The 57,671-nt window shown below is 33.6% G+C and carries 61 protein-coding genes (2 of these 61 cut by a window edge); 17 read left to right on the top strand and 44 right to left on the bottom strand.

Features of this window, described 5'->3' with window-relative positions; translation table 11 throughout:
* Both ACHRVL_RS13435 and ACHRVL_RS13430 read left to right on the top strand, forming a co-directional pair.
* Positions 1–114: the final stretch of a putative LPS assembly protein LptD gene (locus tag ACHRVL_RS13435; protein WP_395413560.1), read on the top strand. 2,625 nt of this gene lie to the left of the window's left edge; 114 of the gene's 2,739 nt are visible here — the last part of the coding sequence; the start codon falls outside the window, past its left edge; the stop codon is at positions 112–114.
* Positions 115–200: 86 nt separating this feature from the next.
* Positions 201–581 carry a Rid family detoxifying hydrolase gene (locus ACHRVL_RS13430; RefSeq protein WP_089052801.1) on the top strand — a complete coding sequence of 127 codons (381 nt, stop codon included), beginning with the start codon at positions 201–203 and terminating at the stop codon, positions 579–581.
* Here the strand turns inward: ACHRVL_RS13430 and ACHRVL_RS13425 are convergent.
* From ACHRVL_RS13425 to ACHRVL_RS13405, 5 genes are all read right to left on the bottom strand, one after another.
* A complete protein-coding gene (locus ACHRVL_RS13425) occupies positions 562–936 on the bottom strand; it encodes a methylglyoxal synthase (protein WP_089052850.1) in 375 nt (124 codons plus the stop codon). The genes ACHRVL_RS13430 and ACHRVL_RS13425 overlap by 20 nt on opposite strands.
* 10 nt (positions 937–946) lie before the next feature.
* Positions 947–1,798, bottom strand: a complete 852-nt coding sequence (locus ACHRVL_RS13420; RefSeq protein WP_089052800.1) for an N-acetylglucosamine kinase — start codon at positions 1,796–1,798, stop codon at positions 947–949.
* A gap of 129 nt (positions 1,799–1,927) precedes the next feature.
* Positions 1,928–2,932 carry a type I glyceraldehyde-3-phosphate dehydrogenase gene (gap, locus tag ACHRVL_RS13415; RefSeq protein WP_089052799.1) on the bottom strand — a complete coding sequence of 335 codons (1,005 nt, stop codon included), beginning with the start codon at positions 2,930–2,932 and terminating at the stop codon, positions 1,928–1,930.
* Positions 2,933–3,029: 97 nt separating this feature from the next.
* A complete protein-coding gene (gene pfkA / locus ACHRVL_RS13410; protein WP_089052798.1) occupies positions 3,030–4,016 on the bottom strand; it encodes a 6-phosphofructokinase in 987 nt (328 codons plus the stop codon).
* Positions 4,017–4,323: 307 nt separating this feature from the next.
* Positions 4,324–8,829 carry a translocation/assembly module TamB domain-containing protein gene (locus ACHRVL_RS13405; RefSeq protein ID WP_395413556.1) on the bottom strand — a complete coding sequence of 1,502 codons (4,506 nt, stop codon included), beginning with the start codon at positions 8,827–8,829 and terminating at the stop codon, positions 4,324–4,326.
* Between the two features lie 207 nt (positions 8,830–9,036).
* Here ACHRVL_RS13405 and tsaD point away from each other — a divergent pair, with 207 nt between their 5' ends.
* From tsaD to ACHRVL_RS13365, 8 genes are all read left to right on the top strand, one after another.
* Positions 9,037–10,059 carry a tRNA (adenosine(37)-N6)-threonylcarbamoyltransferase complex transferase subunit TsaD gene (gene tsaD, locus ACHRVL_RS13400; protein ID WP_395413554.1) on the top strand — a complete coding sequence of 341 codons (1,023 nt, stop codon included), beginning with the start codon at positions 9,037–9,039 and terminating at the stop codon, positions 10,057–10,059.
* A gap of 3 nt (positions 10,060–10,062) precedes the next feature.
* The gene (locus ACHRVL_RS13395) at positions 10,063–10,776 is read left to right on the top strand and encodes a 16S rRNA (uracil(1498)-N(3))-methyltransferase (RefSeq protein WP_129054922.1); all 714 of its coding nucleotides are present in this window, start codon (positions 10,063–10,065) and stop codon (positions 10,774–10,776) included.
* A gap of 16 nt (positions 10,777–10,792) precedes the next feature.
* Positions 10,793–11,431, top strand: a complete 639-nt coding sequence (locus tag ACHRVL_RS13390) for a DUF4159 domain-containing protein (protein WP_395413552.1) — start codon at positions 10,793–10,795, stop codon at positions 11,429–11,431.
* 10 nt (positions 11,432–11,441) lie between these two features.
* Entirely contained in the window at positions 11,442–11,936 is a 495-nt protein-coding gene (locus tag ACHRVL_RS13385) for a TrmH family RNA methyltransferase (RefSeq protein WP_395413550.1), read from the top strand.
* Between the two features lie 159 nt (positions 11,937–12,095).
* Positions 12,096–13,046, top strand: a complete 951-nt coding sequence (locus tag ACHRVL_RS13380) for a zinc metalloprotease (RefSeq protein WP_395413547.1) — start codon at positions 12,096–12,098, stop codon at positions 13,044–13,046.
* Positions 13,047–13,158: 112 nt separating this feature from the next.
* Positions 13,159–14,250 (top strand): AI-2E family transporter, encoded by a 1,092-nt coding sequence (locus ACHRVL_RS13375; protein ID WP_395413546.1) that lies wholly within the window; start codon positions 13,159–13,161, stop codon positions 14,248–14,250.
* A gap of 2 nt (positions 14,251–14,252) precedes the next feature.
* Positions 14,253–15,434 carry a class I SAM-dependent methyltransferase gene (locus tag ACHRVL_RS13370; protein ID WP_395413544.1) on the top strand — a complete coding sequence of 394 codons (1,182 nt, stop codon included), beginning with the start codon at positions 14,253–14,255 and terminating at the stop codon, positions 15,432–15,434.
* 1 nt (position 15,435) lies between these two features.
* Complete coding sequence (locus tag ACHRVL_RS13365) at positions 15,436–16,002, top strand: hypothetical protein (protein ID WP_370432873.1); 567 nt, start codon at positions 15,436–15,438, stop codon at positions 16,000–16,002.
* 4 nt (positions 16,003–16,006) lie between these two features.
* On the opposite strand, the gene ACHRVL_RS13360 is transcribed toward ACHRVL_RS13365, so the two are convergent.
* The 7 genes from ACHRVL_RS13360 to ACHRVL_RS13330 all read right to left on the bottom strand — a co-directional run bounded on the left by ACHRVL_RS13360 (position 16,007) and on the right by ACHRVL_RS13330 (position 27,401).
* Positions 16,007–16,651, bottom strand: coding sequence for a M15 family metallopeptidase (locus ACHRVL_RS13360; protein WP_395413542.1), 645 nt, complete (start codon positions 16,649–16,651; stop codon positions 16,007–16,009).
* Between the two features lie 713 nt (positions 16,652–17,364).
* Positions 17,365–18,867 (bottom strand): TolC family protein, encoded by a 1,503-nt coding sequence (locus ACHRVL_RS13355; RefSeq protein WP_395413540.1) that lies wholly within the window; start codon positions 18,865–18,867, stop codon positions 17,365–17,367.
* A 9-nt stretch (positions 18,868–18,876) separates the two neighbouring features.
* Complete coding sequence (locus ACHRVL_RS13350; RefSeq protein ID WP_395413537.1) at positions 18,877–21,990, bottom strand: efflux RND transporter permease subunit; 3,114 nt, start codon at positions 21,988–21,990, stop codon at positions 18,877–18,879.
* A gap of 33 nt (positions 21,991–22,023) precedes the next feature.
* On the bottom strand, positions 22,024–23,130 hold the full coding sequence (locus tag ACHRVL_RS13345; protein ID WP_089052784.1) for an efflux RND transporter periplasmic adaptor subunit: 1,107 nt from the start codon (positions 23,128–23,130) through the stop codon (positions 22,024–22,026).
* Positions 23,131–23,358: 228 nt separating this feature from the next.
* Complete coding sequence (locus ACHRVL_RS13340) at positions 23,359–23,721, bottom strand: hypothetical protein (RefSeq protein ID WP_129054942.1); 363 nt, start codon at positions 23,719–23,721, stop codon at positions 23,359–23,361.
* A 257-nt stretch (positions 23,722–23,978) separates the two neighbouring features.
* Entirely contained in the window at positions 23,979–25,082 is a 1,104-nt protein-coding gene (locus tag ACHRVL_RS13335; RefSeq protein ID WP_395413534.1) for a fatty acid desaturase family protein, read from the bottom strand.
* A 465-nt stretch (positions 25,083–25,547) separates the two neighbouring features.
* The gene (locus tag ACHRVL_RS13330; protein ID WP_395413531.1) at positions 25,548–27,401 is read right to left on the bottom strand and encodes an alpha-amylase family glycosyl hydrolase; all 1,854 of its coding nucleotides are present in this window, start codon (positions 27,399–27,401) and stop codon (positions 25,548–25,550) included.
* A gap of 160 nt (positions 27,402–27,561) precedes the next feature.
* On the opposite strand from ACHRVL_RS13330, the gene ACHRVL_RS13325 reads away from it, so the two are divergent.
* From ACHRVL_RS13325 to ACHRVL_RS13305, 5 genes are all read left to right on the top strand, one after another.
* Positions 27,562–28,626: a sensor histidine kinase gene (locus ACHRVL_RS13325; protein ID WP_395413528.1), complete on the top strand. Its 1,065-nt coding sequence runs from the start codon at positions 27,562–27,564 to the stop codon at positions 28,624–28,626.
* A complete protein-coding gene (locus tag ACHRVL_RS13320; RefSeq protein WP_395413525.1) occupies positions 28,613–29,335 on the top strand; it encodes a LytR/AlgR family response regulator transcription factor in 723 nt (240 codons plus the stop codon). The genes ACHRVL_RS13325 and ACHRVL_RS13320 overlap by 14 nt, the downstream gene beginning before the upstream one ends.
* Positions 29,336–29,644: 309 nt before the next feature.
* Complete coding sequence (locus ACHRVL_RS13315) at positions 29,645–30,481, top strand: alpha/beta fold hydrolase (RefSeq protein ID WP_395413522.1); 837 nt, start codon at positions 29,645–29,647, stop codon at positions 30,479–30,481.
* A 1-nt stretch (position 30,482) separates the two neighbouring features.
* On the top strand, positions 30,483–30,977 hold the full coding sequence (locus ACHRVL_RS13310; protein WP_395413519.1) for an RNA polymerase sigma factor: 495 nt from the start codon (positions 30,483–30,485) through the stop codon (positions 30,975–30,977).
* The gene (locus ACHRVL_RS13305; RefSeq protein ID WP_395413517.1) at positions 30,964–31,533 is read left to right on the top strand and encodes a hypothetical protein; all 570 of its coding nucleotides are present in this window, start codon (positions 30,964–30,966) and stop codon (positions 31,531–31,533) included. Before ACHRVL_RS13310 ends, ACHRVL_RS13305 begins: the two co-directional genes overlap by 14 nt.
* A 204-nt stretch (positions 31,534–31,737) precedes the next feature.
* On the opposite strand, the gene ACHRVL_RS13300 is transcribed toward ACHRVL_RS13305, so the two are convergent.
* From ACHRVL_RS13300 to ACHRVL_RS13250, 11 genes are all read right to left on the bottom strand, one after another.
* Positions 31,738–32,613, bottom strand: a complete 876-nt coding sequence (locus tag ACHRVL_RS13300) for an ABC transporter ATP-binding protein (protein WP_395413514.1) — start codon at positions 32,611–32,613, stop codon at positions 31,738–31,740.
* A complete protein-coding gene (gene modB, locus ACHRVL_RS13295) occupies positions 32,613–33,287 on the bottom strand; it encodes a molybdate ABC transporter permease subunit (protein ID WP_395413512.1) in 675 nt (224 codons plus the stop codon). Before modB ends, ACHRVL_RS13300 begins: the two co-directional genes overlap by 1 nt.
* Positions 33,280–33,684 (bottom strand): molybdopterin-binding protein, encoded by a 405-nt coding sequence (locus tag ACHRVL_RS13290; RefSeq protein WP_395413508.1) that lies wholly within the window; start codon positions 33,682–33,684, stop codon positions 33,280–33,282. Before ACHRVL_RS13290 ends, modB begins: the two co-directional genes overlap by 8 nt.
* Entirely contained in the window at positions 33,681–34,454 is a 774-nt protein-coding gene (modA, locus tag ACHRVL_RS13285) for a molybdate ABC transporter substrate-binding protein (protein ID WP_395413505.1), read from the bottom strand. Before modA ends, ACHRVL_RS13290 begins: the two co-directional genes overlap by 4 nt.
* Positions 34,455–35,204: 750 nt before the next feature.
* Positions 35,205–35,522, bottom strand: a complete 318-nt coding sequence (locus ACHRVL_RS13280; protein WP_395413503.1) for a hypothetical protein — start codon at positions 35,520–35,522, stop codon at positions 35,205–35,207.
* Complete coding sequence (locus ACHRVL_RS13275) at positions 35,500–35,781, bottom strand: helix-turn-helix domain-containing protein (protein WP_395413500.1); 282 nt, start codon at positions 35,779–35,781, stop codon at positions 35,500–35,502. The genes ACHRVL_RS13280 and ACHRVL_RS13275 overlap by 23 nt, the downstream gene beginning before the upstream one ends.
* Positions 35,782–35,820: 39 nt before the next feature.
* Positions 35,821–36,120, bottom strand: coding sequence for a hypothetical protein (locus ACHRVL_RS13270; RefSeq protein ID WP_395413498.1), 300 nt, complete (start codon positions 36,118–36,120; stop codon positions 35,821–35,823).
* Between the two features lie 5 nt (positions 36,121–36,125).
* Positions 36,126–36,920: a hypothetical protein gene (locus ACHRVL_RS13265; protein ID WP_395413495.1), complete on the bottom strand. Its 795-nt coding sequence runs from the start codon at positions 36,918–36,920 to the stop codon at positions 36,126–36,128.
* Between the two features lie 27 nt (positions 36,921–36,947).
* Entirely contained in the window at positions 36,948–37,502 is a 555-nt protein-coding gene (gene traN, locus ACHRVL_RS13260) for a conjugative transposon protein TraN (RefSeq protein WP_395413492.1), read from the bottom strand.
* Between the two features lie 674 nt (positions 37,503–38,176).
* On the bottom strand, positions 38,177–39,055 hold the full coding sequence (locus ACHRVL_RS13255) for an SDR family oxidoreductase (protein WP_395413489.1): 879 nt from the start codon (positions 39,053–39,055) through the stop codon (positions 38,177–38,179).
* A gap of 5 nt (positions 39,056–39,060) precedes the next feature.
* On the bottom strand, positions 39,061–39,447 hold the full coding sequence (locus tag ACHRVL_RS13250) for a DoxX family protein (protein ID WP_395413487.1): 387 nt from the start codon (positions 39,445–39,447) through the stop codon (positions 39,061–39,063).
* Between the two features lie 105 nt (positions 39,448–39,552).
* Between ACHRVL_RS13250 and ACHRVL_RS13245 the strand changes: the two genes are divergently transcribed.
* A complete protein-coding gene (locus ACHRVL_RS13245; protein ID WP_395413484.1) occupies positions 39,553–39,915 on the top strand; it encodes a winged helix-turn-helix transcriptional regulator in 363 nt (120 codons plus the stop codon).
* 122 nt (positions 39,916–40,037) lie between these two features.
* Here the strand turns inward: ACHRVL_RS13245 and ACHRVL_RS13240 are convergent, their stop codons facing one another.
* The 20 genes from ACHRVL_RS13240 to ACHRVL_RS13145 all read right to left on the bottom strand — a co-directional run bounded on the left by ACHRVL_RS13240 (position 40,038) and on the right by ACHRVL_RS13145 (position 56,663).
* The gene (locus ACHRVL_RS13240; protein ID WP_395413482.1) at positions 40,038–40,325 is read right to left on the bottom strand and encodes a DUF427 domain-containing protein; all 288 of its coding nucleotides are present in this window, start codon (positions 40,323–40,325) and stop codon (positions 40,038–40,040) included.
* A gap of 148 nt (positions 40,326–40,473) precedes the next feature.
* Positions 40,474–40,824 carry a bacillithiol system redox-active protein YtxJ gene (ytxJ, locus tag ACHRVL_RS13235; protein WP_395413479.1) on the bottom strand — a complete coding sequence of 117 codons (351 nt, stop codon included), beginning with the start codon at positions 40,822–40,824 and terminating at the stop codon, positions 40,474–40,476.
* A 176-nt stretch (positions 40,825–41,000) separates the two neighbouring features.
* Positions 41,001–41,276 carry a GNAT family N-acetyltransferase gene (locus ACHRVL_RS13230; protein WP_395413477.1) on the bottom strand — a complete coding sequence of 92 codons (276 nt, stop codon included), beginning with the start codon at positions 41,274–41,276 and terminating at the stop codon, positions 41,001–41,003.
* A 174-nt stretch (positions 41,277–41,450) separates the two neighbouring features.
* The gene (msrB, locus tag ACHRVL_RS13225) at positions 41,451–41,930 is read right to left on the bottom strand and encodes a peptide-methionine (R)-S-oxide reductase MsrB (protein ID WP_395413474.1); all 480 of its coding nucleotides are present in this window, start codon (positions 41,928–41,930) and stop codon (positions 41,451–41,453) included.
* Between the two features lie 131 nt (positions 41,931–42,061).
* On the bottom strand, positions 42,062–42,562 hold the full coding sequence (locus ACHRVL_RS13220; protein WP_395413471.1) for a peroxiredoxin family protein: 501 nt from the start codon (positions 42,560–42,562) through the stop codon (positions 42,062–42,064).
* Positions 42,563–42,645: 83 nt separating this feature from the next.
* The gene (gene msrA, locus ACHRVL_RS13215) at positions 42,646–43,185 is read right to left on the bottom strand and encodes a peptide-methionine (S)-S-oxide reductase MsrA (RefSeq protein WP_395413468.1); all 540 of its coding nucleotides are present in this window, start codon (positions 43,183–43,185) and stop codon (positions 42,646–42,648) included.
* Positions 43,186–43,202: 17 nt separating this feature from the next.
* Entirely contained in the window at positions 43,203–43,661 is a 459-nt protein-coding gene (gene msrA, locus ACHRVL_RS13210) for a peptide-methionine (S)-S-oxide reductase MsrA (RefSeq protein WP_395413465.1), read from the bottom strand.
* A gap of 381 nt (positions 43,662–44,042) precedes the next feature.
* Positions 44,043–44,888, bottom strand: coding sequence for a helix-turn-helix domain-containing protein (locus ACHRVL_RS13205; protein WP_395413462.1), 846 nt, complete (start codon positions 44,886–44,888; stop codon positions 44,043–44,045).
* Between the two features lie 103 nt (positions 44,889–44,991).
* Complete coding sequence (locus ACHRVL_RS13200; protein WP_395413459.1) at positions 44,992–45,936, bottom strand: L-histidine N(alpha)-methyltransferase; 945 nt, start codon at positions 45,934–45,936, stop codon at positions 44,992–44,994.
* 108 nt (positions 45,937–46,044) lie between these two features.
* The gene (locus tag ACHRVL_RS13195) at positions 46,045–47,523 is read right to left on the bottom strand and encodes a BCCT family transporter (protein WP_395413457.1); all 1,479 of its coding nucleotides are present in this window, start codon (positions 47,521–47,523) and stop codon (positions 46,045–46,047) included.
* 152 nt (positions 47,524–47,675) lie between these two features.
* Entirely contained in the window at positions 47,676–48,236 is a 561-nt protein-coding gene (locus ACHRVL_RS13190; RefSeq protein ID WP_395413454.1) for a DUF6642 family protein, read from the bottom strand.
* A gap of 26 nt (positions 48,237–48,262) precedes the next feature.
* Complete coding sequence (locus tag ACHRVL_RS13185; protein WP_395413452.1) at positions 48,263–49,483, bottom strand: alpha/beta fold hydrolase; 1,221 nt, start codon at positions 49,481–49,483, stop codon at positions 48,263–48,265.
* Positions 49,484–49,485: 2 nt separating this feature from the next.
* Positions 49,486–49,707 (bottom strand): hypothetical protein, encoded by a 222-nt coding sequence (locus ACHRVL_RS13180; protein ID WP_395413449.1) that lies wholly within the window; start codon positions 49,705–49,707, stop codon positions 49,486–49,488.
* Between the two features lie 10 nt (positions 49,708–49,717).
* Entirely contained in the window at positions 49,718–50,872 is a 1,155-nt protein-coding gene (gene egtB, locus ACHRVL_RS13175) for an ergothioneine biosynthesis protein EgtB (RefSeq protein WP_395413446.1), read from the bottom strand.
* A 124-nt stretch (positions 50,873–50,996) separates the two neighbouring features.
* The gene (locus ACHRVL_RS13170; RefSeq protein WP_395413444.1) at positions 50,997–51,608 is read right to left on the bottom strand and encodes a hypothetical protein; all 612 of its coding nucleotides are present in this window, start codon (positions 51,606–51,608) and stop codon (positions 50,997–50,999) included.
* A gap of 6 nt (positions 51,609–51,614) precedes the next feature.
* On the bottom strand, positions 51,615–51,896 hold the full coding sequence (locus tag ACHRVL_RS13165) for a DUF427 domain-containing protein (RefSeq protein WP_395413442.1): 282 nt from the start codon (positions 51,894–51,896) through the stop codon (positions 51,615–51,617).
* A 1-nt stretch (position 51,897) separates the two neighbouring features.
* Positions 51,898–52,341: a hypothetical protein gene (locus ACHRVL_RS13160; RefSeq protein WP_395413440.1), complete on the bottom strand. Its 444-nt coding sequence runs from the start codon at positions 52,339–52,341 to the stop codon at positions 51,898–51,900.
* Between the two features lie 146 nt (positions 52,342–52,487).
* On the bottom strand, positions 52,488–54,452 hold the full coding sequence (locus ACHRVL_RS13155) for an L-dopachrome tautomerase-related protein (protein WP_395413437.1): 1,965 nt from the start codon (positions 54,450–54,452) through the stop codon (positions 52,488–52,490).
* Between the two features lie 150 nt (positions 54,453–54,602).
* A complete protein-coding gene (locus tag ACHRVL_RS13150) occupies positions 54,603–55,715 on the bottom strand; it encodes an L-dopachrome tautomerase-related protein (protein ID WP_395413434.1) in 1,113 nt (370 codons plus the stop codon).
* Between the two features lie 9 nt (positions 55,716–55,724).
* Positions 55,725–56,663 carry an NADP-dependent oxidoreductase gene (locus ACHRVL_RS13145; protein WP_395413431.1) on the bottom strand — a complete coding sequence of 313 codons (939 nt, stop codon included), beginning with the start codon at positions 56,661–56,663 and terminating at the stop codon, positions 55,725–55,727.
* Between the two features lie 411 nt (positions 56,664–57,074).
* Between ACHRVL_RS13145 and ACHRVL_RS13140 the strand changes: the two genes are divergently transcribed.
* Positions 57,075–57,293: a hypothetical protein gene (locus tag ACHRVL_RS13140; protein WP_395413428.1), complete on the top strand. Its 219-nt coding sequence runs from the start codon at positions 57,075–57,077 to the stop codon at positions 57,291–57,293.
* 246 nt (positions 57,294–57,539) lie between these two features.
* On the opposite strand, the gene ppk1 is transcribed toward ACHRVL_RS13140, so the two are convergent.
* Positions 57,540–57,671 carry the final stretch of a polyphosphate kinase 1 gene (gene ppk1 / locus ACHRVL_RS13135; RefSeq protein WP_395413425.1) on the bottom strand. Its footprint extends 1,896 nt past the window's final position, so only the last 132 of its 2,028 coding nucleotides appear in the window; its start codon lies off the right edge, out of view — the gene reads right to left on this strand; it ends in the stop codon at positions 57,540–57,542.

The following is a 57,671-nucleotide window of genomic DNA, read 5'->3' as shown; positions in this document are numbered from 1 at the left end:
GCTTTTAACTGGTCTCCTATGGGAACAAACTCTAACTGGAACTTCTTTATCGGAATTAAATCTGGTATGTTGAGCGACATTAAATGGAATAAGCGAAGTACTTCAAATCGATAAGCCATTTGCTTAATTGTTTTATTTTGATTAGAAGGTCTTAATAACTACTATACCATAATTGTTTAAAAACAAATAAGTATCTACATATGAAAAAAATAATCTTTACCGATAAGGCTCCTGCTCCAATTGGACCTTACAATCAAGCTGTATTATCAGGAAACACACTTTATGCATCTGGACAAATTGCTATAAATCCAGCATCGGGCGAGCTGGTAACTGACAACATCAACGATGAAACGAAACAAGTAATGGAAAATATTGCAGCTATTCTAGACGCTGCAGATATGACTTTTGAAAATGTAGTTAAAGCGACTATTTTTATTATGGATATGAACAATTTTGGCGCAATAAATACTGTTTACGGTTCTTATTTTAACGAAAAAACCGCTCCAGCACGTGAAACGGTTCAAGTGGCATGTCTGCCAAAAAATGTAAATGTTGAGATTTCTATAATCGCAGTGCAATAGCATCTAATAATAATTGTGCCGTTGCTTCGTTTGTTGCCAGCGGCACATTATGTACATCGCAAACGCGAATTAACATATTAATATCTGCTTCATGCGGATGACTTGATAAAGGGTCTTTAAAAAAGAAAACCATTTTCGTAATTCCTTCCGCTACTCTGCCTGCAATCTGCGCATCACCGCCTAAAGGTCCTGAAAGCATTCTTTGGGTTTTAAATCCCGCAGCTTCAGCTTTTCCTCCAGTAGTTCCTGTTCCAATAAGTTTTATGGACTCATGATGTAATACATCACTATTTTTAATCAAAAAATCGATCAAATCAGCTTTCTTGCCATCGTGAGCAATGATTGCAATTTCCATAAATCCAGAACTATTGGTTAGCAACATGGTACGCAATTAATCCATCAATTGGCCTTCTTAAAACATTCCCTAATTGAAGTTCATATTTATCAAAAGTTTCTTGTAATTCATCTTTTAGATAAAATGCAATAGAACCTACAAAATGCACAGGAACTTCTTTGCAGTTATCAAACTGTTTGATGTAGTTTTTAACGAAAGATTTCATTCCCTTGAAAATAATTTTTCTACAGAATTCTGTGTCTTTGTGTTTGATTAAAAACTTTGCAAAAGTTGCCAAATAAGCATTTGGATTTGGTTCTTTGTATAGTTTGTTTTTAATAAAATCAGGATCAACGTCGTACTCTTTTTCAAGCTCTACCGCTAATTCTTTTGGCATTTTATTAAAATAGTACTTTCTAATTAATTCTTTTCCAAAAACATTTCCGCTGCAGTCATCCATTAAGATATACCCTAATGACTGCACTTTTTGATGCAATACTTTTCCATCAAAATAACTGCAGTTAGAACCTGTTCCTAAGATAGAAACAATTGCTTCTTCACCTTTTGGTGTTGTTGCATAAACGGCAGCATAAGTATCTTCTTGTACGTCAATAATTGCATTAGTGAAATAATCCTGAAAGATCAGCTTTAGCGCTTCTTTCATTCTGTCAGTTCCACAGCCAGCTCCGTAAAAGAACAAATGGGTTGCATTTTTTTTATTTTGCAAAATATCAAAACGATCGTTTAATCTTTCAATGATTTCCGGAGCGTCTAGAATTTCAGGATTTAATCCTAAGGTTTGTGTGGTGAATAATACTTTTCCATTATCATCAATTGCAATCCAATCGGCTTTAGTAGATCCACTATCAACTATTAATTTCATTTTATTTAGTTTTTGGATTAGTTTTTCTTCAATAAACTATAAGTGTGTTTTTTACAATAATTAAAGACGAAACAAAATAAGAAAATCCCGTTATTTTGACATAACGGGATTCTGCAAAAATATATAATATTATTTTAAACCTGCAATATGTACAGATAAATCGATCAATTTGCTTGAGTATCCGTACTCATTATCATACCAAGATACTAATTTGAAGAAAGTAGAATTTAATCCAATTCCTGCACCAGCATCAACGATTGAAGTTCTTTTATCAGAGATGAAATCTTGAGATACAACTGCATCTTCAGTATATCCTAAGATACCTTTCATTTCGTTTTCAGAAGCTTTTTTCAATACAGCTAAAATTTCTTCGTAAGTAGTTTCTTTAGCTACTTTTACCGTTAAATCTACTACAGAAACGTCAGCAGTAGGAACACGGAAAGACATTCCAGTTAATTTTCCATTTAAAGCAGGAATTACTTTTCCAACTGCTTTTGCAGCTCCAGTAGATGAAGGAATGATATTAATTGCAGCAGCACGTCCACCTCTCCAGTCTTTTCTAGAAGGTCCGTCAGCAGTCATTTGAGTTGAAGTAGTTGCGTGAACAGTAGTCATTAAACCTTCAACGATTTCGAAATTATCGTGAATAACTTTAGCTAAAGGAGCTAAACAGTTTGTAGTACAAGAAGCGTTAGAAACAACTAAATCAGTAGCTTTTGCAGTTTCGTGGTTTACTCCCATTACAAACATTGGAGCATCAGCTGAAGGAGCAGAAATGATTACTTTTTTAGCACCACCTTTGATGTGCTCATTTGCAGTTTCGATAGTTGTAAAGATACCAGTACATTCTGCAACAACATCTACATCAACTTCATTCCATTTTAAGTCAGCTGGGTTTCTTTCTGCAGTGATACGGATATTTCTTCCATTTACATACAATTTTCCTTCTTTAACTTCTACAGTTCCGTTGAAACGACCGTGAACTGAATCATATTTTAATAAGTAAGCTAAGTGATCTACATCTAGCAAATCGTTGATTGCTACCACCTCTACATTATCTCTATTGAAAGTTTCTCTAAAAACGATTCTTCCGATACGTCCAAATCCGTTTATTCCTAATTTTACTTTTGACATTTTACTAATTTTTTGCTTTTGTTTTTATTACACTAATTTAAAGTCTAATTTCCTCACAATAAACTTCATTCCTTTTTTTAAACTTTGTCTTATATAATTATGTAGACATGATGTCTGACACTCTCAATAATTCTCTATCAATCTCAGATTTACCTTTAATTGCTTGTTCCAGCGGAGTCAACGACACTTTGTCTTCTTTAAGACCAACCATGTAGTTTGATTTTCCTTCAATCAAAGATTCTACTGCTTTTACACCAAGACGACTTGCTAGTACACGATCAAAACAAGATGGTGAACCACCACGCTGCATATGTCCTAAAACAGATACTCTAACATCATACTCCGGTAAATTAGCTTCAACGTAGTCTTTTAATTCAAAAACGTTTTTACCAATTTTATCTCCCTCAGCAATAACAACTATACTTGATGATTTTCCTGATGCTTTACTTTTTTGAAGAGAATCTAATAATCTATCTAAACCTAAATCTTCTTCAGGGATAAGAATTTCCTCAGCACCAGCGCCAATTCCGGCATTAAGAGCTATATGTCCTGCATCTCTACCCATAACCTCTACAAAAAACAGACGGTTATGTGAACTTGCAGTATCTCTAATTTTATCGATACAATCTACTACTGTATTTAATGCGGTGTCATAACCTAATGTATGACTTGTACCATAAATATCATTATCAATTGTACCAGGAATTCCCATTACAGGAAAACCATATTCTGCATTGAAAATTAGACCTCCGGTAAAGCTTCCGTCTCCTCCAATAACAACTAGAGCATCAACCCCAGCTTTTACTAAATTTTCGTGTGCTTTTTTTCTACCTTCTGGTGTTCTAAAATCAACAGAACGAGCAGATTTTAAGATCGTTCCTCCTTTATTTACTATATTATTAACGCTTCGAGGGCCCATTTCTTTAAAATCGCCTTCGATCATTCCTTGATAACCTCTATAAATTCCTATGCATTCTATATTATGATAAGCACATGTTCGAACAACTGATCGTATTGCAGCATTCATTCCTGGTGAGTCTCCTCCTGAGGTAAGAACACCTACTTTTTTTATTGTTTTTGACATTATTTAAGTATTAAAGTGTAAAATTAGCAAACATTCACCACTTTTCGGGTTCTGTTTATTATAAATTAGTAAAATATGTTAAATTCAAACGTTTTCGTTAATAAGTTTTTTGGCTGGAAAAATTTCATTTAAAATAATAAAACTCTCTTTTTTTAATTAATTCTTTAAAACTAACAATAGCCAAATGAAGTGTTACAAAAAACACATAAACTCTATTAAGCTGAAAAATTATTAATTGTCTAAAATACGCATAAAAAAACCCATTATATAAATAATGGGTTTGAAATAGCATTTTTTTAACAATCGGCTAAAAATCGTTATCTGGAATTAATCCTTCACTGTTATTTTTAGGCTCTGGTTTTTTCTCTTCTTCTTTTTGAGATTTCTTTTTATTTTTCTCAGCTTCTTTCTTATTCTTCTCTGATTCTTTTTTGTTGGTAAAATTAACAAAGTCAGGATTTAAATTAGAATCTTGAAAATCATCAGAGTTTTTAATGGCTCGTTCTAATTTATGATTTTTAAACATTTTGTTTACCAATTCGCTAAAAGTATCAAAATCGACTTCGTACGAAATACCAACTCCTTGTGTATAACCAATTCCCTGCCCTATATAATTAATATCATTCTCTTTATTAAACAAACGAAGATTCATTGATCCGTCATCATTTACACGATACAAAATTTCAATATCACCTACAATTGCAGATTCATTAACACCGCCAACCGGTACTCCTAATTTACCATTAATTGTAATTCTTTCGTTGATCTGAGAAGAAATATTCGCTACAAACTGACCATCTGCTTCCTGCCCTAACCTTTTATCGGCAGAAATATAGTTTAAATCGATATTAACCTTATCATTGTCTGATTTTATAATTCCGCCTAATAAACTCGAAGCCGTTTCCGTTAACGTTCCAGATAAATCACCTTGGCTAAATCCGTCTGTACTCATAAATGAACCTGTAGACAACAAATAAAGCGCTTGTGTTTGACGAATATCTTTATCGTCTAATTTATACTGTATTTCAGATTTAAGCACGTTGCTCACCGATGGAAACTGAATATCAAAATTAGGCTCCGGGCTTGCTAAATCTCCTCTTAAACCAATAACTACTTCTACTGGTACTTTTTTATTGAATGAAGAGGTATTATCAAGCAATACCGCAGGATTTGCTGATGTTTTATAAACTGCCTCAAGATTCAACTGCGCTTTCATTGGGTTTCCTTCCCAAATAATAGATCCTCCTTTTTTAACAGAGAATTTTTTATCTATTAAACCGCCATATTTAAAATTATAAGTTCCTTCGTACGCCTGGAAATCTCCCCACATATTAAACTTACCAAGTGTATTAATCTTAAACAACAGCGATCCATAACCTTTCCCTTTCATACCATGTCCGGAATTTCGATCTAGAATTACTTCAACTTCAGCATCTGGTGTAATATCAAAATCAAACTCCAATTCCAATCCATTGTAGTTTTTTACTCTTTCGACAATACCATTTTCTAAATTATACTTCTCCTTTGGCGTTACAAAATGAATCCAGCTGCTTTCTCCTACGCTTTGCGAATTATTTATCGGAATTTTGACTTCGGTGCCTTTTTCAGATTTAGCGTCTACTTTAATAAATAAACCATCTACAGGGCCTTTTATACTTGCTGTTCCGTTTATAAAAGCCGTTCCAAAATACGCCGCATCTTCACTGTCTTTTGTATCCAGAGCCAATAAACGTTTAGAAGTTATGGTTAAATCTAGTTTCCAATCTCCAAAATTATGATGTTCAATTGTTCCGTTAAGCAACCCTTTTGTTCCAAATTTGGTGTCCGTCAATTGATTGTTTCTGAACAAGAATTTCTCATCTGTTAAATCAATTACCGTTCGATCACTAAGTTCATAATCGGTATTTAAGTACGGAATTGTCATTCCTGCTTTTTCAACATAAAGTCTTCCGTTGATTTCAGGTTTCTTCAAATTTCCTACGACTGCAGCATTTCCTGAAACTGTACCTCGTACATTCGACAAAACATCTCCGCCAACTTTTCCTAAAGTCGCGAGGTTAAATCCTTCTAACTTTAAACTTAAATCTAAAAACGTTTCTTTATTTTCTATAGCAAAAGTACCATTTGCTCTAAACGACTCCGCAAAACCATTTACAATAGAAGAATTTATGGTAAACTTTCTGAAACTTTCGTCACCAACAATATCAAATTTCAAAGTCCCTAAATCTATTTCATTTAGATTCAGCTTATCGATCGAAATTGTTGCCGTGGGTTGATAAACATCTTTATTCTGCTTGTAATTTACATTTCCGTTCAAATTACCTTTAAATACAAACTTCGAATTTAAAGGCGTAATCTTATTAATATCAACATCTTCAAAATTCAAAACCAGATCTTTATAGTCTTTGCCTTTTATCACTCCATTTAAATCAATTTTTTGATCTTCATGCGACAGAACTATATTGTCAAAGGTGAAATTCTTGAAAAACTGATCAAAAACGATCTGATTGTCTTTTTCTGAATTTTCATTTAAATACCATAGATAATCTTTGAACTTCATTTCAGATTTCTTAATCCCAACAATGTTATTCTTGTTTTTATCAATGGTATGGAACAAATCCAGATTAAAGTAATCTTCTCCTTTTTCTCCTCCTTTAAACTCAGACCTTACAAACAAAGTATCTTTTGCGGTAACGTTAATTAAATTAAAGTCACGTATTTTATAATAAGGCGTTTTGATACTGTCTAATTCTACGAAAGCATTATACAGTGCATTTTTATTATCAACACTGACTCTTATATTATCAAAGGTATTTTTGGCCGCTGTAATTTGCTGCGAATTAAACTTAAATTTAAACTCATTTTGATCAGCATCTATTTTACCTCGAACAACTGTACTCGAGTCAATTTTCATTTCCGGATACAGCATTTCGACTACCTTATTATATACATTAAAATTAAAGCGTAAAAACTGTCCTTTATTTACTTTATAAGGTTTGTAATTGGTATATAAACTTCCTACGGAATTCATAACCAATTTATCTAACTGATCGAAACGAAATTTACCTACTATTTCTCCATCAACAACGTCTGTAGAATTAATTGTTATGGTACGCAGCTTCTTTTCATCAAAGCCTGAGTTTATAGTAACTTCATCAAAAATATAAGTCGATTTTGGATTTTGATAAACGGCATCTTTGATAAAAATATTCCCCTGAAGATTCTCAATTGAGTTTCCTGTAACTTCGACAACAGCATCTCCTTGAAAATGAGAAATTGAATCGCCTACAAACCTAAGTTTTCTTAAATCGGCATTTTCTACATTTATGTGAAAATCATATTTACTCTCACGTTTACTTAAATCGACCATACCGTCAAAAGTCAAACTTAAATTTGGATCGTTTACAGAAACCTGTCCTTTATAATATGGCAATTTAAAATTCCCGTTTACCACTATATTATTATAGGTGTACTTATTGTAATCTAATTTTGCAATATCACCTTTTATCTTAGTATTTAAATATTTCTCTGTAAAACCTACACCATCAACGTCTATATTTAATGTTGTTTTACCAATATCCTTTCGGTCTAATAATGCACCTACATTAAAATTATCTAATACAATATTCCCTGAATAAGATGCTTTGTCAATAAAATCCATATTATTCATATGCAGATCGACAACACCATTACCAAGATCTGTTGCCATTTTAAAAGCAGCTTCTAAATCTGTAGTCGAAACTTTGGCTTTACCCACAATATTGAACTTGCCTATTTTTTTAAGTTCTTTTGGCAGTTTTTTGCCCAAAATCTCAGGAAGTATAACTACTAGATTATCGTAACTCGAAATTAATTTATCGAACTTTCCGTTCATAGAAAACTTTTGCGTCTTGCTTCCTAACAGGTTTCTAAAATTAATATTTCCAAAAATTCTAGATCCATTAGAATCGCTTAGTCTAAGATGATTTAAATTCAGATTATTTAAAGGTCCTTTTATTTTAGTTCTAACTCTAAAATGCTGATTTTTTCCAAGTCCGTCATAAAAATAACGAATATCATTTGAAGCAATCGAAGACGAATCTAAAGCTACATCAAACTGAACTTTATCTGTAAAATCCAGAAAATCGGTGATTTTATAATTTAAAATTGCTTTTCCATAAATCCACGATCTTTTTGTTTTTATGGCCAAATTTTCAACTTTTATTTGTTTTTTGGTATAACTGAATTTACCTGCAAAGTTTGAAACATATAAACCTCGATGATCTAAAAAGGAAAATCTATGAATAGTGGTATTTACATCAGGACCATACAACTTAAAATCGCTGATATAAGCATTCAGCTTTTTAAAATCTAGAAATCTTGGTGTGTTTTTATTTTCGTCAATAACCGAAAAATTACCATTGGAGATATAAGCATTTCGGGCTGTTAAGAGAAAATGCTTATCAGATTTCGGCGTTTTTTTTCCCGTTTCAAACAATTTAATAAACTTATTAATATTGTTTTCATTTTCATTTTTATAGGTTTTCAAATTAAAAATCAAACCCGTTAAACGAAGATCTCCAAAAATTAAATCGCCGTCAAGCAATCTTTTAATGCTTAAAATATCTGTAGTAATAAGATCAGAATAGATTAAAGTCTTTTTATGATGATCTAAAATCAGGACTTTTTTAAGTTTTACTCCACCAAAAATATTGATTGCTGTTTTCTCTACACTGATGTTTGTTTTAAAATCAGTATTCAGAGTTTCAGTTATGTATCGTGCAATTTTTGTTTGTACAACAGGCAGCGACAATGTGATAGCAAGTACCAGCAAAAGTAAAATTAAGCCAATCAGGGTTCTGGATACTATTTTCTTAATTCGTTTGATAACTGCTTTTTATTATTGTTTTTGTATTAATTTATTTTGAACAGACAAAGGACGACTGTTTTGATAAAAATTCTTTAATTTTGGCTTCTCCTTACAATCAAAGAAAATTGAAAATTTGATTTGTCAAATATAATTCAAAATTTGTGCCTTTATATGCAAAATCCAGAGGTTTTTATTCTTGCCATCGAAAGTTCATGCGACGATACTGCGGCCGCAGTTTTACATAACGACAAAGTACTCTCAAATGTTGTAGCGAACCAGTTAATTCACAACCAATACGGCGGTGTTGTTCCTGAATTAGCTTCGAGGGCGCATCAGCAAAATATTGTACCTGTAATTGATGCTGCACTTCGTAAAGCAAATGTACAAAAAGAACAGCTAACTGCGATCGCTTTTACACAAGGTCCTGGTTTAATGGGATCATTATTGGTAGGAAGTTCTTTCAGTAAATCATTAGCATTAGCATTAAAAATTCCGTTAATTGCTGTAAATCATATGCATGCCCATATTTTGGCGCATTTTATAGACGAAGAAGGTTTTGACAAACCAGAATTTCCATTTCTAGCTTTAACAATCAGCGGCGGACATACTCAAATTGTAAAAGTAAACGGCTTTTTTGATATGGAAATTATCGGAGAAACAACTGATGATGCTGTTGGTGAAGCTTTTGATAAAAGTGCCAAAATTCTTGGTCTTCCTTATCCCGGCGGGCCATTAATTGATAAATATGCAAAAGAAGGAAATCCTAAAGCATTTGCATTTACCAAACCAAAAGTTCCAGGATTAGATTTTAGTTTCTCAGGATTAAAAACAGCAATTTTATATTTTATTCAGAAGAATAAACTTGAAAATCCAAATTTTATCGAAGAGAATCTTAATGATATTTGTGCTTCAATACAATATACTATTATTGAAATTTTGATGGATAAATTAAAACTTGCTGTCAAAGAAACAGGAATTAAACAAATTGCAATTGGCGGAGGTGTTTCGGCAAACTCAGGTATTAGAACCAGACTTAAAGAAAGTGAAGGTAAATACGGCTGGAAAACTTTTGTTCCAAAATTTGAATATACTACCGATAATGCTGCAATGATTGGAATTGTAGGTTATCAAAAATACTTATCAAAACATTTTGAAACTTCTGCGGTGGTTTCAAAAGCGAGAATTCAATTTTAAATTATGCAATTATTTTACAATCCTGACATAGACGAAACAACAAAAAGTTTTTCTTTTGATAAAGAAGAAAGCAAACATATTATAAAAGTTTTACGCAAGAAAGATTCAGATATTCTTCATGTTACAAACGGTTCGGGTTTATTGTTTGAAACCGAAATAACTTTGGCTTCTGATAATAAATGCATTGTTGAAGTGCTTTCTATAAAAAAATCGCCAGAACCAAAATTCCGCTTACATTTAGCTGTTGCGCCAACTAAAATGAATGATCGTTTTGAATGGTTTTTAGAAAAAGCCACCGAAATTGGAATTCAAGAAATTACGCCAATTATATGCGACCGTTCTGAACGAAAAGTTATTAACTTAGAGCGTTTTGAAAAAATCATTTTATCGGCTATGAAGCAGTCAAATGAAACTTTTCTTCCAAAACTAAATGATGCTGTTTCTTTTAAAGAATTCATTAAACAAAAAAATAAAGGTTTACAATTCATCGCACATTGTGAGGAAACAGACAAAAGATCTTTGAAAGATGCCTTAAAACCAAACGAAGATGTAACTTTATTAATTGGTCCTGAAGGCGATTTTTCGGACAAGGAAATTGCATTGGCTATTGAAAATAACTTTCAACCGGTAACTTTAGGAAATACTCGATTACGAACTGAAACTGCTGCAGTTGTAGCTTGTCATAGTGTTGTATTTTTTAATGAAGTTTCAAACTAATTGTTATTCAACAACAATGAAAAAAATATTTCTTTTATTTTTATTCGTTTCTATTTCTTCTTTCTCGCAAGAAATTGCTTTGCTTAAATACAGCGGCGGCGGCGATTGGTATGCAAATCCAACTTCGCTTCCAAACTTAATACGATTTTGCAATGCGAACATTAATACTAGAATAAAAGCAAAACCATCAACGGTTGAACCCAGTAATCCTGATTTACTTTCGTATCCGTTTGTGCATATGACTGGTCATGGAAATGTAGTTTTCAGCGATTCTGATGTTACTAATCTTAGAAATTACTTAACTGCTGGAGGTTTTTTACATATTGATGACAATTATGGAATGGATCAATATATTCGAAAGGAAATAAAAAAGATATTTCCAAATAATAATTTAATTGAAATTCCTGCCAATCACCCGATCTTTCAAAAACCTTATCCTTTTCCAAACGGACTTCCTAAAATTCATGAGCATGATGGAAGTCGCGCACAGGCTTTTGGAATTTTCGTGGAAAATAAATTAGTTTTATTATACACTTACGAATGCGATTTAGGTGACGGATGGGAAGATCCAGAAGTACACAATGACCCTACAAATGTTCGTGATAAGGCACTGAAAATGGGAGCCAATATCATCAACTATATTTTTACCAATTAAAGACAAAAAAGTGCAGCTTACTCACGAAGAAAATCAATTTGAAAGAAAAACATTTCCAATAACTTTGGTTTGCGATCATATTTATTTTCAGCAAAATATTGGTTCGCTTTTTAGAATTGGTGAAGCTCTGGGAGTTGAGAACATTATTTTCGTAGGCAGGGATATTCCTTTAACTCCAAGAAAAATAAACAAGACCTCACGCAGCACACATCTTCATGTACCTCATACTATTATTGAAGAAACTTCTGACTTAATCACTTTTCTGAAAGAAAACAACTTCGAGATTATCTCACTTGAAATCACAAGTACCAGCAAACCTTTAAAAGAAGTTCAAATTCCTGAAAACCGAAAAATTGCACTCATTATAGGCAATGAAATTAATGGTATTTCTGATGAGCTTTTAAAAATTTCACATCAAATTGTGCATATAAATATGTTTGGAAAAAACAGCAGCATGAATGTTGTGCAAGCTGCAAGTATAGCTTTATACGAATTTACTTCATAAAAAAATATTTAACATTTTTGTAAGAACTAGACTATACAAGGGCTTGTAAAATTCTGACAAAAAAAATTGTTATATTTTTTTGGTCAAAACATCATTTTGTTATAAAATTGCGACATAAATAACCAAATTTAATTTTTTATAACAAAAACCCCAAGTATTATGAAAAAAGTTATTATTACCGCAATCACAGCATTAGTGCTGTTTTCATGTCAAAACGACCAAACTGAATCGTCAAATTCAGACACAAGTGCCGTAACTCGTCGTGCTTGTGCTTCACAGGAAGTTTTAGATGCTCAATTAAAGGCAGATCCTACGTTAGCCATTAGGATGAATGAAATTGAAGCCTTTACCAATCAAAAATTACTTACAAATCGTTTAGTGAATGGCAAAATCGAAATTCCGGTTGTTGTGAATGTTTTGTACAAAACAGCAGCACAGAATATTTCGAATGCACAAATTCAAACACAAATCGATGTTTTAAACAAAGATTTCAATGCACAAAATTCTGATTACGGAAATGTTCCTGCTTTATTTTCAGGAGTTAAAGCCAATATAGGAATTACCTTTGTTTTAGATCAAGTGATCAGAAAATCAACAAACAAAACTTCTTGGGGTACAAATGACGCCATGAAAAAAACGGCTCAAGGCGGTATTGCACCAACTTCTCCAACTACAAAACTTAATTTATGGTCTTGCGCAATTGGAGGCGGAATTTTGGGTTATGCACAATTTCCCGGCGGTGCTTCGGCAACTGACGGAGTTGTAATTGATTCTAGATACTTTGGTTTATCTGGTGCTGCAAATGCACCATTTAATCTTGGCAGAACCGGAACTCATGAAGTGGGTCACTGGATGAATTTACGCCATATTTGGGGAGACGCAAGCTGTGGAAGTGACTTAGTAACTGATACACCAACACACAATACTGCAAACTATGGTGTTCCAGCATATCCGCATTACAGCACATGTACAGGAACTCCTGTAGAAATGACAATGAATTATATGGATTATGTTGATGATAATGCCATGTATATGTTTTCAGAGGGACAAAAAAGCAGAATGGCAGCTATTTTCCTTTCAGGAGGACCAAGAGCGGCTTTTGGGATCTAAAACAAACACCATAATTTACAAAACAAAAAGCGGGATGTTATCATCTCGCTTTTTTTTGTTTATCCAAAATTTTCAAAAGCTTTTTCCTATATTTATCATCTAAAATTAAAATATGGTGACGTCAAAAACTATTTCAAACGGAATTTTAAGAGCTTTAACTACAATCTTACTTGTTGGCGCGGGACTCTATTTTTTATATGAAATTCAAAGTGTTATTGTTTACTTATGTATTTCTTTAATATTATGCCTAATTGCAAATCCGTTAGTGCAGTTTTTGAAAAACAAACTAAAATTCAGCAATTCATTAGCCGCCACTACAACGCTTGTACTTTTTGTATTAGCATTAGTGGGTTTTATTTTACTATTTGTTCCATTAATTATTTCACAAGCCAATAATTTATCACTGCTCGATACTAACAACCTGCAGCAGCAGTTTATTGCTACAGAAAAGAGTATCGAAAGTTACTTTAATATTCAGCATGTAGATTTGAATAAAGTTTTAAAAGAATCAAAAATAACTTCCATGCTGGATTTAACTTATTTTACAGGTTTCTTAAACTCTCTTTTCAGCTTTATGGCTGATATGGGTATGGGATTCGTTTCGGTATTTTTCATAACTTTTTTCTTCATTAAAGATCAAGATGCTTTTAAACTTTCTGCCAGAAAAATTCTGCCTGACACTAATGAAGATAAAATTTTAAACTCAGTTGCCAAGATAAATCACTTTTTAACCCGTTATTTTATTGGTTTACTACTTCAATTAACGGTGGTATTTATTTTGTATTTTATTGTGCTTCTCATTTTTGGCAACAAAAATGCATTTGTAATCGCTTTTTTATGTGCAATTTTAAACATCATACCTTATATAGGACCAATTATAGGTACTATACTAGCGGCATTATTAACTATGATTAGTTTAATTGGTCAAGATTTTCAATCTGAAATTCTTCCAACAACCATTTATGTAGTCATAGGCTTTTTACTTGTTCAGGCAATTGATAATAATATCAGCCAGCCTATAATTTCATCAAAAAGTGTAAATTCGCATCCGTTAGAGATATTCTTAATTACGGTAATCAGCGGTATCACTTTTGGAATCGTAGGAATGATTATTGCAATTCCATTTTTTACTATGGTAAAAGTAATCTTAAAAGAATTTTTCCCTGACAACAAAATTGTCTCCGTATTAACTGAAAGAATTTAGCATTGAACTTTTCGATTTTAAACAAAAATATCCAAGAATTTATTACTCAAAATACTGGTGTTTCTATTAGTAAACTTGCGCTTCAGAAAAATCCTTTTCCTGAGATTGACTGGATAGCAGTTTTAAATCAAATCGAAGCAAGAACTAAAGCTAAAGATAAACTGCCAACCTGGTTCTCAACTGAAAACATTATTTATCCAAGCAAGGTTTCTGTTGAACAAACCTCATCAGAAAAAACGGCTGCTTATAAAGCTTCATTAATTTCAGGTAAATCTTTAATTGATCTTACGGGCGGTTTTGGAGTTGATGATTATTACTTTTCTAAAAAGTTTAACGTTGTTGCGCATTGCGAAATCAATGAGGATTTATCCAATATTGTAAAACATAATTTTGAACAGCTGAAAATTTCAAACTGTGATTTCTATGCTGCTGATTCTGCAACTATTTTAGATAAATCTGAAGTAAATTGGGATTGGATTTATATTGATCCTTCTCGCCGAAATGATGCCAAAGGCAAGGTTTTTATGCTGAAAGACTGTTTGCCAAATGTTCCTGAATCATTAGACTTCTATTTTGAAAAATCAAATTCTATTTTAATTAAAACAGCTCCTTTACTGGATATTTCTGCGGGTTTATCTGAATTAAAATTTGTAAAAAACATTCATATAATTGCTCTCGAAAACGAGGTAAAAGAATTGCTTTTTGAAATTCACAATCAGTATAAAGGCAGTATCACTTTAAAAACGGCTAATATTCTAAAGGATAAAATTGAAACTTTTGATTTTATTTTGGATGACGAAATGGATTTTATGCCTTATGAATTGCCTAAAAAGTACATTTACGAACCCAATTCGGCAATAATGAAATCTGGCGGATTTGATGAAGTAAGCTCGATTTTTAAAATTGGCAAACTGCACAAACATTCGCATTTATATACTTCTAACGAATTAATTGATTTTCCCGGGCGTGCTTTCGAAATAGAAAAAGTGATTCCGTACAATAAAAATGATATGAAAACGGAGCTTGTAAATGAACAGGCAAATATTACCACTAGAAATTTTCCTGAAACGGTAGAGAACATTCGAAAAAAATGGAAAATAAAAAATGGCGGTAATAAATATTGTTTTTTTACAACTGATAAAAATGACAACAAAATAGTTTTAATTTGCAGAAAAATAATTTAAAATGAAACACTTAATTACACTAACCTTTTTTTTATTAACCTTTACTGCATTTGCACAAAAACCATGTGAATACAGTGCTAACGTTACCGATTCTATTGGAACTTATAAAATAACTAATGAATATTTAGTAAGCGAGAAAAACTTTGGAGGTACTTCCAGCTACATCTTCTTTTCGCTGGCTCAAACGGATGGTCTTCCAACTTTGAACATGCAGCTGATTCAAAAAAGTAAAGATTTTATGAAAGCCAACTGTTTTGATAAAAACTCAAAAATATTCTTGCAGTTAGAAAATGGTAAAATTGTTACTTTACTACATATCAATCAAGAAAACTGCGGTACTTTACTTCGCGATGATAAAGGTTTTGACAACCGTGTAAATACAGGGATTTTTATGTTCATGAAAGATAACTTTGAGGAATTGAAAAAATCACCAGTTTCGATCATGAGAATTAAGTACTTGACTAATATAGACGATTATATTGTAAAAAGCGAGTTGGTTTCTGAAATGAACGGCAAAACCTACCAACCCAATACTTACTTTATGGAAAACATAAGATGTGTTGAATAATTAATTATTCACAATTCCATTTTTGATTAGAAACAGGGTCTTTGAGCCCTGTTTTTAAATTATAGTGCCACCATTCTGAATCGAATGGATTGAACCCATTATCAATCATTATTTTTTTCAGAAATTTTCTGTTCGATTTTACTTTTCTAGGAAGTGTTGGAAAGCTGTGGCTTGCCTCAAAACCAAAGTAATCAAAAGAAGTTCCCATTTCTAACTCTTTGCCATTAGAATCAACTAATGTAATATCTACAGCTCCTCCTCTATTATGAATTGATCCTTTTTTTGGATCTGCAACATATTCAGGTTTTGGAACAATCTCCCACATTTTTTTCTGAATCGATAAAGGTCTATAACAATCAAAAAGTTTAATTCTATAGCCTTTCTCTATAAAATCTTTATTGGCCGCAATCAAAGCTTTAACCGTTTTGTAACGCAGTAAACACTCTGCGCAATCGTATACTTTTGCTTTCAAAAAATTATCTTCGGTCGCGTATTTCATATCGTACACAAAATCTTTGCTATAGTCTTTTAAATTTACAAAAGTTGTATCTGCAACTTCTTTGGGACTTGCATATGTTTCGTTTTGAGCATTTGCAGTTATTACTGAAAAAAAAGCGATCGCAAAAAGAGTTTTGGTTAATTGTACCATGAATTTTAAATTTTGAAAAAATGAAATTACTCAAAAAAACGCCAATCTCCTATTTTATCGGTTTTCAAATGGATAATTTTGATTTTTCTTTTGGCTGATTAATTGAACGAGTCGTCGCAAAGCAAAATGTAATTTACCTTTTATTACTTTTCATAAACTCTGTAATTTCTTTCACTGAATTAGGAATTGAAGATGGATAAGAAGGAAATGAATCGATCATAAAAATAATGGACTTAATTGTATCATCTACCTGATATGTTATCTTATAACAAAATGAACTTATTTTATTGACAGATATAATATTCTCAAATAATATCTTTTGAGTATTAGTTTCTAAAAACTTATCTCCTAAATAGACTATTTCTAGTCTTCTAAATCTTAATATCCATGCAATAAAAAAAATTAACGTTGGAAAAAATATAAATGCTAAATTTCTAAATGTAAAATCAAAAATTGAAAAGCCCAAAAACAATACTAGTAAATTTACGGAGAGGATTATTGGAATAATTTTTCTTCGAAAGTATGTCGTGTTACTGGATATTTTTTTCATACTATTTAATTTGACTTCTTAACTATTTAGCCTGATTCAGTTCGTCTCGATAAATATAAATATTTTTCTTTAACTAAGTTTTTTTCATACAAAGGATAACAAAAAAATGCGCAAAAGTCAGAGACCTTTACGCATTTTATTAGAAACAGCATTGAAGAAGTTTTTAGTTTATTCCTCCTCCTAAAGCTTTGTACAGCAATACTTGTGAGCTTACATTTTTAAATTGTATGTCTACAAAATCAAGTTCTGCCTGCAGCATGTCTTTTTGTGCATTTATAATTTCCAAATAATTGGCATAACCGCTCAAATACAAATCATTTGACACATTTACGGCAATTTCAAGATGTTCAACTTGTTTTGACTTATATTTTAAAACATCTTCAAACGCTTTTGTGCGATACAATAATGCACTCAATTCATTGTAAGCAGTCGTGATCGAATTTTGATATTCTAAAAAACTGATCTGCTGTCTGCGATTGGCAGTAAAAAATTCATGTTTAATTTGTCCCTTATTGAATATTGGTGCAGTAATTCCGCCCAATAACTGCCAAGCAAATGATCCGCTGTCGAAGAATGTTGCAAAAGAAAATGAATTAAGACCAACATAACCTCCTAAGTTTACTGTTGGGAAAAAAGCAGCTCTCGCCGATTTTGCATCTGCTTTTGTAGCCAATAATTCGAAATAGGCTTGTGACACATCTGGTCGATTATGTATGATTGAATCAACACTCATTTTTTGATTCAGTACTTCAAGGTGACCTGATAGAAAATCTTTACTTCTCGTAACTTTACCTCCATATTCACCTAAAAGAGTCAACAAAGCTTTTTCTGTTTGATCTATACTAAGGTTCAATTCTTCGGCTTCAGCCAAAATATTATTGTTTTGAGCATTAAATTGCTGCACTGCTAATTCTGTTGCTTTACCAACTGCTCGCTGTGCCGAAACAATATCAAGGGCACGCTGCTGCGTTTTTAAGTTTCGCTCATAAATTACTTTTTGCTTGTCGAGTGCAATAAGCTTAAAATAAAGCTCAGCAACATCGCTTAATAATCTTGTCTGTAACAATCTCACACCTTCTTGTGATGCAAGAAATCTTTGTTGAGCAGCTTTTTTTCTATTGCTTAATTTTCCCCATATATCAGCTTCCCAAGATACTTTTCCTCCTAAAAACAAATTAGGAGTTACATCTGTATTAATTCTTTGTTTTTCTGATATGTTCTGCGAAAAATTAGTATCAAAGTTCCCTACACCATCCATAGTATATTTACCATAATGTGTTCCTGAAACATCAGCACCAATATCAAATGATGGCAGTAAAGCCAGTTTTGCTACTTTTAGATGCGAATTTGCAATGAGAATTCTTTGCTGCATTGCTAAATAATCAGGGTTTTGAGCTACTGCTATGTCTAACAATTTTTCCAGCTCTGGGTCTTTAAAATACGATTCTGTTTTTAGCGGTGTAAATGTCTGCTGGCTGGCTGTTGTTTTTGGATTTGAGGCAAAATTTTCAGGCAGTGTTTTTACCTTCTGCTGCTCTGCCTCTTTCGGGGCAGAACAGGCAGAAAGTAACATTAAAAACACAACTACAAGTACATATTTTGATTTATTCGTGATGTGATATATTGACTCTGTATGTTTAAGAAATTTTCTAAAATTATTTTTCATTGTTTTCATTTATTTATTCCAAGCTTTTTCAATTTTTGCAAACAGGATGTAAAGCCCCGGAATGATTACCAGTCCAAAAATGGTTCCTATTAACATTCCTCCTGCAGCTGCAGTACCAATAGATCGGTTTCCAATTGCACCGGCTCCAGAAGCAATACACAACGGTATAAGTCCAGAAATAAAAGCAAATGAGGTCATCAAAATAGGTCTGAAACGTAATCTTGCCCCTTCAATTGCAGCTTCGGTAATTCCCTGTCCTAACTTGTTTTGGGCAATCGCAAACTCTACAATCAAAATGGCATTCTTGGCGAGGAGTCCTATAAGCATGACTAAGGCGACTTGTGCATAAATATTATTGTCTAAGCCCACTGCCAGTAATGCGAGGTACGAACCAAAAACTCCTACAGGTAAACTTAAAAGCACTGGAAACGGAAGCAGTAAACTCTCGTATTGTGCGGCAAGTAATAAGTAGACGAAAAGAATACATAAGGCAAAAATGTAAATGGTTTGATTTCCTGATAGAATTTCTTCACGTGTCATTCCAGACCATTCGAGTTCGAATCTGCTTGGCAGCTTTTCGGCAGCGATTTTTTCTACTGCTGCAATGGCTTCACCAGAACTAAATCCTTCAGCTGGTTCCCCGTTGATCATGGCAGACATATACATATTGTAACGCGTTAGAACCTCAGGGCCGTAAACTCGTTCTAGTTTTATAAATGTTGAAAATGGCACCATTTCACCTGCATCATTTTTAAGATACATGTCTAGAATACTTTCTGGATTTTTTCTAAACTGCGGACTTGCTTGTACCATTACTTTATACATTTGAGAAAAACGAATAAAGTTTGTGGCATAAAACGATCCCAGCATGGTTTGCAAAGTAGACATGGCGTTGTCTACAGATATTCCTTTTTTGGCCGCAAGATCATAATCAATATGTATTAAATACTGCGGGAATGTAGCATCAAAACTTGTAAATGAATTTTGTATTTCTGGCGAAGCATTCAATTCTTTAATAAAGTTTTTGGTAACTGCATCAGTATTATTGATGGTTCCTCCTGATTTGTCCAGCAAACGTAACTCAAAACCGCTGGTATTACCAAAACCAGGAACTGTAGGCGGTGCAAAAACTTCGATTTGAGCATCGGCAATACCTTTTGTTTTCTGCGTAAGCATTGTAATAAATTCATTTACAGAAATGTTTCGATCTTTCCAGTCTTTCAGATTTATCATTCCCATACCATAAGAAGCTCCTGCAATTTCAGTAACGATGCTGTAACCGGCAAGAGTTGTTACGTTATCAACTCCGTCAATTTGCTTGGCGATACGAGTCACTTCATCAAGTACTTTTTCGGTACGTTCTACGGTAGCTCCCTGCGGTGTAGTTACATTTACATACACCATTCCCTGATCTTCAGAAGGTATAAATCCTGAAGGCAAAAACTTCGAAGTTCCCCAAGTAAGGAAACAGAACAAAACTAAAAGTCCGATAGTCATAGAACTTCTGTCTGCAAATTTTGACAATACTCTGATGTATTTTGAAGTAATATTGTCGAACCATGCATTAAAACGAGCAAAGAAGCGATCTAATAATGATGTTTTCTTTTTATCTGGATCGTGCGGTTTAAGCATTATGGCACACAAAGCTGGTGTTAATGTAAGGGCGTTAATTCCTGAAATTACAATACTAATAGCCATCGTAAGCGAAAACTGTCTGTAGAAAACTCCAACAGGACCGCTCAAAAATGCAACTGGTATAAATACGGCTGCCATAACAATGGTAATTGCAATAACGGCGCCTGTAATTTCTTTCATTGCACTAATTGTTGCAGGCAGGGGCGCCATATGTTCTTCGGAAATTTTAACATGGACCGCTTCTACAACTACAATGGCATTATCGACAACGATTCCTATGGAAAGTACTAGGGCAAAAAGGGTAAGCAGGTTTATAGAGAATCCCATCATCGACATAAAGGCAAATGAACCAATTAAGGCTACAGGTACTGCCAATACTGGTATTAACGTAGAACGCCAGTCTTGCAAGAATATAAAAACAACAAAAGCTACTAGAATAAAGGCTTCTATTAATGTTTTTAAAACCTCATCGATAGAAGCGTCAAGAAAACGCGATACATCATAAGCAATATTATAATCCATTCCCGGAGGGAAAGACGATATTTTCAATTCTGCCATTTTTTCTTTTACGCTGGCAATTACTTCAGAGGCATTCGAACCCGGTCTTTGTTTCAACATGATTGAAGCCGAAGGTTTTCCGTCAGTCTTAGAAACCATTCCGTAACTCATTGCTCCAAATTCGATATTAGAAACATCTTTTAATCGTAAGATGGTACCATCTGAGTTGGCACGAAGCGGCACTTCTTCATACTGTTTAGGTTCAAAGAATTTTCCTCCGTATTTAATTACATATTGAAGCTGATTATCAAGCTGCCCAGATCCTTCTCCAACTTTACCTGGAGCTGCAGAAATGTTTTGTTTTTGCAGCGAGCTTATCACTTCGTTTGCCGAAATATTATAGGAAAGCATTTTTTGCGGATCCAGCCATACTCGCATTGAGTATTCTTTCTGTCCCATAATCTCGGCACGACCTACTCCATCAATACGTTTTAATTCCTGAAGAATATTAATATCCGTAAAGTTGAAAATAAATTGTTCGTCCTGAGTTTTATCTGTACTTGTAATATTTAAGTACATTAACATACTATTTACCTCCTTTTCGGTAGTTACTCCAGCTCGTATTACTTCTTCTGGAAGTTCGTCTAGTATGGTTGTTACCCTATTTTGAACGTTTACGGCGGCAAGATCAGGATCTGTTCCTACTTCAAAGAAAACCTGAATTAGGGTTAAACCATCATTTGAGGTAACGGTCGACATATAAGTCATTCCCGGTACACCATTTATAGCTCGTTCTAAAGGTAGTGCCACAGCATTCGCCGAAACTTCGGCATTGGCACCTGTATATTTTGCCGTTACGGTTACAGACGGCGGTACAATATCTGGAAACTGCGTTATGGGTAATTGAAACAAAGCCAATAACCCCAAAAGTACTATCATCACGGATATGATAAGTGACAATATTTTTCTTTTGATAAACAACTCTATCATTTTATATTTTTTTAGTAATAATTATGTAATGGCTTATAAGCTTACACTTTGTGCGTCTCTAATGTTAATCTTATCTCCATCTCGAAGTGATTGGGTTCCTTCATGTACAATAAGATCATTCTTTTTTAATCCTTTTTTCAAAATGTAAACATCATCAAGAGTGCTTCCAATAACAATATTGGTCATTTTTACAATTCCTCCTTTGTCCACCACAAAAACGAATTGCTTGTCTTGGATAGAGAAAACTGCTTTTTGCGGAATTAAAACGACATTGGTTCTTGGCTCTGAAATAATCAGTTTTCCAGATGTTCCGTGTTTGATAAAACCTTGCGGATTATGAAATTTGGCTTTGTACTGAATTGATCCTGTTTGTCTGTCGATTTCTCCATCGGCTGTTTTTAATTCTCCTGTTTGACCGTAAACCATACCATTTGGCAATACTAATTTGATATCGCCTTTGGTATTAAGACTTTTATCTGCCATCATTTGAAAGTAAATATTTTCAGGTATCGAGAAATAGGCATATACATCGTCTAATTGTGAAACTGTTGTCAGCAAAGAGCCATTTTCTACTAAACTTCCTTCTTTGAATGGGATACGATCTACAGTTCCGTCAAAAGGTGCTGTTATGGTTGTAAAACTAATTTGCTGTTTTATCGCTTTTCTCTCTGCCGAAGCATGAGCAACTTTAGCATTTGCGGCATCGTGCTTTGCTTTTGATAATTCTAATTCTTTATCAGCGATTACTTTTTTATTAAAAAGAGTTTGAGCCTGCTCCAATTCGACTGTAGCAATTCGAAGATCTGCCAATGTACTTTTGTAAACAGCTTCAGCTTTTAAAAGTTGTATTTGAAGTTCTACGTCGCTGATCTTAAAAAGAATTTGTCCTTTTTTTACTCTCTGTCCTTCGCTTACATAAACTTTATCTAGTAATCCAGGTATACGAACATGAATTTCGACATTATTTTTAGCATGTACATCAGCAACAAATCGATTTGAAACGATGGTATCTTTTACAGTTACCTTATATACAGGCAGTGTTTTTATATTTGCGGATTTTTTTTCGGCTTTATCTCCGCAAGAAGCTAGAAATAAAACAGAGAATGCGTACAAAAGGAATTGTTTTTTACTAATGCTCATAATTGTTTTTTAAAAATTACATAAATATACTGGCTCCCTATATTGATTTATAGGGAGTGGTAAATGGGTTAAATATTGAAAATAGGGAGTTTATCGTATACTGCTTATTCTTTTTAACAGTACCGTTTTAGTGCATATTTTTATAGCGCAGTTACCTTTATAAATAAATATAAAGCGGTATTCCAGAAACTTGTTTCTGTATATAAAAATAAAAAGGAATTGGGAAATCTAGAAAAGCTGGTACAAATGAAGATGTGTATGACGCTGAATTTGATATATGTTTGCTATACCATAAATCAAGCTGTCTTCAAAGACCTTAAAATGTACTAATTTGGTAAAAAATAAACTTTTTAAAATATTGCTGTCTGAAGAGACTGCACGAGATTTCATCTTCTTTTTGACTATAAAATGTATATCCAGATCTTTGGATATAATTAGTGCTGAAGGTAAAACCTCTGGTATTTCTGATGTTGAAAGAAAATCCTGACCATGACAAACTGAAAATTCAGAAGGGTGCTTAAAGTACTCTGCACTGCTTGTAAAAGTGAGCAGAAAGAGTAAAATAATACTTATGAACTTAATTTGTTTCATGCACGCAAAGCGAAGGATTACATATTTGTTGTTTGAAAAGACTGTGCTTTTCTTGATGGTGCGCCAAATATAGTAATTTGAAAAATAACCAATTCTTAAATTTTTCCAAAAAAAGCAAAATACCTAAGTCAAACACGGTTTTTTAATGAATAAGCCTCTAATTGTATATTGTATTTACAAATCGTTAACTTTTCATTTACATTCTTAACTACATTCTTATCGAAAAATATACATGTAAGATTGACTTTCAGGAATCTTTAGATTTCTCCTGTCATCATAATATTTTCTTTCACCCCTTTATTTTTGAGCATTCTAAAGTGCGACCGAACTGCATGATAAAACGGATAGGAAGTATAAGGAAGATCGTACTCTTGCGCGTAACGCATAATAATTGGTGTTATATAAGGATAATAAGTATGCCCAACACCTGGAAAAAGATGATGTGCAACATGATGTGTAAAGCCTCCGTATAAAAAATTTGCCAATTTACTATTGGTGCTGAAATCTTTAGTAACAATCATTTGATGCATTGCCCAAGTTGCTGATAAATTTCCATCTTCATCGGTTTCTGGAAAATGTGCATCTTCATCGACATGTGTTGACACGAGTGCAACAACTCCTAACATACTGCCGCACAAATGCATCGAAAACCAGCCTGCTAAAACTATATACCAAGGCTGCTTTAATACGATCATAGGAATAAAAAGCAGGTAAAATAAGTTAAGTGCTTTTGCTAAAAACAGTTTGTATATTTCTTTTTGTGGAATGTTGTCTACCACTTTTTTCACATAATTATTTCTCTTTCCAAAAAAATCTTTGAAATCCCTAATATAAATCCAATTTAAGCTGTACAACGGATAAATAAACCACATATAAATATGCTGATATTTATGATAATTGAGCAATGGACTGTTTGGAAAAATCCTTATAATGTCACTTTGTTTAATATCTATATCCCAATCGGGAACATTTGGATATGCATGATGAAGATTGATATGACGTCGTGTCCAAAGCCAATGGTTGCCACCAAAAAGCTCCAAAATATACATAAACCATTCATTATGTTTTGATTTTTTGAATAAGGCACCATGTGCAGCGTCATGAAAGGCATTTATAAAAAGTACGATCATAGTTATACCGCACAAAATATAAAAAAAGAATAATAAGGGTGTACTATTTCCAAACAGCAAAATACAGCTATAAGACAAAAAGAAAAGGACTACGAGACCTAAAGATTTAATAATATTGAATAGGTACAAGGATGAATTTTGTAGAATTGTTTCGTTTACTTCAGTTCGCATCTTCTTAAAAAAATCATCAGTACCGGCTTTTAGATACACCGGGCGTTTTAATTTTTCCATAATGGTCTTGGCTAGAAATTCTTACATCAAATTTAATAAAAAAAAGTTAAAACACACTAAAACAAAGTGTTACAAAATTAAAAAAAGACTATCTTTTTAAGCCGAAAACAAAAAAGCCGTTCAATCGAACGGCTTTGAATATTCAGTTTTTATATTTTACGCTCTAACTCTTTTCATTAAAGCTTCAATTTCAGCTTGAGAAATTTCAGGATTCGCTCCCGGTGCTTCGGTAACTAGAGCGCCAACTATCTTAAGTTTTTTTTTAAATTACTCATTCTAAATTTGTTTACTATTATTGTTATTCAAGTGGTATAATGTAAAATACTGAAACAGGTTCTATTTTTCCTTTCAGTAATTAAGTTCTATTTTATTCTGATAAAAAATAAATTACCTTAAAAATACAATATTTTGTACTGACTTAAATTCTAAATCTTAAAAATAAAATTTCATCACTAAAAGCCTGAATTATTTATTTAATTCCAGCACCCACATTTTCATTGCAGGTATCGATGTTTTTTTCAACGATGAAAACTTTTCATCTGTCACAACGTTTTTAGCTGAATTGAATCCTTCTGTCCTTTCAATATATTTCTGAAAATCAACTTCTTTAGCATCATTACTCGTATTCATAACACACATAATCGTTTGCTTTTCATCATATCTAAAATAAACATACAAACCATCAACAGGAACATAATGCATTAATTTTCCAGTGGTTAATGCCGAAGAAGTTTTTCTAAAATTAGCCAGTTTTCGAACTAAATCCTGAGTCGATTTTTCATCATCTGTTAAGCCTTTTCCTGTAAAAGCATTTTTTGCATCAGTACTCCATCCGCCGGGAAAATCACTGCGTACCAAACCGTCTGGTGCTTTAAATCCTTTAACCAAAACCTCAGAACCATAATACAGTTGCGGAATTCCGCGACAGGTTAACAGCCATTGAAAACCCATTTTTTGTTTCTCAACATTCTCACCTACAACCGAGAAAAAACGAGGCTCATCATGATTATCTAAAAGCAGTACCTTCTGCATTGGATTTTTACTCAAAAAATCACTACTTAATGTATAATACAATTTATTTACACCATCTGTCCAGCCAAATGGCTGTGTTAGCGCAGGAATAATTCCGTAATACAAACTCTGAAAATCAACAACTGATGGCAGATTACTTTTAAATGGAGTTTCTATATTATTTTGTTCAAAATAAGCTTGATTAGCAACGCCGTGAACCATAATTTCTCCAAAAATAGACATCTTTGGAAATTCATTTAAAATGGCTTCATTGCATCTATTTGCAAAATTCAAGTCATTGTAAGTATACGTATCTAAACGAACACCATCGATACCAAAAGTTTCAATATGCCAAATACAGTTCTGAATTAAAAAGTTTGCCATGTATGGATTATCCTGATTAATGTCTGGCATAATTTTATCAAACCAGCCATTACTCATTTTTTTCTGATCCGATTTTGCTCCGTATGGATCAAACAACGGCTGCTCTCTATAATTAGTTTGTGTATACTCTGGCCAGCGATGCACCCAGTCATTTTCCGGCTGATCTTGTTCTAAAAAATGATACAACCCAAAATGATTGTAAACAGCATCAAATATTAGTTTCATACCGCGTTTGTGCAGCTGATTACTCAATTCTTTATACGCTTTATCACCGCCATAACGAGCGTCAATTTTATAATGATCTGTAATGGAATAACCATGTTCTGTGCGGTTCATCATATCATTTTCCATCACAGGTGTAAACCATAAAGCAGTTATGCCTAAACCCTGCAGATAATCTAAATTTTTAATTACACCTTGCAAATCGCCTCCATGACGATCATACATTTGATTTCGGTTTAACGATTGATCTCTCATTCCTTTTACTCGATCGTTTGACGGATCACCGTTACTAAAGCGATCTACCATTATTAAATCTATAAAATCTGAAGAATTTACACCTTGCGCATATTCGGTACCATTTCCAGATCTTCGAGCATTAAGCTGCCAGTTTATTTTCTGTTTTTTTCCGTTTTTAGTGACTTCAATTAAAACAGTTCCTGCAACAGCTTCTGGCAAAATTGTAATATCTACAGCCAGATATTTTTTGTTCGAAAATTGATGTGTTTTGAGAACCTTTATCCCTGAATAATTTATACTTACTTCAGCTGATGAAAAGGCTTCATCTGTGCTTCTAATAAGTAATTGTATCGAATTTGTTTTCATTCCTGTCCACCAATTGGTAGGATAAACGTCAATATTTTTGGCATTAACAATACATGTGAAGCACATTAAAACCAAGTAAAAAAAGAATGTTTTTTTCATCTCAAGCTATTTTTAGATTAATATTACTGCCGAAAGGTATTTTTCTTCAGTATTCTAAAAAAGCAACTTATTCAAACAACATTGTTTACGTTGTAAACGACAATTTAGGTTTCAAACAAAAGCACTATTTTTACATGTATCAGAAAAACAAATAAGTAAAATGAAGATAATGGCATATGATCTTGAAAATAGATCGCTCATAATTAGATTGTATACCTTATACTGGCTGGGATATGTTTTGCTTTTTAGTTTAATTCAAGGACTGCCTGCCAATGATTTTATTACAGCATTGCGCAACGAATGGTACAGTATTTTACCTAAGATTCTATTTGTCACTATTGTTGTTGAGTTTTTAATGCCTCGTTTATTATTCAAGAAAAAAACGATAACTTTTATTACTGCCTACATTATTCTAATTCTGCTTTTTGCTTTTTTACAGCGTTTAATAGACAACTTTATAATCCTGCGTTATTACCTAACATTCTGGAAAATTGAACCTCTTTTATCAGCACCCGTCTTTTTGTATAATGTGAGCAAACTTCAATTTGTAGTTACTATACCAATAGCTTTTAAACTGTTTTATTATCTAGCCGAAGAAAAAAATAAAGTACAAACCATTTTATCAGAAAAACTGCAAGCCGAACTTTCGTCTCTTCGAAATCAGTTTCATCCGCATTTTTTGTTTAATGTGCTGAATAGTTTGTATTCTAAAATTCTCAGCAAATCAGATGATTCAGCCGAAATCGTTTTAAAAATATCCGATATCCTGCGATTTTCTATTTACGATGTCAACAACAAAAGCATCACATTAGAAAATGAAATAGATTACCTTAAAAATTATATTGCGCTGCAGCAACTGCGTTTTGAGAATCAACTCCAATTGAGTTTTAGTGTTTATGGTTCTGTAGAAAACCATTCGATAGAACCTTTTTTGATACTGCCGTTTATTGAAAACAGTTACAAATATTGTTTAGACGAAAACAATCAAGGCTGGATAACCATTTCGATTACTATAAACGATGAATGGTTAGTCGTTAAAATTGAGAACAGCCTTTCTGAAAACGCTAATCTGTATCCTGAAAATGTAAACAGCGGTATAGGAATTTCGAACGTAAAAAGAAGATTAGAACTCTTGTATCCAGACACACACGTTTTGACTATAAAAAATGAAACGGTAAGCTTTTTTGTTTCTTTAAAAATAAAAATAAAAGATGGCAGCAATTAACTGTATTATTATTGAAGATGAATTACCTGCATCAATTTTGCTGGAACTTCATATTGCCAAGTTTGATTTTTTAGATCTAAAGGGCAAATTTACCAGTGTCTCAAATGCGCAAAATGCAATCAAATCAAACAAAATAGATCTTATTTTTTTAGATATAAATCTGCCTGGAAAATCTGGAATCGAATTTGCCAAAAGTCTGCCCTCAGAAACAGCAGTAATTTTTACAACAGCATATACAGAATACGCCGTTGAAGGTTTTGAAATTGAAGCTGTAGACTATATTCTAAAACCAATCTCATTAGAACGTTTTACAAAAGCCATAAGCAAATACTCTAAAATAAGAGAATCAAACGAAATAGTCTTACATTCTAAAAGTCAAGAAACAGATCGTGCTTTTATCTTTGTAAAATGCGAACGAAAAATGGTTAAACTTTTCCTTGATGAAATTTATTATTTTGAATCTCAAGGAAATTATTTACTGATTTATACCTTGTCAGAATGCTACAAAACTTACCAGTCTATAACCGAAATGGAAGATAAATTGCCTGAAGGTTTGTTTTTGAGAATTCATCGCTCTTTTCTGGCTGCCATAAAAAAAATATCCAGCTATAATGCAAACCATATCAATATTCAAAATAAGCAATTGCCAATTGGACGTTTTTATAATTCTGCCGTTTCTAGTTTATTGAACTCTCTAATTCAAAAATAAAAGCCAATATATTTTTGTTCACAATTCTACTTCGACTGCTTCCTTTATCAATGATTTGCAAAAGGCAGTGTTTATTGCTTAAATAAACATTTTCATTCCTAAAATCTTAGTTTTTTAATTCAAATTGTTTAACAAAATACCACAAATAATCACCTATCAAATAGTTAATTAAAATCATTATTTCATTTTTTTTTCATTCGTTAAGCGCCTATTTATGCGCTATTGCAATTTATTTAAAAAAAAACTCACTTTTTGAGGTAACAAATAATATAGCACCGCATCAAAAGGTAAACTTTAAAATTTAACGTTATGAAAACTAAATCAATTTTAATTATCGCATTTATACTTCTTGTTTCAAAATCTGTTTTTTCTCAAACCGCTTTTAAGGTAGATGTAAAAGGAAAAGGAGCGCCTGTTTTATTATTTCCTGGTTTCGGCTGCACGGGAGAAGTTTGGAATGAAACAGTAGCCGAACTTTCTAAAAATTACGAATGTCACATTTTTACTTTTGCAGGATTTGGGAATGTTCCTCCAATAGAAAGTCCGTGGTTATCTACAATAAAAGACCAAATTATTTCCTATGTAAAAACTGAAAAATTAAAAAAAGCTACCTTAATTGGTCATAGTTTGGGTGGTACTTTGAGTTTATGGTTAGCATCAGAAGAACCTAATTTATTCAAAAAATTAATCATTGTTGATGCCTTACCTTCAAGTGCAGCTTTAATGATTCCTAATTACAAAGGAGAAACAATTCCTTACGACAATCCGCAAAGCAAAATGATGCTGGCTATGGATCAAAAAACATTCAGCGCAATGAATTCACAATCGACTTCTTATATGTGTTTAAACAAAGAAAAGCAAAAAACGATCAACGAATGGATGAATGCAGCCGATAGAAAAACCTATGTTTATGGTTACATCGAAATGCTTAATTTAGACTTACGTAAAGAAATTGCCAAAATTAAAATTCCAGTAGTAATTTTAGCAGCAACAAATCCAGATCTTAATACAGTACAAAACACATATAAAACTCAGTATGAAAATCTGCCAGCCATTAAAATTTATTACGCCGCAAACTCGGCTCATTTTGTAATGTATGATCAACCAGAGTGGTTTATAGAAAAAGTAAAACTAGAAATACTATAAGGTGGCTGAAAAAGAACAATTTAACGATATATACAACAAACATTACAATAAAGTGTTTCGTTTGTGCAAAGGTTATTTTTGTGGAGATATTTCACTGGCTTCTGATGCTGCTCAAGAAATTTTCATTAAGGTATGGGAAAAATTAGACACATTCCGAAATGAATCCAGCATCAGCACTTGGATTTATAGAATTACCGTAAACACTTGTCTTCTTTATTTACGAAAATCATCTTCTAAAAAAGAAATTAGAACAGACAGCTTTCCTCAGCTCGTTACAGAAACCTACTCAAACGAAAAAGACGAACAGCTTCAACAAATGTATCAATGCATACAAAAGCTTGAAGAAACAAATAAAATAATCATTCTGATGACTTTAGACGGAATAGAATATCCCGAAATATCAGAAGTAATAGGAATAACCGAAGAAACACTTCGCGTTAGAATCCACCGAATCAAGAAAAGTTTAACTCAATGTGTACAAAATGAAAACATTTGAAGAATTACAAAATATTTGGGATCAGCAGGCAGAATCCAATATAAAGCCAGCTGCCGAAGATATTATTAAAAAAGCTGAGGCACACACTAAAAAGATTAAACGCAATCATTTTTGGACTAGAATAATTTTGAGTCTGACCGCAGTAATATTGATCTATTATTATATTTGGGTAGGTGCTTATAAACAAACACTATTCAATTTTGGATTGTGCATTATGATTACGATGCTTTTATTTCGCGTAGTCTTAGAATGGATTAGTGTGAAAAAATTGGAAAACTTAAAAACGGACACGACCTTAATTGAATACAGTAAACTGGCTTCTCAATTTTACCAATGGAGAAAAAAAATCCACTACATCTGCACGCCTATAATCTACCTGACTTATGTTGTTGGTTTTACGTTTCTTTTACCTGTTTTTAAAGAAAATTTTTCTAGAGGTTTTTACTTTTATATCGTGATAAGCGGATTTGGTTTTTTATTGCTTTTTGGACTATTTATGGTAAGGATAATAAAAAGAGAAATACAGCTTTTAGATTTCTTAAAAAACATTTATTAAAAACTACTATTCTAAATTCGCTAAAATTCTAGTTTTTAAAGAAACTTCTACTATTTGTCACTATACAGATTTTACATTCAACAAAAGGAACAATTTCATGTTTTGATAAATATATTGTATAACAAAAGCCACTCAAATTGAATGGCTTTTGTTGTATATTTAGAAAGAGTATTTTACCCCAATTATTCAACTGTGCTTTTTGATTTAGGATAAAATCTGAATAATGGGATTAAAGGCTTTTGAGGCGACAAGCACTTTTTGCCCTATTTTATAATTTGCTATTTCATCTTCTGTCGCAACGACTTTTATAATATTATTTCCTGACGATACTTGTACGACATAAATAATATCACTTTTTATAATGCTGATTATCTCTCCCGATATTTGAAATTTACTGCTTATTTTCTTTTCAGCAAATACCTCATTTGGCGTTCCTTGTTTACTAATTTTACCTTTGTCGATAACAACTACCTTATCCGAAAGTTTAAAAATTTCGGCCGCTGAATGGCTGATCATCAAAGTAGTTAATTTATATTTTTGATGAATTTTTAAAATATAATCCTGAAGCTTAAATCGCATTTCATCATCTAAGGCCGAAAGAGGCTCGTCTAACAACAAAATCTCTGGTTTACGAACAATCGCTCTTGCCAAAGCTACACGTTGTTTTTGTCCTCCTGATAAATTTTGCGGTTTACTATTTTGAAGCGACTGCAATTCCATCAGCTCTATTAATTCAGTAACAATTTCGTTTGAATCATTTTTAGATAACGCAAACTCCAAATTTTCTTTAACCGTCAGATTCGGAAATAAAGCAAAATCCTGAAAAACGAATCCTATAGAACGTTTTTGAATTGGCAGATGAAACTTTTTTAAAGAATCATCCCAAACTTCGTCTCCTACTTTTATGTATACTTTCTCTGCCTCAGTAAGTCCTGCTAATATTCTAAGAATGGTAGTTTTTCCAGCTCCAGAATTACCATAAACAGCAATAAATTGACCTTTTTCAAAAGTCAAAGAAACATCCAGCGGCAAGTCACCGTCAGCGGTTTGAAGCATTTTATAGGCATTAAACTGTATCATTAATAAAGTGTAGTTTTTCTAGATTTATTATTAATTAAATGAACAGTAAGCAAAATAAGAAAAGAGAATACAAACAAAATCCCTGCATAAACATTAGCATTAAAATAATTCATCGATTCTACTTCTTCGTAAATCGCAATCGAAACTACTTTAGTTTCTTCAGGAATACTTCCACCCACCATTAAAACTACGCCAAACTCTCCTATTGTATGTGCAAAAGTCATTATAATTCCAGTAAGCAGCGACGCTTGTATATTGGGCAGTAAAATTTTTGTAACGGTTACAAACCTTGATTTTCCAAGAGTAAAAGAAGCTTCCTGAAGTGCAGGCGGCAAATTTTTTAATCCAGACAAAATAGGATTAACCATAAAAGGCAAACTGTATAAAACCGAAGCTAAAATTAATCCTTGAAAAGTAAACACCAATCGAAGATCAAAATAATCAGATAAAAATTTTCCAAAGGCATTTTCTGGACTAAAGCCTATTAAAAGATAAAAACCTAAAACCGAAGGCGGCAAAACCAAAGGAAGACTTATCAAGGCTTCAATAACCGCTTTGAACCGAAATCTACTATAAGACAACCAATAACAAAGTGGAACAGCCACAAAAAAAAGTATTATTGTGGTAATCAAAGCCAATTTTGCCGTAAGCCATATGGGTTCTAAATTAATCATGTGCAGACAAGCTTACTTCGTTTGTTTTTATTAAAGCCAATACCGTATCATTTTCTTTTAAATCTAATTGTTCACAAGCATTTCTTGTTATAATAGATTTTATAACCTGCTGTTCATACACCAAATTAATCTGACACAAAATCACTCCTTTTTGAATAGATTCAATACGGCATAAAAGTTTATTCTGCGTACTGATATTCGGATTTAAATCTTTAGAAATTACTACTTCCGTTTCTTTAAAAATAACTTTCACAGGATTCTCTATTTTTAAGTAATCAGAAGTTTCTGGTGTATCGAGAACAATCGTAGAAAAAGCAACATCATTTGATTGTACTCTCACAAGCGAAATACCTTCATGAGATTGAATTTGAGATATGATTCCGTTTAGTATATTCATTGTGTTTTTGTATCATATCCATAATACTTTAAAATAGCAATTGCTTTTTTTGAAGATATGAAATTATAAAACTTGACCGCACTGGCCTTTCCTTTTGCATTTTTCAAAATTACGCAGCCCTGCTCTAACGCTGTATGGCTCTTTTGCGGAATAATATAGTATTTTCCTCCTTCTTTTTTCATGTTTGGAGTCAGTACAAGCGATAAAGCAGTGATTCCAATATCGGCATTTCCCGTTGTGATAAATTGAGTGGCTTGGGTAATATTTTCGCCAAAAACGAGTTTGCTTTTTACTTTGTCATAAATTTTATAAAATTTCAAGCTTTCAACTGCTTTTTCTCCATAAGGCGCAGTTGCAGGATTTCCAATGGCTATTTTGCGAATATCTGTGCTTAAAAGACTGTTTATTTTGCTTTTACTCGGATCTGTTTTTTTGCTCCAAATCACCAATTTTCCGGTTGCATACATTTTAATTTTAGAACCGGTCAATTTTTTCTCTTCCAATTTTTTGGGATAATCCATATCTGCCGAGAAAAATAAATCAAACGGAGCACTGTTCGAAATCTGTTCAAAGAACTTTCCTGAAGCACCATAGGTAATCTGTGCATTCATACCTGGATTTTGAATTTTAAAAACGGTATTTATCGAGTCCAAAGCAATTTTTAAATTGGCTGCCGCTACAATTGTAATTTTTTCCTGTCCTTGTACAGTTCCAAATGTCAATACTAAAAATGCTGTTACAATAAACAAATGTCTTTTTCGAGCTTTCATCTCTGTCTGTTCTGTTAGTATTGTAAAAGTAAGTATTCTAAGGCAGAGTAGAAAAATCTAATTTGTTTTAAAAGTAAAATTATCCGTTCAAGTAATTAAAATCTTCTTATAATTTTCAATAACCCCATTATCTCAGGTAGAAATGTAGAATATTCTCTTTTCAGAATAACTAATACATATACTTAATTAATTGCTAGTCCACGGGTTTTAGTGTTGATCCCAAAAAGAACAATTTTCAGGTTTTGATAAATGGTACAAAACAAAAAAGCCACTCAAATTGAGTGGCTTTTGTTGTGATCCCAGAAGGATTCGAACTAACATCCGAAAGCCCTGTAAACGTTTATTTTTAATTTTAAAAAATTAACTGTGCCACGATTCTGCCACAATTATAATTTAATTTTTAATGTCATACATACAAAGTCCCTGCAAGAGACTTCTATTGATTTTCATAGAACGGTATAATTCGAAAACAAAAGTAACCTTTATTTTCAAAACTGCATCATAAACACATTAAAAAAAAGATAAAAAAAATCATTAAAACCACATACAGGGCGTGGCTTTTCTTCTTTTTGGAGCACTACTACAGATTCATGTTTTTCAGGTAAGGTTACAGCACTTGCAAATCTAAAAAAGCAGTCAAAAAAGCAATGCTTATTGCCCTACTTATGATTTGGAAAATATAAGTTCACTGAAAAAATCCATTGCTGTTTTTTAATTTATTATATAATAAAAAAAAGAGGTTATCTCGCTTTATGGAGATAACCTCTTAGGGTATAATTCAATTTCACTTTTGTAACCCGGATGATATGAGGGTCTGTATTTAATGTATCCCAAATCCTGCAGTTGCTTAAAATACTTATGATACGTCGGCAGGGTACTTATGTGCGACAAAGCCATTATCCTGCTTCTGCTCACATTTATTGTTCGTCTCTGCCCCTGCTTATAACCTAAATTTAAAACTGCAGTTAAAATTGCAAGATGCCATACATTAAGATCCGGATCATTCATGTACATAGAAAAAAAGTTCATAATCTCCCTTTCTTCATTATTTTTGCTGCCCTTCATCATTGAAAAGTTTTTGAAGATCCTCCCTATTATAATAATAAGTACCCGACAATTTTTTAAATCTTACCTTTCCCCGCACTCTTAGATTTTGTACCGAGCCCGGAGATATATCGAGCATTTTTCTCACTACCTTGCTTTTGAGCCATTCAGGCTGTATCGGTTCTTTTTGTCCTTGATTACTCTCCTGAAATAGTATTCGCATATTATCCAGTAATTGCAGGCCAAACTGTCTTAAATCGTCTTTAGTCACCATTTCTTCCATCGCTGATATTTAAAAATTTAAGTACATATATTCAATAGATTAAATAACCTTCTCATCCAAATGGAAATATACTTTGCTCCTCTTATTTTTGTTTTTTGTCGGCACGTAAATCACGTAACCGTAAGCATCCAATTCCCTCATACATTTGTGATAGGTCTTTGGAGAGGCGATTTTAGCGATCTTTTGAATTTCAATACTGTAGGCCTGCAATGGATTTATAAAACCCTTATCCATTCGAAACTGAAGCAGGGCAGCATATATGGCAATATGAGTCGTACTAATGCGAAAGTCTTTTTCAATAGCCTGAAAAAACGCTGATAAAGGTTTTAAATTATCCATTTGTTTTAGATTGAATTACCCTGCTTCTTTTTTTTAGCATTTTTATTCGGGCCTGATTCCGCATCTGCATCGTGATTCTGTTTTGCTTCCCTGCCCTCTGATTTTGCCTCTGACTGATCTTTTTTCTGATCTTTGCTCTCTCGGTCGTTGATTCTCTTCATTGACCCGTCATAAACATTCACTGTTTTAAAATGCGGGTTAGCCTCTACAAACTGTTTCCTTTCCTCACCCGCAATCACAAACGTAACGGATTGAATATTTCCTTTTTTAAGTGAGTTCATCAGATCCTCCTTGTACTTTGGAGTTTCCAATTCTTTGATAGAGTGTTTTGCAAGGCTTGCCTCCAGATCATAGCCGTAATTCTGATGATAGTGATTCAGTTTAAAATTACCCTTTTCATCAGCGGCTTCCTTGAAGTCCATCTTAATCCAGCAATTATAAACCTCACCCTCTTTGTTTTTCAGGTCCTTATTAACAGCCCTGCCTTCCATTAGATTGTAGGCTTCTTTGGCTGTGATATTATTATCCCTGTTGATATAGAAGGTTTGTGATAATTCTTCAGATAGTCCTTCCTTTTGAATCTTCATATCATAGGAATTAAAAAAGTACATATCAGTCTGCTCCGACTTTTTAAAATTCAATGCTGCCACAGCGGTATCATTGCCGTATTTCATTTCGTGATCCAGCTTAAATTCCTGATTTCCCCTGGCGATATTTTCCCTTAATACATTTTCCATGGCATCGCCAAATCCAGTATATTTTAACTGATCTTTCAGGTATTCTACATTTTTCTCGTTCATGATCTTTGTTTTTAAATTAGTATTTGATTATAGACTCGTTAGTATTTCCAAATTGGTCAGGTCACTGTTTTTTATATTCAATTCAACATGCCTGCCTCCATTTTTCTCGTTCAGCTGAAGAGTAAAATGTTTCTTCTCGGGAATTGTGAATTTCGGAATTGCAAATACCACCAGTACCTCGGAATCATCCCGGATCTTAGAAAAATCAGCTGTCCTGAAAAGCGGTGTAGTTTCAATCTCCTGTGAAGCTGTACGTTTTGACTTTTTCTGATCGTGGATAAAAAAACGCAATTGGTCTGTGTCATAATTAATTCTGGAATTGTTGCTTACCAGTACTCTGAAATACATTACATCCTGATGGATAAATATACCTGTCACCTTAAGTTCAATTGAAAATCGATTTGTCTTTAAACCTGTAATCTTTTTTTTCCTGGAAAGTGCGAGCTGTGAATATTGCTCTATTTCCTTCTGGTTTTCGTTTAAAGATGAAAAAAGAACCTCCTTATTATCATCTGCAACTTTCTGTACTGTTAAATTTAAAGTTGGGCACAGCTCATCAAAATTTAGAACAAAACCATACAATTTCCCCAGCTTTACCGTTCATTTTCTTGGTGGCATATCGCCAGTTTAGTGCTTCTAGTATACTCATTGTTTCTTTATTAAAATTAAAATTTAGCTATTAATATTTTTATAAGCATTTATCACACCTGAATACACTAATGAGATGCATCGAATTCCCTTTACTCCTTATAAGCTTGATGCCCCAGGGAATTATTGATTCACTATTCCATTTCATTTGTTTAAATGATTGTTTATATTAATATTTAGTCGAAAAATGACCTGACTCCTTACAAATTATTTTGAGTTTTTTTTAAGCAGGAATCAGGGGTATTACTATTTATGAAGGAAAAAAGCAGTAATACATTAACGCATTAGCAAATGCAGTGGCTATCGATTGTTAGTGAAACATTCGATGAAGTTGACATGAAATATATTTAAAACACAATGATTGCGATGAATATAGAATATCCTAAATAACCTTTAGTTTTTATTTTAGAATCAGGTCCCGGATAGGTTTCTGAAAAAGGTAACAAATCAGTAAGCCATAATGCGCACTATAAAAACAAATGACGCCATTAGCTTCCTAATGGCGTCATTTTAATTATTAATCTATCTTCGATTTTGGAACTCTAATATTTAGATTTCCTGACAACACTTTACTCAAGGACTGGGTTTATAAATGAAATATAGCAAGATTATCCGTAAATTTCTCCAATGAATTCCTGCACCTTTTTCGGTTTTCTGCCTAACAAAAGCTCTAACGTATTATCTTCTAAATCCATTGTTCCTTCTGCAATAGCAGTGCCCCACATTGTCATCATATCTATATACATTGGCGGAACACCTGAATTTTTAAGAACATCACCAAAGGTTGTAACCTCTGGAGTAGTATATTCTACTTCCTCATTTAATCTCTCGGAGATATATTCAGCTATCTGCCCAAACCCTATCGCTGCTGTATTGGTCAAAATATAAGTTTTATTTGTATGGCCCTCCGTAGTTAAGACCGTAGCTGCTGCCTCCGCAAGTTCCTCGCGAAGCACCCAACCCGCCCTGCCCTGTTTGGCAGGGAAGAAAATGCTGTGGGTCTCGGCCACTTTTTCACCTGCGAAAGCAAAAATCATCTCCTGATAGATACCATTTTGAAGAATGGTAAAAGTTAAACCGCTATCCTTTAAAAAATTTTCTGTTACCAGGTGAGAATTTTGAAAACCTGCAATAGCTGATTTTTCGTGGCCTTCCTTTCTTATAAAGGAGGTATAGGTGATATGCCTGACATTTGCCTGCCTGGCAGCAGTAATGGCATTGATGTGGTGTTTTGTACGATTTTCAATTGCGCCACGATCACTGCTGGAGACCAAGAGCAACTGCTCTATTCCGGCAAAGGCTTTTACCATAGCATCAACATCATCGTAATTGCCAATTCTTAAGTCAACGCCTAGTTTCTCCAAAGATCCGGTATTCTCCATACTTCGTACCATAACAGCAATTTCGCTTGCCGGAACTCCCTTTTTTAATAAATGTTTTATGACTTTCGAGCCAAAATTTCCTGTTGCACCTGTAATTAAAATCATGTTTTTTATTTTTTAAGGCTTGTTACTAATTCACTTGTTTTCTGCAGCTTTGTATAGCATGCGTACGAAGTGATCAAAATAGCGAGAAAAACTATCCCTGCTATTACTTTGGATGAAGGGTCACCTACTACTGCATGGGCCAGTGAAGCCGATGCAAACATAATTGCGAAGCCAGAGTAGGCGAACTCCTTTAAGATACGAACAGGCAGCCAAAGAAACACTGCACCAATAATTTTTGCAATTCCAAGTTCAATTCGGAAATAATCCGGAAACCCCAAATGCGCCATGGACGCTTTGACTTCAGGTTTTGTAAGGGTCTCAAATGCGATAAATAGCATCATCCCTGAGATGATTGCGGTAGATACGTAATAAGCGATTTTAATTGTCTTCATTTTCTTTTATTTAATAGTGTAAAATTATGTACATTTACTTTCTAAAAGAGAGCAGTTACCAAAATGTAAGTAGTTACTTTTTGGTTAGCGATAAAAAACGCAACAATGGAAACAAGCAAATTAGAGTATACAGAAGTGCAGTGCACCAATCGTCTTTCTGCCACCGAAGACGCTCTCTATGTTCTTGGAGGGAGATGGACCATAAGGGTGATGATTGCAATTCTGGGCGGACATACCAGATTTAATGAAATACAGCGAACAATCCAGAGCATCTCTGCAAAAATGCTTGCAGCGGAACTAAAAAAATTAGAAGTCAACCATCTAATAGAGAGAAAGGTGTTTGCTGAGCAAACCCCTGTTCTGGTAGCCTATATTCCGACGGAATACAGCCAGTCTCTGAAAGATATCATTACAGCTCTGGCGCAATGGGGTACACAGCACAAAATCAAGATCACAACCATGATTTAGAATCAAAAGACAGCCGCTCATTTCAATAAGTTGAATGAGACTTTATAAGGCTGACTAAATAGGGTTTTAAGTTTGCTGTTTTAACTGGACAGAATCCAGTTACAGAATTCTAAAGAAAAAATCTACATATCGTATGTTATTCTGATACCTCGCCAAAAAGCTACATAATTTTCTATCTTTGTGGCATATTCAGTTGTTTCTGAGTAACACCATGCGGCTTCATCTCTAAACTCACCGTTAACTTCTATATTATAATAATAGGCGACACCTTTTTCGTCACACAGAGAACTTTTCTCACTGAGTTTAAAATATTTTTCAGTAATGCTGCTTTTTGGGAAATAGGTGCTTCCTTCAAACGAAATAGTTTTATCACTTTCAGCAATTATTTGATTATTAAATACGGCCTTCATATAATTTATTTAGATAATTAGATACTAAGCATACCAGCTAAAAGTCGAATAAAAGGCTGCTATTTATTTTTTGATAATGATATACATAATCTAACTCAAATATATGAAATCATTATCACAAAACATCACGGAAAGCTTCAAAACACATTTAAAAATTACTTATTTTCTCTGCAATTTTTTTAGCCTCAATACTATGATGCGAATCCCTGAATATAACTTTCCCGTTTATCAAAACAATAATTTGTGGTGATTGATGTGTTACTTCTAATTTTGATGCTATAAAATTAGAAATGGCTCTATAGGCATGTAAATCAAGATAATTAAAATCGGCCTGATTTTCAATTAAACCATAATCATTTATAAGCCTTTCTTTTGCAAAGGCACTGATACCGCAGCTTACACTGTCTTTAAATATAATCTGAGGTTTCACAGCTGATTTTTCTATAATATCCAACACTTCATTTTCTGTTGAAATAGTATTCCATTTTTTTGGATTCATAATTCTAAATTTATAATTATTAATTATTAAAAACTACAAGGCCAGCATGGAAAATCCCAATTTATGCCTTAAGTTTAATAGTGTATTTACAGTTCATCCACTATTAATAAGCAGTTTTTACCAATTTTTTACATTGTTTTTCTTTGATGATTTCTTTTTCATAACATAATTATTTTTTAAGCTAACATATTAAGCTTATTACTTCTGGCGGCAATTGCTTTGATGTAAGAGCAAACGGCGACAGCTTTAATTTTATTCTGATGTAAATATTCAAATGTTTTTTCAACTAATTCTTTGCCAATTCCTCTTCCTCTTAGATGTTTTGGCACTTCTGAATGCATTAGATAATAACAGCCACTTTTTTCAGTGTACTCAATTTTAGCAAAATCATCTCCAACTTTCAATACGAAGATTTTCAAATCCGGATAGTGTTGTATCTCTGAATTTTCCATTGTTTTTTATCCTTTCCTTAAATATTTTTTCAAATTTTTCAACATTAGAATCTATACCATCTGACAACAGGGGCCGATTTATTATTTACATAAACATCTTCGATAAATTAAAAACAAACGAAACCAAAGTTATAGTGTCCTGTCAGTTTTGCTTATTGCTTATTGTTTCTTACTTTATTTATTCGCTGGCTCAAAGGACAGCGAAACCGAATTCACACAATATCTTTTTCCTGTTTCAGTGGGTCCATCATCAAAAATATGTCCCAGATGTCCATCGCATTTTGCACAGTTAATTTCTGTGGTTTTCATTCCTAAATAATTGTCTTCTACAGTTGTGATTTTTCCTCCCGCAATTTCACGGTCAAAACTTGGCCAGCCGGTATGAGAATCAAATTTCATTTCGTCTGTAAAAAGCTCATTTCCACAAGCGGCACATTTGTAAACTCCCTTTTGTTTGTTAAGCAATAATTCACCTGTAAATGGCCTTTCTGTTCCTTTTTTACGAAGAACATAATATTGTTCCGAAGAAAGTTCTTTTTTCCATTGATCATCTGTTTTGTTAACAGAATTTACAGCAAGATCTTTTATCTCTCCATTAGTTTTCAAAGTGATTTCAGCACATGAATGTAAAGCAGCACTGACAATGAAAAACATTATGAACGGTATTATTTTTATATAATTTCTCATTTTGTTGTTTTTTTTTAAAAGTAAACTCCCAAAGTTTTATCCCTGGGAGAATACATCAATTAACCTAACCAACTATAATTAACCTAACTATGAAAAAACTACTTAATCTCTTTTAAAAATTCTATTGCTTTAGCAGTGTTTAAATGATAATCGTTAAACACAACATTATCTTCCTGATCAATAAATATGAACCAGGGGGTTCCACCGGTTTTATAATTTACCATTATATTTGAAATATTCCCTGTAGATTCATCTCCATTATCCTGACCAAAAGGAATCTTTAGATTGTATTTCTTTTGCACCTCTAACATTTTCTGGTAAGTATTGCGGCTTTCACCTTCAAAAACGGTTTGAATTGCTAAAAACTTAACATTATCATTATCTTTTAATGCCTCGGTAAGTGCCTGTAGTGATGGCAATCCTATACTATGACAACCTGGACACCAACTTTGAAAACAGTATATAATCTTAAATTTACCTTTGTAATCTGAAAGCTTTATTGGTTTGATTTTTTTACCATCTTCATCTACCCAATCACTAACTTCCCACTCCGGTGCCTTTTGACAACCTATCCCATAACTATTTTTTGTTGCATCCATTTCAATGTATTTTTTATGTTTTTATCATTGATTAGTTATTACATCATAACAGTGACTACTTCTAAACCATTGGAAAATGATTTTTATGCGTTCTCTTTTAATTTGTCTGCATACATTTTTCTTAGTTTCCCTACTTTTGGCGTTATCACTGCATTGCAATATCCTGCATTGCTGTTTTGATTGTAATAGTTTTGATGATACTCTTCTGCCGGATAAAAAACACCTAGTGGGCTTAATTCTGTTACCACCTTATTGTCAAAACTCGGGTTAATAAGTGCCAAAACTTCTTCTGCTGCAGCTTTTTGATTTTCATCATGATAATATATAACCGACCTGTATTGGGTTCCGTAATCAGCTCCCTGCCTATTAAGCGTTGTTGGATCATGAGTGGTCATAAAAACGGCGAGCAATTCATCATAGGTCATAATGTCTGAATCAAAGGTGACCTGAATAACCTCAGCATGACCTGTATCTCCATTGCAAATTTCTCTATAGGTCGGGTCTTTTGTAATTCCACCTGTATAACCAGACACTACTTTATCGACACCTTTTAACCTTTGTATAACTGCTTCTACACACCAAAAACATCCTCCGCCAAATGTGGCTAATTGTACATTTTTCAAAATAATTGTATTTTAAATTAATCCTTAACTCTGCAGCTGCCATGATAATCCTGATGGCCCTCTTCTGCTATATAGAATTTTTCCAAAGCAGTGATTTGTGTCGCTATTTTTTTTCCGCCATTAGCCCCAATATTTTCAAATACTTTTTTTGTTGCTTCTTCCTGTTCACTATCTCTGTATAATACAATCGATCTGTATTGTGTAACAGAATCTAAATTATGAATGTTTGTTGTACCATATTTTGAAATGAATTTTTCTAATAACGCACTATAAGAAATCGCATCGGCATCAAATTCTACATTTACTACTTCTGCATGTCCTGTTATGCCCCCACAGACATCATCATAAGATGGATCAATAAATTCTCCTCCTGCATATCCTGATACTGCATCGATAACACCTGGTATATCCTGTAGAAACTTTTCAACACCCCAGAAACAACCCCCGCCAAAAGTGGCAAACTCTATATTTTTCATTTTTACTTTTTTTTTAATTAGACATTCCTATTTGTTTTTATTGTTAACCGTATTGCCTGCAACACCCAATAAATTTTTCCCTTTAATTATTTTATTTTCAGCAATATTTTAAATATTAATTTATAGTACAAATTTACGTCGATCAAGCAGCTATCTCATAATTCAAACTTCCTTAATATTTGTAAATTATTCCTTAATAGAGAATTTATATTTTTTAGAATCCAGGCCTTTTTTTATTTACCAATAATACTTTCCGGCTCTACATTAAACTTTTAATAAAGCATGAAAAACAGCTCTTTATTACGGTACAAAAATACGAAACAACGAAAGGGCAGCTTGTACACAAACTGCCCTAATAATTGCAAATAATTCCCTTTAATTTTACTTCACCCTGATCATTGTAGGTGTTTGTCCCGTTTGCTTTTTTATAAAATTGCTAAATGCCTGTACATCTCCGAAAGAGAGCTCATCAGCAATTTCCTGAATAGGAATAGTAGAATATTTTAATAACCTTTTAGCTTCCAATAGTCTTCTGTTGTTAATGATCTCAATTGGTGTTCGATCAATATGCATTCTAAAAAAATTAGACAATGTCTTGGGAGATTTAAAAAGCATATCTGCGTAAGCTGCAACTGTAGTTTTGGTTTTATAATGTTTTTCAACTAAGAAATTAAACTCTCTTATTACGCCGATTGAATTTGCATCGCTATTAATGTTTAAGCTTTGATTTTTATAAATCCTTACACATAAGATTAAAAACCGCTTTAATAATGACATTAGCATCTCGAGAGAATAATCGTCCCTTTGCTCAATTTCCATTTCAAAAATTTTCCACAACAAATCAAATTGCCTCGAATTCTCGTTTTCTATTTGAATTTTTGGTACACTCGAGGCTCCGAAAAACAACAGTCCTTTGCAGCCAACATCACTATCTGAATTTTCAACACAATAAAAAGGCTTATTGAATTGAATAACTCTTAATTTTTCAAATTCTAATTTTTGAATGGTATGAAAACTCGTTATGAATATAAGGCAGTCTTTTTGTATCATAAAGGGCTGACTGTCTATAGTAATATTTGCCTGGGCTCCAATATTCCAAATAATAGACAATCCTGTTTTTAAATCCTGATTGACCATATACATTCTTTCGGGTGTTATTTCCGATACAAATAAATATTCTTCTAATCTTCCTTTAAATATCATCCTGCTAAAATTATTTTGTTTCATTAAGAATATTTAAAATCTGCAGGGAGGAGCAAAATCCTCTATTATTGTTTAGGGCTTCACAGTGGTTTCTTTCACACGCAGACCCTGACAAAATTTGTAATTTTTAATTTCTTTGCAAAATATAATCAGCAAAAAGATTATTATCATCAGTGATTTTATGCTCCCAGGTAATATCTGTCCTGGACAAAATCTGTTTCACAACCTGATCATCGTACTTTCTTGAAACCTCCGTATGAATCAATTCGTCTTTTTCAAAATTAAATTCATGATTCTCTAATATTACCGATTGTTTGACTAAACTTTTAATATAACTTTTGGCAATCCCTTCTTCCTCGTCATAAACCGGAGCGTGAATAAAATTAGCTCTAATAAAATCTGAACCTAATTCCTTATTTATTCTATCTAATAAATTTAAATTAAATTCAGCAGTAATCCCCTGATTATCATCGTAGGCTGGCAGGATAATTTCTTTAGCTTTTTTTAAGTCAACGCCTAAAATAATTTTATCTCCTTTATATAAACTCGAACCAAGCTGGTAAATAAATTCGGTTGCCTGATCATCCATCAGGTTTCCGATATTTGATCCTAAAAAAAGAATAATCTTGATAGTTCCATCCTGTTTTAAGTTTTCTAATGCTTTAAAATATTCATTATGGCTGGGTTTCACAACTAATGTTGGAAGCTCGGTGCTTAAAAAATTTTTAATTCCATCCAGGGCATTACTGGAAATATCAACAGGTAAATATTCAAAATCATAATTTCTTTTGATTAACTCTCTCAGTAAATGTACCGTTTTACTGCCATCTCCTGCTCCGAGCTCCACTACACTGTATTTTTTACCATTATCGAGCTCTAATGCAGCCATAATTTCGGAGGTTTTTTCCTGAAATATTTCCATTTCTGCACGCGTAAGATAATATTCGGGCAGCCGCGTTATTTTCACAAATAACCCATCTCCCTTTTTGTCATAAAAGTATTTTGAAGGCAGTGTTTTTTGTGTTATTTTGCTTAACCCTTCAATCACTTCTTTTTTAAATTGTTCCAGCATTAGTGTTTTTTATTATTGTTATTTTCTTACCAGTAAAGGCCGGTATGTTTATCATCTGCTTTAACAGCGCCAGCTAAGCGTGTTCTTAAACCCAAAGCAGCCTCAATTTCAGTTGTAAATCTCATTTTTTCGCTTTTTAATTAATTGATTTGCGAAAGAAATTATTATATATAAATACAAAAGGCTAAACGGCAGTGCCAGAATAATAAGTAAATTGCTAATTGCATTAAGCAGGTCGTTACCGCCTGCGGCGGTCAAACCTATAGCAGTAGTTGTGATGATCATGCCCCAAAAAAATTTATGTTTTTTCGATGGGTCTTCTTTTCCGCTATCGCTAAACATTCCTAAAACAAAAATGGCTGAATCCACTGAATTAATAATTGAAACCAGAACTAATATGGCAGTTACGAAAACAGTAATAACCGATAAAGGATAGTGTTCTAAAAAAACAAACAATGAGGTAAATACATTATCAAATTGTTTGATATCAGAGGTTTTCACAATTTCAAATGCACTATTTGAAAAAACAGAAAACCAAATAATAGTTGCAATAGCCGGAACAAATATTGTAGCAAAGATAAACTCTCTTATTGTTCTTCCTTTAGAAATTCGTGCTATAAATATTCCCGTAAAAGGAACCCAGGCCAGCCAAAAAGCCCAATAAAAAACGGTCCAGCCTTTGTTGAATTGTTCGGAGGTTTTAAAATTTCCGATGGACAAACTCATCTCAAAGAAATGAATTACATAATGATAAATTGCTAAAATGGTATTGTAAAAATAATCCTGAAAGTCAAGAAAACAAGCTACGAAAACCAACAATAGCAATGATATTGTTATGTCAAAATCGGCAAGATGTTTTATCACTTTAGAGATTCCTGTTAAGGCAGAAAGTGTGCCTGTTATGCCAATTATTAACACCGTAATCAACAGCGATTTGTACCCCAGATCTAAATTAAAGTATTGATTAATTCCTCCAATAAACTGGCTTGTTCCTAAACCAAGTGAGGCGATAACTCCCGCAATGGTTATCATGATAATAAAAAAGGGAATAATTTTTTTGATTGTACTACTGCCTACATTCATCACGATAGCCGTTAAAAAATTTTTCCCTTTTTTATTATAAAGGTTGTATGCAACTATTAACCCGAAAAGACTATACATTGCCCAGGGAGTAAACCCCCAATGGAAAAAAGTATACTGAAGGGCAATTTGTTTGGAATCATAAGTAGGTACAGGTGGGTTTTGCAAATAATACATGGGCTCCTGAACAGCTCTTAATAAAAGACCTGAACCCATTCCTGTACTATATAACAATGCAATCCAGGAAAAATAAGAATACTCTGGTTTTGTTTCGCCTAATTTTTTTTTGCTGAAAGGCAGAAAAACAAGTGACAATGCAAAGAGAACAATTAATAACCCAAATAATAAATAGAAAAACCTAAACTTATCTAAAATAAAATCATTAGAAAAAGACAGAAAATGTATGAGTTTACTTGGGAACACCAGACCAACTATACAAAACAGGACACTAAATGAAATGCCTGCAAGAAATAATTTATTATTGTAAATTTTTAATTTATCTTTCAAAGTTTGTTTTTTTTTTAATCATCATGAAATCATATGCTTTTTAGATTTAGATAATTTGAGTGATTTCAATAGTCTGCTTTACAACTCTATCTGCCCAGAATAACAATGCAAATCTGCATTTTATTGCACATGCTCCTTCACTGTATCTAGTATTAATAATATAATTTAAAATCTAAAATCCTGCATAATGTACCATGGTTGTCGTTTAATTGATTGTAAACATCAATAATATGATCAAACTCATAAAATAAACTAAAAAAATCAAAGTCAAGGTTTTTTGTACTGCTTATATCATTTAGTTCTCCATACCCCGAAATTGCCCTTGCCCCTGTAACATCTAACAGATATCTTGCTTCTTCATTACTTATATCTAATGTTTTGGTATTTGCAAAATGTATTACTTTACCTCTCATCCTTCCTTCAAAAAGTTCGGCAATTTCCTGTAAACTATAGCTGTAATCGTTGATAATTATGTTGTCTCCTTCACCTTCTAAAACAAAATATATGATATCATAATTTTTAAAGTTATCATCGTTTTTAGTTAATTGGAGTATACTTTCTTCAAATCCTTCAATAGAGTCGCAAGATTTGTAAATACTGGTAATCTCTTCTTTTAGCGCTAACTTTTCTAAACTGATTAAGACGTCTGTTTTTTGATTAATTTCAGAATCTGGTACTTTTTCTAAACAATAAATAAAACTTTCCGGCATCATTGAATGTAAATTTAATTTTTCTGTTTTTAAATTAATTCTGTATCAAAGTATACTTTGCTTGCTACCGTTTTATGCACCGGACATTTGGAAGCAATTTCTTTTAATCTGTTTCTCTGCTCCTCCGTTAAGTTGCCGATGAGTTTAATTTTTTTGGAAATGTGGTCCAATTGTCCCATTTCTTCAATTTCTAAATTTAACTCCTCTGCATGTTTTTTAGAATAACTTAAGTACACGAAAACTTCTTGTAAATCCCATTGTTTTCTTTGGGCATACAATTTTAAAGTTAGTACGGTACAGGAACCAATCGCAGCGTTTAGAAGTTCGTAAGGTGATAATCCCAGGCCATCTCCGCCAAATTCAACAGGTTCATCACCATAAATGTGATGCGTTTTAGTATAAATATGGTTTGTAAATGGTACGATCGTCTCGTGGTACACCAAAACTTGTTCTCCTTGTGTATCTTTTACCGCTATTTCTTCTTTTTTTATTTTAACATATCTTTTTACCCAGCTCGAAATGACTTCAGCTACGTAAAAGGCATCTTTTTTATCACTGATCAAATGGTCAGCTCCATCAAGGCTTATAAAACTTTTTGGATGAATTGCTTTGTGATATAAAGCGGCAGCATTTTCAATACCAACGATTAAATCCTGAGGAGAATGCAATATCAGCAGTGGCCTGCGCAGCAATTTTACCTCATCTTCTAAATTATGCGCTTCCAAGTCCTCAATAAATTGTTTTTTTATTTTAAAAGGCCTTCCTCCGATTGATATAACAGCTTCTCCTTTTTTATTAATGGTATCTTCCAAAGCTCCAAAATGTTTGGCTATATGTTTTACATAAGACGGCGCACCAATTGAGATCACTGCCTGGATATTGGATAGCAGGTTTGCAGCAATAATCACTGCAGCGCCGCCAAGAGAATGCCCGATTAATATAGTAGGTGCAATATAATTTTCCGTTAGAAATTCATTAACAGCCAGGATATCAGAAATGTTATTGGAAAATGTAGTTTCACTGAAATCGCCACCACTATGGCCAAGTCCTGTAAAATCAAAATTTAAGACACTTATTCCCTGGTTGGTTAGTTCTGATGAAATGTTTCTAACTACAGCCAGGCTGGATGAACAGGTAAAACAATGCGCAAAAATTGCGATACTGCTAACCTTACCACTCATTGGTGTTATTAATTGGGCAGCTAAGGATTCTCCGTTTTTGTTTTTTATAGGTAATTCGATTTTTTTCATTTTTAATATAAATTATATCCTTTTAAACCAAATTCTTCTGAACTGACAGCTCTGATTTTTTTATTTATGCCGTCCTCCGTAAAGCCCATTTCCATGTCCACGCTGAAAGATTTAAGCATATAAGTAGTTCTGGTTTCCTCACAATACAAACAATCTTTGTCTAAGGTAAAGTCTGTTGTGTAGCCCTCCTGGATTAGTTTTTTGATTATCGTTTCTTTATCCATCCTTTTATTTTTAATCCGTTCTGTTTTTTTTTACCAGTCTAATACCACAATATTGCCAGCGCATATGGGGATGAAAAAAGTTTCTATATGTTTTTCTGCTGTGGTTTACAGGTGTCGCAACTGATGCACCTCTTAAAACCATAGTGTTGATCATAAACTTTCCATTATATTCGCCAAGAGCACCCGGGGCTTTAGTGAAATTTGGGTAGGGCAGATAAGCACTGTTGGTCCATTCCCAAAGTTGTCCCCAGCCAAATTGGCCAGAAGCAATTTCCCATTCAAATTCTGTTGGCAGTCGCATTGCTTTATATTCGGAAAAAGCAAAAGCCTCATAAAAACTAATGTGGTTTACGGGCTCTGATAAATTTACCTTTTGCAATCCGCTTAAGTCGTATTTGAACCATTCACCCTCTATTTTATGCCAGTATAAGGGCGCTTCAATTTTATTGCTGTTAACCCACTGCCAGCCTTCATCATGCCAAAAATTAAAATTGGCATAACCCCCATTTTCAATAAATTCTATAAATTCAGCATTAGTTACTAATTGACTCGAAATTTCAAAATCATTAAGATAGACTTTATGTACGCCCAGTTCATTGTCAAAACTGAAACCTTCTGCCTGATGACCAATAGTATAAATACCTTCCTGAATTCTGATAAATTCACTATTTATATTTTGTTCAGGTAAGCCATGCGAGTTCCCATAAACCGGAAAAGCGGGCTGATTTCCAAAAATATATTTTATGTCATAAATAAGAAGCTCCTGATGCTGCTCTTCGTGATTGATGCCAATTTCAACAAGTTCCAAAAGCTTTTCATCACAATTGGCAGAAAGCAAAGTTTCCATTGCATCATTGACATATTTTCTATACTTGTAAACCTCTTCAACTGATGGTCTGGTCATGAGTCCTCTGCTAGGCCTCAAAACTCTTTTCCCGATAGTATTGTAATAACTGTTAAACAAATAGGAAAAATCAGGATGATAAACCGTATAGTCTTTCAAATATTTTGTCAAAATAAATTCTTCCCAAAACCAATTGGTGTGAGCCAAATGCCATTTCGGCGGCGAAACAAATTCTGAAGGCTGCAGCGAATAATCTTCAATGATTAAAGGTTTGCATAAATCTTCAGATTTCTTTCTCATTTCAATAAATCTGTTTTTCATCCTTTTTTTTTAAATAATTGAAGTAATTTATCTTTTAACGGGCAAAGTGATATTAAATTTTTTTTTGTTTTTCCCATGCCAGCTAAAATTACGCTTTATTGATGGGATCTTCTACTATCTTAATTTAATTGTTTTGAAATAATTTCGAATAAATCTGATTTATATCATACGTTGCAGTAAGCGTATGATTTTGCCCCGCAATAACCATAATATCAATACTGGAAACTATAGGTAAAAGTTTTTCGTATGTAGCTTTAGATTCTAATAGCCAGGAGTCCCCATCTTTTTTGCCATTGGCTAAAACTATCTTTAAATGACTCCATTCATTATTTGGCTCATTTTCAAAAATTCCACCGGGAAACGAAGCTACATACAGATACAATAAAGGATTTTGAGCTACAAAATTAAATGCTGCTTTTCCTCCATTAGAAACTCCGCCAATAGCCCAATTTGAATTTGTTACATTAAAATAATCACGAATACCTTCAATAAAGTCATTAATATCATCTGATGAATAATCCTTGAAATTATGATTGTTGGTATTAATGGGAATTATACGAATATAATCTTTAAAAAATTCCGAATTAAAATAAGTACTGGCGCTAAATTGTACTATCGCGTGGCTCTGTCCTCCGCCTGCAAGTCCAATGAAAACCGGATATTGTTCTTCATCTGAATAATTTTCGGGGAAAAGCACGAGTGCTTCAATCCCGTTTAGCTCTAATTTATTAAACATAGAAATTTATTCAGTGATTTTAACATCTTTCCAAAAGGCGACATAACCTTTTATTTGCTTAGCATTCTCAGAAGGATCCGGATAAAACCAGGCGGCGTCTTTATTGGTCATTCCATTTACTTCGATTGTATTGTAAGATGCTAAACCTTTCCACGCACAGGTGGAATGCGTACCGCTTTCCTTAAAAAAATCTTTTTTCAAACTGCCTGGTGGAAAATAGTGATTTCCTTCAATTACAATTGTATCCGAGCTTTCGGCTATTATCTCTCCGTTGTATATTGCTTTCATATTAGTATATTTCTTTAATTTCAAAATTGAAGTTATTAAAACTGCACATGTCTCCTTTTTTCTTGCCCATCATACATTGGTACAATGGAGCTTTGGTAGAAATACTGATAAAGTCTTTTCCATCAAACTTAAAAGCAGCATCGGCAGTTGCAACAACCATATAGCTGTCGTTCACCTTTATCACGGCTCCTGGCTCTACAACATCAGAAGGATTAAAACTTAACGCTTCAATTTCTTCAAGATGGTTGTGGTGGTCATGAACCTGCTCGTCCAGTTTGTTTCGCAGCCTTTCTTCCTGTCTATGGTGTGACTGGTCGTCCTGATCAATAACATCATTTCTATTTAGCAGGGTTCCTTTCACAAATTCCAGCAACCGTTCTTCAGTATTTTCAATGGTGTGAGATTCGTTTTCAATTAGGAATTTTTTTAGTTTTATTTTGTCCATGATCTTGTTTTATAAATGATTTTTAAGTTCCGTCTGCACATGATTAGGAGGTCCGGATCTTTCTGCTTGCTTAGAAACTTTTCTCTGAGCAGTTATGCTCAGAGAAAAGTAAAATATCAGGCCCGCCTGTAATCCTAACTTTTTGACTATTTAATTTTTTGAATAGTAAAAGTGTTTTGTTTGGTGTCGCCAACTATTAATCTTCCAAGTTTTGCAGATACCACATACACCTCACCGTTCGGAGCAAGAGCAACTGTTGTAGGGAATTCATCTTTTCCGATATTCATTTCACCTGTCAATGTTGCGCTTTCCCAATTATTACTGCTTGAAAAAGTATAGGTTTTACCATCACCTGCAACCGCATCACCTGCGATGATCAGCTTGTAATCCTTTGTAAATTCCAATCCGTCAGGAGCTTTGAATGACATCCCTTTTACTTCTGTTATTTCATTAGGGTTTGCTATAGAAACTTTGAACAATTTATTATTGTCGGTTTTAGCTGCTAATAAATAACCGTCCGGATGATATACAATTCCATTTAAACCAAAACTCCCGGCAGCGGGTTTGAAAAGTTCCGAGCTTGAGAAAATTGATGCCTTGTAGTTCCTGTCTATTTTGTAGATAACTGGGGAAAATGAATCTGTAATATATATTATACCATTTTCATCAACAGCCACATCGTTTGCCAAACCTCCGGCATTTGGTGTTAAAGGTTTTAAGTCAATCGCACGAATTAATTTTCCGGTAGCTAAATCGTAAATTTCCACAACTGCAGTCTGACCGGCACTTGCTCCCTTAGGTGCGCTTTTTTTGGATAATCCTATATCCCCGCCAACCACGATTAACCTGTTTCTTAATTCATCGGTAAATACACCGGTTAAAGTATTAATGTTTGTTTCTTTGATGAAAGGCGATAATTTACCATCTAAAGACATTGTAAAGACTTCCGCATTGTAAAGGGACCCAACAATAAAACGATTATTATTAAAATCAAAATCAATTCCTTCAGGATATAAGCTTTCACTGTTTAGAGTATAGCTGTCCTTGACGTCTTTTTTTGCATTTTCCCTGTACTTAAAACGATAGATAACGTAAGGTGCATTTCCTGAATCTTTTCCTCCGGTGAATGCCGGGGTGGTATTAAGCTGGTTTGTAACAATGTACATCCAGTCATTATTAATTGAAAGATCATCCGGCCAAAGCAGACGTTGATCTTGTATAATATTGGAAAGGTTACCATTTTTGTCCAACTTACTGATAGCATGTTCAGTAACATTTGTAAAATAATGAGTTCCGTCACTATCTGTTAAAGCACCGTCACTTATTGGCTTTCTGCCCACTAACTGAATAGATTTTCCAATTTCGCCGTCGGCAGCATTTGTTTTAAATAATTTAGTATTTACTTTGTACCATGCTGTGGAGTTCATTGCTCCAAAAAATAATGTCTGCCTGTCTGGAGACAATCCTATAGGATCAATGGCTACCCTGGCAGGCTCACCGTTAAAATTTGTCAATTTTCCGTCAACAATCATATCTTTGTTTTCAGCCTGCAATGATGGATGGCCGCTAAATCTTCGCGCTTCTTTTGTTTTTATGTTTAAGGCTATAATCGCCGGATTAACGATATCGGCAAGGTAAATCCATCCCTCGACATCATCCACAACCAAATCCTGAATAAAGCTTCCCTTTGGGGCTACCTTCTCTGAAAGTTCAATTGTATTTATGAGAACGTTTTTCTTGGTATCGAAACGGAATATTCTGGTCTTACCCAGGTTTGATCCCATATCTACTACTGTAAGTACCCCGCTTTTGTCAATGGCAACTCCCAATGGTGCATCTAAAGTTTTATCAGTTGCAGATTTCCCATCTCGTTGAAAGCTTTTATTTGGATAAGGTTTGAAAGTTTTTTTTCCCGTTATCTCTATCAGCTGCAACTCAGTACTTCCTAAAGGATGAATAGTAGCAAAAATTCTTCCGTCTTTTGAAACAGCTGCATTAGCAGGCCGAACAGGGAGCTCAGCAACAACTTCTAAATCTTTCTTATTTTCTTGTGCCTGTGAGACACTATTAATTGCCAAGACGGCAGCTAGTATTAAAATGTATTTTTTCATTTTTTTTATTTTTTATATTATACTTTTATATGATATTCAGTTATTTAAAAACGGTAATCCTTATAACTCATTGGGTTATTAGAATAGATCTTTTGCGTTGGAACATTTAAATTTGCAATCAGCAAATAATGGCGATGTTAAGCGGAGTGTTTACCTGTGAGGCACTCCCTTTGCAAGAGGTTTGAACCGAAAAATATAAAATGGCTGGGTGGACTTCTCCACGCCATCATTGAATACAGCGCCCAAATGTACTTGTGCAGCAGAAACATACATATAGCCATCTTTTTTGTTATAGCTAACACCATCAGGCCACAACATATTTTTATCCCTGACAAGCTGATGAACGCTTCTGTCTTTAGCCAGTATGACTGATACACTGTTGCTTTCCAGGGCTGTGAGGTAAAGGTTGCCAGCTGTGTCAATGCTCAGTCCGCCATTATTAGGTTTAGATGAAAAGGTTTCTATCAATTTGTCGAGTTTGTTGGCCGACAGACTTTCATCGATTAAATCTGATATGCGTACCCTGTACAATTTAGTGCCATTTAACGGTGCATAATAAAGCCATTCAAATTTTGAATCCGCTGTAATTCCATCCGCCCCTACCAGGAGATTTTTACCATTAACAGCCAAGGCTTTGCCATTAATTACTGTAGGTGTATTTTCTGGCAATGTCGTACGCGTTCCTTCGAGTATCCGACGGCTCAGACCTGTCTTCATATCGGTAATAATCAACGCCGCGGTAGAGCCATCACCACCATTTCCGATGCCCTCATCTGCAATAATAAAAACATGATGTATCAGATCCACCACCATATCATTAGGCTGAGAGGTATCCTTCAGCGCAGTAACCGGTAAATAATAGATTCTCTCCAGTTGGTTTGTCAGTGTGTTCCACCCTACTATTTTAGGCGTGACCGGATCGCGTTGTCCCATATCAAGCATCCAGACTATTCCATTGGAATCGTCTCTGATTCCAAGTACATTTGAAAGATAGTGATCATCGGATGTACGGGGTGTATTCCAGGATAGATTAGGAAATGGACTCACTGATTTGGTATTTGAATTATATGACACTACCCTATACTGCGGCTTGAAAAAGGGATGGTGACTATACACTAAATCACCTTGTGCTGTAAACGCTATATTACCTGCAGCTTGATCGACTGTAGCATAGACTTCTACAGGCTTTTCCGGTACGCTTTGTGCAAAAGACGAAAAGCTTACCATAACGGCAATTATAAGGAAATGAAATATTTTTTTCATATCAGGAGATTAAATATTTACCACAATCTTACCTACAGTTCTTCCTGTTTCAATCTGGTCATGGGCATCAGCCATCTTGTTAAAGGCAAAGCTTTTTGAAACATGTGATTTAAGTTTTCCATTTTCAAGAAGTGTCGCTAAATATTTCATATCCTCTCCGCTGGATTGAACCAGAAGAAATTTACCCATTACATTTTTGGCTGCCAGCTGCGCTGTCAAATCCTCATTAAACTGAGTAACTATGCTGATCACCTTCCCGCCATTTTTGATAACAGGCAATGAATTGATAATGTTATCCGGGCCAAGGCTGTCAAATACAAAGTCGATGTCATGAACTGTATCGGCAAGATTACCTCCGTGGTAATCGAAATGTTCATCTGCACCAAGAGAAAGTACAAACTCCCTGTTAGCAGCCGAAGAAGTTCCAATTACATAGGCACCAATCTCTTTGGCCAGCTGTATGGCATAATGTCCAACACCTCCCGATGCTGCATGGACTAATATACGGTCACCTGCCTTTACCCCTGCTTCCCTAAATACCTGCAGGGCAGTTAAGGGGGCCAAAGTTGCAGCCGCAGCTTCCTCGTGTGAGATATTAGCTGGCTTAAATGTTAAATGTTCAGCCGGTGAAGCTACATATTCTGCATAAGCGCTCCCAACACCAGGAAAATTAACCATTCCAAAAACATCATCTCCTATCACAAAGCGTTTAGAATTTGTAGCTATAACGGTCCCGGAGATATCCCACCCCAGGATTAGATCGACCTGCTTGTTTACATCCCCATAATTGTATACTCCTCCACCTTGTCTTGTCTTAATATCAACCGGATTGATACTGATTGACTTTACCTGCACCAGCACTTCTTCATCACCTATCTGCGGAGTATTGACGTCGCGAATTACTAAGTTTGATGTTGAACCAGTTTGAACCAAAATAATTGCTTTCATATTTGTTAATTTTTTAGAGATGATGAATGGCTGTCATTACTTTAATCAACAACCTTTTAAACTTGGTCGTGAAAATTTTCTGAACCTTACATTTTTTTAAAAAAAATGTGAAGAAAACTATCAGTCAACCATTACGAGGCAAATATATACCAGTTAAACACAGTATCAGAAGTATAACTTTTCTATAATGTAGTATATTTGCAACATGCAAAAGGATTCGGGTATATACCTTTATGCAGAATTAGAAATTACAGTAGCTCAACGTACTACAGGTAAAAATTTTAATAAAAAAAACAATGATATAGGACACCGCCTTCTGCAATGCATTATAGGGATTGACTCCTCAACCCATCTTTAAAGCATTGCAGTATAAGTTGGGAATTGCCGTAAGTATTAACAATCGAAAGGAATATGAAAAAGTTTGAAATTAAAAAAACTGCTCAGGACAAATGGCTGGTATCCCATAACGAAGTCCCTAAATTCACCTGTCTTTTTGAGGATCAAAAATTTAATTATAACAGAAAAATAACAGGACTATCGGATCCGACAGGCAACCCGAAGGAAATTGTATTATTGCAAAAAATGGAAAAATGGCTCACGCAATACCATATGGAAAAAATAAATGGGTAGTACGTCGTACTTAAAAGTATGTAGTGTTTCTCTATTTTCAAATTCACCCAAATAAAACTGATTCTTAAAACCAAAAATTTAAAATCCAGATAGAATTCCCTACTTCCTTTTTCACGAGATTGATGAATTTCTGGGTCAAAATAAAAAATATCAGACGTCAAAATGGTCTCTTTAATAAGTTATAAAACGATGGACATTGTTGCGAAACTAGTGCAATAATGTAATAAATTTACGTATTCTTTTTTACTATAAAACACTATCGGCATTAGTCTCTGCAATCCAGTTATAAATTTCTGTCTGCGCGCGTCGTGGCATAACTGCATCTAAAATATCCAATTCATTATCTCCCTCACAGTTTATGATTCTCTTTTTGGTATT

Origin of the sequence: Flavobacterium sp. FlaQc-28, from assembly GCF_044007415.1 — a bacterium.
In the GTDB taxonomy this organism is placed as follows: domain Bacteria; phylum Bacteroidota; class Bacteroidia; order Flavobacteriales; family Flavobacteriaceae; genus Flavobacterium.
The sequence above is the reverse complement of the archived record's forward strand: the minus strand, read 5'-3'. Positions and strand labels throughout refer to the sequence as shown.

Coding starts and splice junctions, on each gene's coding strand:
- ACHRVL_RS13430 (WP_089052801.1), top strand. CDS start 201: ATGAAAAAAATAATCTTTACCGATAAGGCTCCTGCTCCAATTGGACCT.
- ACHRVL_RS13425 (WP_089052850.1), bottom strand. CDS start 936: ATGGAAATTGCAATCATTGCTCACGATGGCAAGAAAGCTGATTTGATC.
- ACHRVL_RS13420 (WP_089052800.1), bottom strand. CDS start 1,798: ATGAAATTAATAGTTGATAGTGGATCTACTAAAGCCGATTGGATTGCA.
- gap (WP_089052799.1), bottom strand. CDS start 2,932: ATGTCAAAAGTAAAATTAGGAATAAACGGATTTGGACGTATCGGAAGA.
- pfkA (WP_089052798.1), bottom strand. CDS start 4,016: ATGTCAAAAACAATAAAAAAAGTAGGTGTTCTTACCTCAGGAGGAGAC.
- tsaD (WP_395413554.1), top strand. CDS start 9,037: ATGCAAAATCCAGAGGTTTTTATTCTTGCCATCGAAAGTTCATGCGAC.
- ACHRVL_RS13395 (WP_129054922.1), top strand. CDS start 10,063: ATGCAATTATTTTACAATCCTGACATAGACGAAACAACAAAAAGTTTT.
- ACHRVL_RS13390 (WP_395413552.1), top strand. CDS start 10,793: ATGAAAAAAATATTTCTTTTATTTTTATTCGTTTCTATTTCTTCTTTC.
- ACHRVL_RS13380 (WP_395413547.1), top strand. CDS start 12,096: ATGAAAAAAGTTATTATTACCGCAATCACAGCATTAGTGCTGTTTTCA.
- ACHRVL_RS13375 (WP_395413546.1), top strand. CDS start 13,159: ATGGTGACGTCAAAAACTATTTCAAACGGAATTTTAAGAGCTTTAACT.
- ACHRVL_RS13365 (WP_370432873.1), top strand. CDS start 15,436: ATGAAACACTTAATTACACTAACCTTTTTTTTATTAACCTTTACTGCA.
- ACHRVL_RS13360 (WP_395413542.1), bottom strand. CDS start 16,651: ATGGTACAATTAACCAAAACTCTTTTTGCGATCGCTTTTTTTTCAGTA.
- ACHRVL_RS13355 (WP_395413540.1), bottom strand. CDS start 18,867: ATGAAAAATAATTTTAGAAAATTTCTTAAACATACAGAGTCAATATAT.
- ACHRVL_RS13350 (WP_395413537.1), bottom strand. CDS start 21,990: ATGATAGAGTTGTTTATCAAAAGAAAAATATTGTCACTTATCATATCC.
- ACHRVL_RS13345 (WP_089052784.1), bottom strand. CDS start 23,130: ATGAGCATTAGTAAAAAACAATTCCTTTTGTACGCATTCTCTGTTTTA.
- ACHRVL_RS13340 (WP_129054942.1), bottom strand. CDS start 23,721: ATGAAACAAATTAAGTTCATAAGTATTATTTTACTCTTTCTGCTCACT.
- ACHRVL_RS13335 (WP_395413534.1), bottom strand. CDS start 25,082: ATGGAAAAATTAAAACGCCCGGTGTATCTAAAAGCCGGTACTGATGAT.
- ACHRVL_RS13330 (WP_395413531.1), bottom strand. CDS start 27,401: ATGAAAAAAACATTCTTTTTTTACTTGGTTTTAATGTGCTTCACATGT.
- ACHRVL_RS13325 (WP_395413528.1), top strand. CDS start 27,562: ATGAAGATAATGGCATATGATCTTGAAAATAGATCGCTCATAATTAGA.
- ACHRVL_RS13320 (WP_395413525.1), top strand. CDS start 28,613: ATGGCAGCAATTAACTGTATTATTATTGAAGATGAATTACCTGCATCA.
- ACHRVL_RS13315 (WP_395413522.1), top strand. CDS start 29,645: ATGAAAACTAAATCAATTTTAATTATCGCATTTATACTTCTTGTTTCA.
- ACHRVL_RS13305 (WP_395413517.1), top strand. CDS start 30,964: ATGAAAACATTTGAAGAATTACAAAATATTTGGGATCAGCAGGCAGAA.
- ACHRVL_RS13300 (WP_395413514.1), bottom strand. CDS start 32,613: ATGATACAGTTTAATGCCTATAAAATGCTTCAAACCGCTGACGGTGAC.
- modB (WP_395413512.1), bottom strand. CDS start 33,287: ATGATTAATTTAGAACCCATATGGCTTACGGCAAAATTGGCTTTGATT.
- ACHRVL_RS13290 (WP_395413508.1), bottom strand. CDS start 33,684: ATGAATATACTAAACGGAATCATATCTCAAATTCAATCTCATGAAGGT.
- modA (WP_395413505.1), bottom strand. CDS start 34,454: ATGAAAGCTCGAAAAAGACATTTGTTTATTGTAACAGCATTTTTAGTA.
- ACHRVL_RS13280 (WP_395413503.1), bottom strand. CDS start 35,522: ATGATGAAGGGCAGCAAAAATAATGAAGAAAGGGAGATTATGAACTTT.
- ACHRVL_RS13275 (WP_395413500.1), bottom strand. CDS start 35,781: ATGGAAGAAATGGTGACTAAAGACGATTTAAGACAGTTTGGCCTGCAA.
- ACHRVL_RS13270 (WP_395413498.1), bottom strand. CDS start 36,120: ATGGATAATTTAAAACCTTTATCAGCGTTTTTTCAGGCTATTGAAAAA.
- ACHRVL_RS13265 (WP_395413495.1), bottom strand. CDS start 36,920: ATGAACGAGAAAAATGTAGAATACCTGAAAGATCAGTTAAAATATACT.
- ACHRVL_RS13255 (WP_395413489.1), bottom strand. CDS start 39,055: ATGATTTTAATTACAGGTGCAACAGGAAATTTTGGCTCGAAAGTCATA.
- ACHRVL_RS13250 (WP_395413487.1), bottom strand. CDS start 39,447: ATGAAGACAATTAAAATCGCTTATTACGTATCTACCGCAATCATCTCA.
- ACHRVL_RS13245 (WP_395413484.1), top strand. CDS start 39,553: ATGGAAACAAGCAAATTAGAGTATACAGAAGTGCAGTGCACCAATCGT.
- ACHRVL_RS13240 (WP_395413482.1), bottom strand. CDS start 40,325: ATGAAGGCCGTATTTAATAATCAAATAATTGCTGAAAGTGATAAAACT.
- ytxJ (WP_395413479.1), bottom strand. CDS start 40,824: ATGAATCCAAAAAAATGGAATACTATTTCAACAGAAAATGAAGTGTTG.
- ACHRVL_RS13230 (WP_395413477.1), bottom strand. CDS start 41,276: ATGGAAAATTCAGAGATACAACACTATCCGGATTTGAAAATCTTCGTA.
- msrB (WP_395413474.1), bottom strand. CDS start 41,930: ATGTTTTTCATTGTCAGTGCTGCTTTACATTCATGTGCTGAAATCACT.
- ACHRVL_RS13220 (WP_395413471.1), bottom strand. CDS start 42,562: ATGGATGCAACAAAAAATAGTTATGGGATAGGTTGTCAAAAGGCACCG.
- msrA (WP_395413465.1), bottom strand. CDS start 43,661: ATGAAAAATATAGAGTTTGCCACTTTTGGCGGGGGTTGTTTCTGGGGT.
- ACHRVL_RS13205 (WP_395413462.1), bottom strand. CDS start 44,888: ATGAAACAAAATAATTTTAGCAGGATGATATTTAAAGGAAGATTAGAA.
- ACHRVL_RS13200 (WP_395413459.1), bottom strand. CDS start 45,936: ATGCTGGAACAATTTAAAAAAGAAGTGATTGAAGGGTTAAGCAAAATA.
- ACHRVL_RS13190 (WP_395413454.1), bottom strand. CDS start 48,236: ATGATGCCGGAAAGTTTTATTTATTGTTTAGAAAAAGTACCAGATTCT.
- ACHRVL_RS13185 (WP_395413452.1), bottom strand. CDS start 49,483: ATGAAAAAAATCGAATTACCTATAAAAAACAAAAACGGAGAATCCTTA.
- ACHRVL_RS13180 (WP_395413449.1), bottom strand. CDS start 49,707: ATGGATAAAGAAACGATAATCAAAAAACTAATCCAGGAGGGCTACACA.
- egtB (WP_395413446.1), bottom strand. CDS start 50,872: ATGAAAAACAGATTTATTGAAATGAGAAAGAAATCTGAAGATTTATGC.
- ACHRVL_RS13170 (WP_395413444.1), bottom strand. CDS start 51,608: ATGTTTAATAAATTAGAGCTAAACGGGATTGAAGCACTCGTGCTTTTC.
- ACHRVL_RS13165 (WP_395413442.1), bottom strand. CDS start 51,896: ATGAAAGCAATATACAACGGAGAGATAATAGCCGAAAGCTCGGATACA.
- ACHRVL_RS13160 (WP_395413440.1), bottom strand. CDS start 52,341: ATGGACAAAATAAAACTAAAAAAATTCCTAATTGAAAACGAATCTCAC.
- ACHRVL_RS13155 (WP_395413437.1), bottom strand. CDS start 54,452: ATGAAAAAATACATTTTAATACTAGCTGCCGTCTTGGCAATTAATAGT.
- ACHRVL_RS13150 (WP_395413434.1), bottom strand. CDS start 55,715: ATGAAAAAAATATTTCATTTCCTTATAATTGCCGTTATGGTAAGCTTT.
- ACHRVL_RS13145 (WP_395413431.1), bottom strand. CDS start 56,663: ATGAAAGCAATTATTTTGGTTCAAACTGGTTCAACATCAAACTTAGTA.
- ACHRVL_RS13140 (WP_395413428.1), top strand. CDS start 57,075: ATGAAAAAGTTTGAAATTAAAAAAACTGCTCAGGACAAATGGCTGGTA.